This is a genomic window from Limosilactobacillus mucosae (assembly GCF_046939755.1).
GTDB classification, from domain to species: domain Bacteria; phylum Bacillota; class Bacilli; order Lactobacillales; family Lactobacillaceae; genus Limosilactobacillus; species Limosilactobacillus mucosae_A.
This window is the reverse complement of sequence record NZ_JBKZAY010000011.1, coordinates 1-57,671: the sequence shown is the minus strand read 5'-3', so window position 1 is coordinate 57,671 and position 57,671 is coordinate 1. Positions and strand designations below refer to the sequence as shown.

The 57,671-nt window shown below is 46.7% G+C and carries 49 protein-coding genes, 1 riboswitch and 1 other annotated feature (1 of these 51 running past the window's edge); of the genes, 7 read left to right on the top strand and 42 right to left on the bottom strand.

The window, feature by feature from the left end:
• From ACLUWI_RS05300 to ACLUWI_RS05275, 6 genes are all read right to left on the bottom strand, one after another.
• Nucleotides 1-539 carry the 5' portion of a CPBP family intramembrane glutamic endopeptidase gene (locus ACLUWI_RS05300; protein WP_412146465.1) on the bottom strand. 142 nt of this gene lie to the left of the window's left edge, so the window shows 539 of its 681 coding nt (coding positions 1-539); its start codon is at nt 537-539; its stop codon lies off the left edge, out of view.
• A gap of 23 nt (nt 540-562) precedes the next feature.
• Nucleotides 563-1,891: an accessory Sec system glycosylation chaperone GtfB gene (gene gtfB, locus ACLUWI_RS05295; RefSeq protein WP_412146464.1), complete on the bottom strand. Its 1,329-nt coding sequence runs from the start codon at nt 1,889-1,891 to the stop codon at nt 563-565.
• A complete protein-coding gene (gene gtfA, locus ACLUWI_RS05290; RefSeq protein WP_412146463.1) occupies nt 1,884-3,422 on the bottom strand; it encodes an accessory Sec system glycosyltransferase GtfA in 1,539 nt (512 codons plus the stop codon). The genes gtfB and gtfA overlap by 8 nt, the downstream gene beginning before the upstream one ends.
• Before the next feature lie 105 nt (nt 3,423-3,527).
• On the bottom strand, nt 3,528-4,448 hold the full coding sequence (rbsK, locus tag ACLUWI_RS05285; RefSeq protein WP_412146462.1) for a ribokinase: 921 nt from the start codon (nt 4,446-4,448) through the stop codon (nt 3,528-3,530).
• Nucleotides 4,449-4,566: 118 nt separating this feature from the next.
• Nucleotides 4,567-5,574 (bottom strand): ribose utilization transcriptional repressor RbsR, encoded by a 1,008-nt coding sequence (rbsR, locus tag ACLUWI_RS05280; RefSeq protein WP_412146461.1) that lies wholly within the window; start codon nt 5,572-5,574, stop codon nt 4,567-4,569.
• A gap of 103 nt (nt 5,575-5,677) precedes the next feature.
• Complete coding sequence (locus ACLUWI_RS05275; protein ID WP_412146460.1) at nt 5,678-6,286, bottom strand: hypothetical protein; 609 nt, start codon at nt 6,284-6,286, stop codon at nt 5,678-5,680.
• Between the two features lie 211 nt (nt 6,287-6,497).
• Between ACLUWI_RS05275 and ACLUWI_RS05270 the strand changes: the two genes are divergently transcribed.
• Nucleotides 6,498-7,130 (top strand): deoxynucleoside kinase, encoded by a 633-nt coding sequence (locus ACLUWI_RS05270; RefSeq protein ID WP_412146459.1) that lies wholly within the window; start codon nt 6,498-6,500, stop codon nt 7,128-7,130.
• Between the two features lie 95 nt (nt 7,131-7,225).
• Here ACLUWI_RS05270 and ACLUWI_RS05265 read toward each other — a convergent pair whose 3' ends face one another.
• The 4 genes from ACLUWI_RS05265 to pepV form a co-directional block, all read right to left on the bottom strand.
• Nucleotides 7,226-8,410, bottom strand: a complete 1,185-nt coding sequence (locus tag ACLUWI_RS05265; RefSeq protein ID WP_412146458.1) for a glycoside hydrolase family 73 protein — start codon at nt 8,408-8,410, stop codon at nt 7,226-7,228.
• A gap of 221 nt (nt 8,411-8,631) precedes the next feature.
• Complete coding sequence (locus tag ACLUWI_RS05260) at nt 8,632-10,017, bottom strand: L,D-transpeptidase family protein (protein ID WP_412146457.1); 1,386 nt, start codon at nt 10,015-10,017, stop codon at nt 8,632-8,634.
• A 569-nt stretch (nt 10,018-10,586) separates the two neighbouring features.
• Nucleotides 10,587-11,087, bottom strand: coding sequence for a universal stress protein (locus ACLUWI_RS05255; protein ID WP_412146456.1), 501 nt, complete (start codon nt 11,085-11,087; stop codon nt 10,587-10,589).
• A 100-nt stretch (nt 11,088-11,187) separates the two neighbouring features.
• On the bottom strand, nt 11,188-12,588 hold the full coding sequence (gene pepV / locus ACLUWI_RS05250) for a dipeptidase PepV (protein ID WP_412146455.1): 1,401 nt from the start codon (nt 12,586-12,588) through the stop codon (nt 11,188-11,190).
• 116 nt (nt 12,589-12,704) lie between these two features.
• Here pepV and ACLUWI_RS05245 point away from each other — a divergent pair, with 116 nt between their 5' ends.
• The gene (locus ACLUWI_RS05245; protein ID WP_412146454.1) at nt 12,705-13,571 is read left to right on the top strand and encodes an NAD(P)H-hydrate dehydratase; all 867 of its coding nucleotides are present in this window, start codon (nt 12,705-12,707) and stop codon (nt 13,569-13,571) included.
• A gap of 58 nt (nt 13,572-13,629) precedes the next feature.
• Here the strand turns inward: ACLUWI_RS05245 and ACLUWI_RS05240 are convergent, their stop codons facing one another.
• The 12 genes from ACLUWI_RS05240 to ACLUWI_RS05185 all read right to left on the bottom strand — a co-directional run bounded on the left by ACLUWI_RS05240 (nt 13,630) and on the right by ACLUWI_RS05185 (nt 25,959).
• Nucleotides 13,630-13,836 (bottom strand): hypothetical protein, encoded by a 207-nt coding sequence (locus ACLUWI_RS05240; protein ID WP_006500124.1) that lies wholly within the window; start codon nt 13,834-13,836, stop codon nt 13,630-13,632.
• Nucleotides 13,837-13,973: 137 nt separating this feature from the next.
• The gene (locus ACLUWI_RS05235) at nt 13,974-15,614 is read right to left on the bottom strand and encodes a polysaccharide biosynthesis C-terminal domain-containing protein (protein ID WP_412146453.1); all 1,641 of its coding nucleotides are present in this window, start codon (nt 15,612-15,614) and stop codon (nt 13,974-13,976) included.
• Between the two features lie 112 nt (nt 15,615-15,726).
• Nucleotides 15,727-16,872, bottom strand: a complete 1,146-nt coding sequence (locus ACLUWI_RS05230; protein WP_412146452.1) for a trans-sulfuration enzyme family protein — start codon at nt 16,870-16,872, stop codon at nt 15,727-15,729.
• 100 nt (nt 16,873-16,972) lie between these two features.
• Entirely contained in the window at nt 16,973-18,121 is a 1,149-nt protein-coding gene (locus tag ACLUWI_RS05225; protein ID WP_412146451.1) for a trans-sulfuration enzyme family protein, read from the bottom strand.
• A gap of 39 nt (nt 18,122-18,160) precedes the next feature.
• A complete protein-coding gene (locus ACLUWI_RS05220) occupies nt 18,161-18,325 on the bottom strand; it encodes a hypothetical protein (RefSeq protein ID WP_412146450.1) in 165 nt (54 codons plus the stop codon).
• A gap of 276 nt (nt 18,326-18,601) precedes the next feature.
• Complete coding sequence (locus ACLUWI_RS05215) at nt 18,602-19,459, bottom strand: transporter substrate-binding domain-containing protein (RefSeq protein ID WP_056968473.1); 858 nt, start codon at nt 19,457-19,459, stop codon at nt 18,602-18,604.
• Nucleotides 19,460-19,486: 27 nt separating this feature from the next.
• A complete protein-coding gene (locus ACLUWI_RS05210) occupies nt 19,487-20,227 on the bottom strand; it encodes an amino acid ABC transporter ATP-binding protein (RefSeq protein WP_412146449.1) in 741 nt (246 codons plus the stop codon).
• Between the two features lie 12 nt (nt 20,228-20,239).
• Nucleotides 20,240-20,920: an amino acid ABC transporter permease gene (locus tag ACLUWI_RS05205; protein WP_048345279.1), complete on the bottom strand. Its 681-nt coding sequence runs from the start codon at nt 20,918-20,920 to the stop codon at nt 20,240-20,242.
• Nucleotides 20,901-21,560: an amino acid ABC transporter permease gene (locus tag ACLUWI_RS05200; RefSeq protein WP_412146448.1), complete on the bottom strand. Its 660-nt coding sequence runs from the start codon at nt 21,558-21,560 to the stop codon at nt 20,901-20,903. The genes ACLUWI_RS05205 and ACLUWI_RS05200 overlap by 20 nt, the downstream gene beginning before the upstream one ends.
• A gap of 395 nt (nt 21,561-21,955) precedes the next feature.
• Entirely contained in the window at nt 21,956-22,219 is a 264-nt protein-coding gene (locus ACLUWI_RS05195; protein WP_347953639.1) for a type II toxin-antitoxin system HicB family antitoxin, read from the bottom strand.
• Between the two features lie 70 nt (nt 22,220-22,289).
• On the bottom strand, nt 22,290-24,707 hold the full coding sequence (gene leuS, locus ACLUWI_RS05190; protein ID WP_412146447.1) for a leucine--tRNA ligase: 2,418 nt from the start codon (nt 24,705-24,707) through the stop codon (nt 22,290-22,292).
• 68 nt (nt 24,708-24,775) lie between these two features.
• Nucleotides 24,776-24,989, bottom strand: a binding site (T-box leader).
• 55 nt (nt 24,990-25,044) lie between these two features.
• Nucleotides 25,045-25,959, bottom strand: a complete 915-nt coding sequence (locus tag ACLUWI_RS05185; RefSeq protein ID WP_412146446.1) for an ROK family protein — start codon at nt 25,957-25,959, stop codon at nt 25,045-25,047.
• 279 nt (nt 25,960-26,238) lie between these two features.
• On the opposite strand from ACLUWI_RS05185, the gene ACLUWI_RS05180 reads away from it, so the two are divergent.
• Complete coding sequence (locus ACLUWI_RS05180) at nt 26,239-27,264, top strand: FAD:protein FMN transferase (RefSeq protein ID WP_412146445.1); 1,026 nt, start codon at nt 26,239-26,241, stop codon at nt 27,262-27,264.
• A gap of 143 nt (nt 27,265-27,407) precedes the next feature.
• On the opposite strand, the gene metK is transcribed toward ACLUWI_RS05180, so the two are convergent.
• Nucleotides 27,408-28,595 carry a methionine adenosyltransferase gene (metK, locus tag ACLUWI_RS05175; protein WP_412146444.1) on the bottom strand — a complete coding sequence of 396 codons (1,188 nt, stop codon included), beginning with the start codon at nt 28,593-28,595 and terminating at the stop codon, nt 27,408-27,410.
• Nucleotides 28,593-28,698, bottom strand: a riboswitch (SMK box riboswitch). It overlaps the preceding gene by 3 nt.
• Nucleotides 28,699-28,797: 99 nt before the next feature.
• Here metK and ACLUWI_RS05170 point away from each other — a divergent pair.
• Both ACLUWI_RS05170 and ACLUWI_RS05165 read left to right on the top strand, forming a co-directional pair.
• Nucleotides 28,798-29,535: a hypothetical protein gene (locus tag ACLUWI_RS05170; protein ID WP_412146443.1), complete on the top strand. Its 738-nt coding sequence runs from the start codon at nt 28,798-28,800 to the stop codon at nt 29,533-29,535.
• 152 nt (nt 29,536-29,687) lie between these two features.
• On the top strand, nt 29,688-30,140 hold the full coding sequence (locus ACLUWI_RS05165) for a Fur family transcriptional regulator (RefSeq protein ID WP_412146442.1): 453 nt from the start codon (nt 29,688-29,690) through the stop codon (nt 30,138-30,140).
• A 198-nt stretch (nt 30,141-30,338) separates the two neighbouring features.
• On the opposite strand, the gene ACLUWI_RS05160 is transcribed toward ACLUWI_RS05165, so the two are convergent.
• Nucleotides 30,339-31,706, bottom strand: coding sequence for an amino acid permease (locus ACLUWI_RS05160; RefSeq protein ID WP_412146441.1), 1,368 nt, complete (start codon nt 31,704-31,706; stop codon nt 30,339-30,341).
• Nucleotides 31,707-31,829: 123 nt separating this feature from the next.
• On the opposite strand from ACLUWI_RS05160, the gene ACLUWI_RS05155 reads away from it, so the two are divergent.
• Nucleotides 31,830-32,366, top strand: a complete 537-nt coding sequence (locus tag ACLUWI_RS05155) for a VanZ family protein (protein ID WP_412146440.1) — start codon at nt 31,830-31,832, stop codon at nt 32,364-32,366.
• Between the two features lie 16 nt (nt 32,367-32,382).
• Complete coding sequence (locus ACLUWI_RS05150) at nt 32,383-32,550, top strand: hypothetical protein (RefSeq protein ID WP_006500145.1); 168 nt, start codon at nt 32,383-32,385, stop codon at nt 32,548-32,550.
• A 62-nt stretch (nt 32,551-32,612) separates the two neighbouring features.
• On the opposite strand, the gene ACLUWI_RS05145 is transcribed toward ACLUWI_RS05150, so the two are convergent.
• From ACLUWI_RS05145 to rfbB, 18 genes are all read right to left on the bottom strand, one after another.
• A complete protein-coding gene (locus ACLUWI_RS05145; RefSeq protein ID WP_412146439.1) occupies nt 32,613-33,956 on the bottom strand; it encodes a M20 family metallopeptidase in 1,344 nt (447 codons plus the stop codon).
• Between the two features lie 29 nt (nt 33,957-33,985).
• Nucleotides 33,986-35,464, bottom strand: coding sequence for a YfcC family protein (locus ACLUWI_RS05140; protein ID WP_412146471.1), 1,479 nt, complete (start codon nt 35,462-35,464; stop codon nt 33,986-33,988).
• A 200-nt stretch (nt 35,465-35,664) separates the two neighbouring features.
• Nucleotides 35,665-36,102: an Hsp20/alpha crystallin family protein gene (locus tag ACLUWI_RS05135; RefSeq protein ID WP_412146438.1), complete on the bottom strand. Its 438-nt coding sequence runs from the start codon at nt 36,100-36,102 to the stop codon at nt 35,665-35,667.
• A gap of 1,131 nt (nt 36,103-37,233) precedes the next feature.
• Nucleotides 37,234-38,394 carry an acetylornithine transaminase gene (locus ACLUWI_RS05130; protein ID WP_412146437.1) on the bottom strand — a complete coding sequence of 387 codons (1,161 nt, stop codon included), beginning with the start codon at nt 38,392-38,394 and terminating at the stop codon, nt 37,234-37,236.
• A 4-nt stretch (nt 38,395-38,398) separates the two neighbouring features.
• Nucleotides 38,399-39,136 carry an acetylglutamate kinase gene (gene argB, locus ACLUWI_RS05125; protein WP_412146436.1) on the bottom strand — a complete coding sequence of 246 codons (738 nt, stop codon included), beginning with the start codon at nt 39,134-39,136 and terminating at the stop codon, nt 38,399-38,401.
• Between the two features lie 9 nt (nt 39,137-39,145).
• Entirely contained in the window at nt 39,146-40,369 is a 1,224-nt protein-coding gene (gene argJ, locus ACLUWI_RS05120) for a bifunctional glutamate N-acetyltransferase/amino-acid acetyltransferase ArgJ (protein WP_412146470.1), read from the bottom strand.
• Nucleotides 40,370-40,390: 21 nt separating this feature from the next.
• Entirely contained in the window at nt 40,391-41,422 is a 1,032-nt protein-coding gene (gene argC / locus ACLUWI_RS05115; RefSeq protein ID WP_412146435.1) for an N-acetyl-gamma-glutamyl-phosphate reductase, read from the bottom strand.
• A gap of 402 nt (nt 41,423-41,824) precedes the next feature.
• Entirely contained in the window at nt 41,825-44,053 is a 2,229-nt protein-coding gene (locus ACLUWI_RS05110; protein ID WP_412146434.1) for a phospholipase D family protein, read from the bottom strand.
• A gap of 230 nt (nt 44,054-44,283) precedes the next feature.
• Nucleotides 44,284-44,916 (bottom strand): LysM peptidoglycan-binding domain-containing protein, encoded by a 633-nt coding sequence (locus ACLUWI_RS05105; RefSeq protein WP_412146433.1) that lies wholly within the window; start codon nt 44,914-44,916, stop codon nt 44,284-44,286.
• Nucleotides 44,917-45,602: 686 nt separating this feature from the next.
• A complete protein-coding gene (locus tag ACLUWI_RS05100) occupies nt 45,603-46,100 on the bottom strand; it encodes an acyl-CoA thioesterase (RefSeq protein WP_412146432.1) in 498 nt (165 codons plus the stop codon).
• 327 nt (nt 46,101-46,427) lie between these two features.
• On the bottom strand, nt 46,428-47,258 hold the full coding sequence (locus ACLUWI_RS05095) for a LysM peptidoglycan-binding domain-containing protein (protein ID WP_412146431.1): 831 nt from the start codon (nt 47,256-47,258) through the stop codon (nt 46,428-46,430).
• A 484-nt stretch (nt 47,259-47,742) separates the two neighbouring features.
• Nucleotides 47,743-49,176, bottom strand: a complete 1,434-nt coding sequence (gene sufB, locus ACLUWI_RS05090; protein WP_412146430.1) for a Fe-S cluster assembly protein SufB — start codon at nt 49,174-49,176, stop codon at nt 47,743-47,745.
• Nucleotides 49,169-50,362, bottom strand: coding sequence for a SufB/SufD family protein (locus ACLUWI_RS05085; protein ID WP_412146429.1), 1,194 nt, complete (start codon nt 50,360-50,362; stop codon nt 49,169-49,171). Before ACLUWI_RS05085 ends, sufB begins: the two co-directional genes overlap by 8 nt.
• The gene (gene sufC, locus ACLUWI_RS05080) at nt 50,359-51,129 is read right to left on the bottom strand and encodes a Fe-S cluster assembly ATPase SufC (RefSeq protein WP_272218787.1); all 771 of its coding nucleotides are present in this window, start codon (nt 51,127-51,129) and stop codon (nt 50,359-50,361) included. Before sufC ends, ACLUWI_RS05085 begins: the two co-directional genes overlap by 4 nt.
• Nucleotides 51,130-51,139: 10 nt before the next feature.
• Nucleotides 51,140-51,727, bottom strand: a complete 588-nt coding sequence (gene nrdG / locus ACLUWI_RS05075) for an anaerobic ribonucleoside-triphosphate reductase activating protein (protein WP_169462402.1) — start codon at nt 51,725-51,727, stop codon at nt 51,140-51,142.
• A gap of 153 nt (nt 51,728-51,880) precedes the next feature.
• The gene (nrdD, locus tag ACLUWI_RS05070; RefSeq protein ID WP_412146428.1) at nt 51,881-54,112 is read right to left on the bottom strand and encodes an anaerobic ribonucleoside-triphosphate reductase; all 2,232 of its coding nucleotides are present in this window, start codon (nt 54,110-54,112) and stop codon (nt 51,881-51,883) included.
• 536 nt (nt 54,113-54,648) lie between these two features.
• On the bottom strand, nt 54,649-55,737 hold the full coding sequence (locus ACLUWI_RS05065; RefSeq protein ID WP_412146427.1) for a P-loop NTPase fold protein: 1,089 nt from the start codon (nt 55,735-55,737) through the stop codon (nt 54,649-54,651).
• A 667-nt stretch (nt 55,738-56,404) separates the two neighbouring features.
• The gene (rfbB, locus tag ACLUWI_RS05060; protein WP_412146426.1) at nt 56,405-57,352 is read right to left on the bottom strand and encodes a dTDP-glucose 4,6-dehydratase; all 948 of its coding nucleotides are present in this window, start codon (nt 57,350-57,352) and stop codon (nt 56,405-56,407) included.
• Nucleotides 57,353-57,671 lie beyond the last annotated feature (319 nt).

Genomic DNA, 57,671 nt, shown 5'->3' with positions numbered 1-57,671 from the left:
ATAATATTGCTGCTGGCATGCACCAGCGTAAAAACCAGCCCCGACAGTAAAATCGGCAGCCAAAAATCACGCGTGTTAAAAAACAGATTCATAAACAGGCCACGAAAAATCAATTCTTCAGCAAATGGCGTCAAGCACACGGCTGAAAAACAGACCAAGACACCAACAATCGGACTGCCGCTCATTGTGTCAATGATGGCTTGATTATTGGCCGTCTGCACTTGATGATAAATCAGCCGATTCAAATTGCCCAAAACGATCTCGCCAGCTACAATTGCCAAATAGCCGCCTAAAATCGTTCTGCTATGGGCCAAAAAACTTTGTGAGCGGTGATTAAAATGATCATAGCGATGATACAGTCTTTGTCCCCAGACAATAATTATTCCGAAAAATCCTAGATACAAAATCACCCAAAGAACCGTCAGTCGTGGATGCTCGGTAATATTACGCGCTGCTTCTGGCGGCATCAAAATCAAAATGCAAAACGCCGAAAAAATCAGCAGAGCGCGGGGAAAGCTTGGTCGTCTGTCAGTCGGCATGCTGTCACTTCCTTATTGGTTTTTCAATCGTTGATCAGGGCCTCGATACCCGCTTGAAAGCGTGCGACCGGCTCATCACCGGCTTGCTGGCGCTGCGTGTCGATCAAGCGCTGCATTTCATCAGCCTGCGAGACTGCCTGGACGATCTTAATAGCCATTTTATCAAATTCAGCCGCGGCGTAGCGATTTTCATCAGCAATGAAGCGCGGCTCATGCATTGTCTCATTAAATCCCAGAATCAGCATGTTATTTTCAAACGCCGCCCGCACGGCATCCAAAATCTCATCACCTTGGTTGATATCCAGATAAACATCGCATTTTTTCATTAGATCTCGCGCCGTATCCATCTTGACGACCGGATACAGATAAACGTTTTCATATTTCTGCATTTCCATTAAACGATCAGACATCTCAGTTAGCGCCGCAACGTGAAAATCAAACTGCGGCAAAATCTTTACCAGGTTTTCCAACTGCATGATCTGGTCTGAATTGGTCAAGATCAGGATCGTAGGCCGCAGCGAGTTCCCCCGTGGATGCGGATAGACGATGCCTAAATAGTCGGTCGCAACATGTTTATTGTTTTTGAAAAACTTTTGACGACTCTGCCAGACGCGATAGTCCTGGACAATCACATGCCGTGTCCGAGTCTGATTTTGATAGATGTAGTCAAGATTGCCCGGTAGCTTATTTTGAACCGGTTCATGCCAAAACAGCGTATCATGACCTGATGCCGGCAATTTTAATGTCGTTAAAAAACTAGTGCTCAGCGTATTATAAAAAATTCGATCCAAATCCAAACCGCTCTTTTGCAGATAGTTACTGACAAAATCTGGCAGACTCTTGAAATGACGACATTCCTGGCGCGTATTCAAAAACAGGCTGCCGTTGTCTAGATGCCATTCGATCACCACACGGCCCTGCTCGTCAAAAAACTGCTTGAGCCAGGCTCGATTATCTGACCAGCTGGTTTTGGCAAACAAATGGCCAAAGCGATCATACTCATCGACCCACTGCAGCTGGCCCGCCTCATTTAGCCAGCGTACCTGCTTGACTTGCCGCGTATTGTCGTTTTTGGTAAAAACAACGTCCGCGCGCTTATGATTCAAATCATAAATCTGCGCGCCCCGGCTGCTGCCGATGATTCGCCAAAAACGCGGCACCGGAATCTGATCAAAATAGAGCGGCTGTCCTTCGTCTGAACGCGGACAATAGTACTGCAGCGGCGATTGAATGTCGTGCGGCAAAAAACCATCATCATGAATTACCACCGTGGGAAGCTTTAATTGCGCAATCAGCTGTGCCAGTCGAAAATCACGGGTCGCTTGATCCCACTTATCAAACAGATTAATCATCTTGCACCTCATTTACCAATGTTTGCCATTTTTGCGCGATCTTGTCATCCAAATATGGCTGCGCCAATTCATAGGACTTCTGACTAAACCCAGCCGCTCGCTGATCATCGCTGAACAACTTGACGATGGCTGCCGCGAGTGCTTTTACTTTGCGCTCTTCTGGCCATTCTGCTTGATATGGCAGCCGATAGCCGTTTTGATCCGGATCAATAAACGTTTGATTGCCATATGGAACGTCAAAGCCAATCATCGGCAGTCCCGACCCCACGGCTTCCATCAAGCTCAAACCAAAGCCTTCACTGGTTGAAGCTGCAATATAGCCAGCATAGTGCTGATAGATGGCAGTTAGATTCTGCTGTCCTTTTAAACTGATATAGTCTTGGGCCTGCAACTCATCAATCAAGCGCTGCAGTCTACTGTGCTGTGCACCCTGACCATAAATATCCAAAGAGACGTCTTGAATTGATTTTCTAGCTTGAACAACGGCTTTTACCAACCAGTCAACATGTTTTTCATTGGCCAGTCGCGAAGCCGTGATCAATGAATGGCGGCGCCGCTGCTCGTAAGGCATCTTCATCAGTTTCGTCAGGCTGCCCACCGGAATGGCGGCAATTTGTGGCGCTTGATGCTGATACTTTTTCATTTGAGCAGCCAGGACGCGTTTTTGTGCCAGCGTTGAGACGATAAAGCAGTCAGTCTGATCAGCATGCGTAAACTGGTACTCGTAATAGTTGTTCCATAAAATGTTCGTCTGATTGGTATAGTGCTCATCATAATGCTCGGCATGCACTACAACGCCAAGTCTTGCCGGCGAATGCATCTGATACCAAAGCTGACCGCTGACCAGTCCCCGCCCATCTTCACGATCCAAGATAACCAGGTCTTGATTCGTAAGCTTTAAACGACGAATCATTTCAGCATACAGCGCGGTTTTAGAATAAAAGATCTGGTCTTTCAGCTCAAAAATCTCGTTTGCGCCATTAACGTATTGATGATAGGCAATCGAGCCATCCTCATTATAAAAGTCACGGGCATAGACATGATTGCCAGCGCTGAGATATTCGGTTACGTATCTTATGTATGAATAAAATTCCCGTCGCACCATCTGGGATTCGACTACGTATTCGGCGTAGTCAATAGCCTGTGTCGTCAGATCATAAATGCGGACATTGATTTTTAGGTTTTCATCGGGCAGCCAATAGTGGACTACCTGCTTGCCATCCGCGAAATTCTGCACGGTAGCCTCAACATTGCGCTCCGCAAAATGCTGTGCTCGCTTAAACTCGCTTAGCGGATAGGTCGTCGGCGCAATTTTGATATCGGTAAAAAAGTTGTAGAGCCAGATTACGTCTTGATCGCGAAAACCCAGATTGCGCGTCAATTCAGCAATGTTATCAGCTAAAATCAAATCTGAAAAAATAAACTTTGCCGGAATCTGCATGCTAGAAAACACTTTGGATCGGTAGGCCTGCGCGTACTCAACCCCGCTGCTGGCCCAGCCAATTCCCAGATTTACATTATAGACCGTCATTTTTAAGCTCCTTTTTTCAAACGCTTAATTAAAAACGAGATCAAGTCATCAAAGACGTTGATCTCGCTTTTTATCATCGGTAACGCCAAACAGCCAGATTGTTAACTAGTTTTGACTGGCGGCTTTAATTTCAGCCAGCGTAGGAATCGATGGTAGAGCTCCCATCCGCTGAACCGTAATTGAGCTGGCCCGCTGAGCAAAGATCAATGCTTCTTTGATGTTGCTCATGTCAGGCTTTAATTGAGAGCTCAAGGCACCAATAAACGTATCGCCGGCTGCTGTTGTGTCAACCGCGTGTACCTTAAAGGCTGGCACAAAGTCATAGCCGTTTTGCGTACAGTAGAATGCACCCTTGCTGCCGACCGTAATAATCAGATTCTTGACACCCATTTGGGCAAAGTGACCAGCAGCTTCAAGCATTGAAGTCTCGTCAGCAATGATAACGTTGGTCAGCGTGGCACATTCGGTTTCGTTTGGAATAATCAGATCCGTAACCTTCAAGATTTCAGGGTCAATCTTGGCCGCTGGTGCCGGATTCAGAATTGTCTTAACGCCGTGCTGCTTAGCCAGCTTAAATGCTTCCAAAGTCGTTTCCTGCGGCGTTTCAAACTGCGCGATCACAAAATCGGCGTTTGCAATGGCAGCTTGAGCGTTATCGACATCGGCTGGGGAAACACACTGGTTCGCCCCGCCATAAACCAGAATACTGTTTTGACCGTTGTCATCGAGCAGAATCGTGGCCGAGCCAGTCCCAGCATTGTCATCCTTGGTAATGTAACGCGTGTCGATATGGTTTTCGCTTAATGAGTCAATCATAAACTGACCCGATTGATCATTACCGACCCGACCAACAAACTTAGTGTCAGCGCCGGCACGTGCCGCAGCAACTGCCTGGTTGGCCCCTTTACCACCAGCAGCACTGCTCTTGCTTTCAGATGACAGTGTTTCACCAGGCAATGGCATCCGCTTGATTCGCAGCGTCGTATCAACGTTCAGACTACCAACGACCGTAACTTTATTCGTCATTTCAAAGTCTCCTTTGCGTTTTAATACAATCAGCAGAATAGTAAATGCTTTTATGTGTTATTAAATCAGTATTTCTCAACTACACTATTTTAGCATATCAACTTATGCGCAAACAAGTCTATGCCTGCTTGGTGCTGTCTCTGACCACCAATTTAACGCCAAAGTAGGAAGTCTGAACGGCTGTCTCCGGGTTTTGAATTCGTTTAAACAGCATCTTGGTAGCCTGTTCGCCGATTTCACGGATGGGCTGTTGAATCGTCGTTAGTTTTGGCGTTACGTACTCAGCCAGATCAATATCGTCAAAACCTACCACAGAGATGTCGTTTGGAACACTGACGCCATTTTCAGCCAAGCCGCGGTAAAGCCCAATCGCCATTTCATCGTTGGCCGCGAAAACCGCCGTTGGATGCTGCGCTAACACGCCCTTAGTGCACGAATAGCCGCCATGCTTAGTCAACTCGCCATAAATCACGTCGGTCTGATCGTTAAAATCAACATGATGCTTACGCAGACCATCAATCAATCCCCGCAGCCGGTGGTTCAAGTTGTCAGTCATATTTTCCGGCATGATGCTGACCACATGCTGATGTCCCAAACCAGCCAGGTGTTCAGCCGCCAAGTACCCACCCTGATAGTCATCGATCAAAAGTCGGTCCCCGCCATTGGCCTCGTTTTGGTCGAACAACAGATACGGAATATCATTTGGCTTCAGCAGCTGTTCAATCGTATCGGTAGTAATTGAAGAACTGGCAATGATCAAGCCATCAACGGCCCGTTCAATCAAGCGGCCAAGATAGTAGCGCTCCAATTTTTCTTCATGATTGGCACTAAAAATCAACGGCATAAACTCGGCTTGACGAGCTGCTTCCTGCACGCCGCGAATAAACGTACTGAAAAAAGGATTGCCAATATTGGGTACCAAGACGCCAATCGTTTTAGATGAGCGCATGATCAGATTACGTGCGTTAAAGTCGGGAACGTAATTCATCTGATCGCGCAGTTCCAAAACTCGTTGCTGCGTAGTTTGGCTGAAACGCTGCCCCTTGCCGTTTAAAATCTGCGATACCGTTGTGACCGAAACCCCAGCAGCCTTTGCCAGATCGCGAATTGTTACTTTGTGTTTCATAATGTGTGCTTTCCTCTTGTTTCATTAGTAAACCTATTTACGAATCAGTTTACCACATATTTACCAGCTGACCTTTAAATAATTAAAATAAATCAATATTTTTTTAATTTTGGTGAAAAACGCCTGCCATAATAGCTTTGGTCTGCATGGCTTGAAAACCGCGCACCCGCAGGTAGTCGATCTGGGCCAGTAAAATATCATAGGTCCAAAGTGAAGAAAGGTCATGCTCGTTATAATAATGCAGCGTCAAGCCGATATGCGTCAGTTCATGCACCATTCCTTCAAAGTCATCGCGGCCCTTGTATTTTTGCGTGCCAATCACTACCGGCAGCTCATGGTCAATCGAATCTTTCAAAAGCGTATTAAGTAAATTGACATGACTAAAATCATGCGCGCGCAAAAAACGCTGCAGGCCAAAAACGTCAAAATAGCCATATTCTTGCGCTACCTTGCTTTTATAAGAACAGGTCGTTAAATAGTCGGTCTGGCTTCTAACGGCATGAATGCTTTTGATACGAATCAGCGTCAAGCCATTGATCTTGCAGTCCCAATCCAAAGTCATCAGCAAAACGAACAGCGGATCCATGGCAATCACGAACCCAACGTTAAAGGTATCATCATCAGCAAAGTTATAGACCTCGACTAAGGTTCCCTGCTGCTGGCTGATTGTCAATTGCTCGCGAATCTGCTGCTCATTCATGTGTTCAATCATTTTTTAACGTCCCTTCAAAAATTGTTATTTTTATTTTGCCTGTTTCCAATATAAACGGCAAATTTTTTTGATGCGCTCAATTGCCTAAATGATGCCTTGTTGGCCTTCCTTGACTGCCAGACGTCCACAAAATATGGACTTATTTTATGGGCAGACACTATATTTTGTAGTAAGATGGTCAAGTTGAATTTTTATGTAAAGAGGGGCCAACATGGTGATTATTACAGCAGGAATGATTGGAGTCGGCAAAACAACGCTTACGGCTAAGATTGCCGATCACCTACACACGAAAGCCTTTTTTGAACCGGTGGGCGAAAATCCGGTATTGCCGCTTTACTACAAGGATCCTAAACAGTATGGCTTCCTGTTGCAGATCTACTTTTTAAACAAGCGGTTTTCCATGATCAAACAGGCATTAAGCGATGACAACAACGTGCTGGATCGCTCAATCTATGAAGACGCGCTGTTTACCAAAGAAAACAACGCAGAAGGCAATATCTCTGATACGGAGCTGGACGTTTATCTAAAGCTGCTTGACAACATGATGAGTGATTTGAACAAGCTGCCTAAAAAAGCGCCTGATTTGATGGTCTATTCAGAAACTTCTTTTGAGACCATTCTCTACCGAATCAAAAAACGGGGTCGCGACTATGAACAGATCGACAACAACCCCGAGCTTAAAGACTACTATTACAAAATGTGGAACGCCTACCAAGACTGGTATCAAGAATACGATGCCAGTCCCAAGATGAAAATCGATCTGGATAAATACGACCTGGAAGATCCGCAAAATGTTGCCGCGGTTCTGGGAATGATTGATGAGCGGCTGGCCCAGATTCGCTAACTCAGCCTTGTTTAAATGCTGGCTGACCAGGCGCTATTGATCAGCCATTAGGATAGCAAAACCATCGTTTGAGTCAATTGACTAAGCGGTGGTTTTTATTTTAGATACATTCGCCGCAGCATCTCTAAAAAACCAACGCTGCCAATTCCACTGACAACCGGCAGCCACGTGTGCTGACGAACGGAGGGTTGCGACTGTTTTGTTCGCGCGGGTTTCGTTGATTCAACCAAGGCCGCCGTTTGATGCTGCTGATGACGATGATCCGTGCTTGGCCGACTAAAAGACGAACTGGCTGCTTGGTTGATTGGATGATCAAAACGCGTCAACTGATAGGCTTCAATTAATTGATTCAGCTTTTGATCATACTTAGGATCCGTAGCATAGCGGCCCTTTAAAAAACTGGTTGCCGATCGATAGTTGGCTGCATTGCTGCGATGAACCCCGGCATACATCGGCTGATCCAAAACGGCCGCATAATCGCTTAACGATGCTTTTTCATCAGTATAGCTTTTAAAGGTTCCCGCGACGATAGCTGGCTTGCCGCTGAGACATTCCTGTGTCATCATTGCAACGCCATGACCATGCCAGGTTCCTTTGATGCCGAATAGATTATGATGAACCCGGCTTAACTCGCTGGTTCCCCAATTGCTCTCCAGGACTGCCTGCGCGATCAGAACCGACGCATAAAGATCATGCTTTTGACCAACTTTTTGCGCGATTGGGCCCAGATGCGCGATAAACCGAGCTTGATCCCTGGTTGGACAAAGCGGCGCGTAATGCTGATTTGAGCTCGGCAGTTCGCTGGTCGTCTGATCAGATGGCAGGTGAGCATTGCCTTGATCGGATTCCTGTTCATTGCCTGCTGACTCATCGCCGTCAGTGCTATGGTCCGTGGCTGTCTGATCATTCAAAGCCGGTGTGATATTTTGCTGCGACTCCTGCATGCTCTTTAGCCATTCAGCATGTTCTAAAACCAGCTGCTGGCCATCTTTAAAGCCTTGACAATAAGCTGTTTTAACCGGTTCTTGATCCGGTACCAGCTGTGGCTTGTTTGCCATGGCATCCTGCAAGCCTTGCTGATAGGCAGTTTTACATTTTGCCAGCCAGTTGTTTTTAAAATCTTCCCCCATACCATCATCACTTGAAGAACCGATGGCAGTCGGCAGTTCTTTGCAATCACGCTCATTAGACGCATTGCCTGCTGCCAAAGCCGGTGTCATCAACTGCAAAACCATTGTCATCGTTATCAGACTCGTCAGCCAGATTCGTTTTTTGATCATATTGAAATCATCCTTTCTTTTGCTCTTGATATTCCATATGTCAAAAAATGCTGATCGGCACTAAAAAAGCCGGCCCCAATTTCTTGAGCCAGGCTGAAATTAATTAACAAGATAAAGCAACCGCGCTGTCTTAGACTTAGAAAAAGCCTGAAACAGCGCGGTTTTTAATTAAACTAACCCCTAATTGCTTGCCAGTTTAAACAGGCATAGCAGCATCAAATCTAATAAACAATTACCGGTTCATATTGACTCAATGAATCATATGCCGTTCCCGCGTCACTGGTATGCATATTGACACAGCCATTGGAACCGTTGTTCAGATAAGCCGTGCTTGACCAGTCCGTTCGCCAGCTGGCATCATGAAATCCACAGCCACTATCGGTAAACGGTGCCCAATAGCTGACTGGCGAAGCATAAGCTGAACCGTTGTCGCTGGTACCACGTAAAGTAGTGTTTCGCTGCTTGTACATAATATACCAGACTCCCTTAGGCGTATCATCGCCACTGCTATGTTTACCAGTAACCACGCTGGCATCAAAAACGCATTTGCCGTCCTTGTAAAACCAAACGTGCTGGTCGGAAATTGAGACTTCCGCGTAGGTATTACCAATACCATGGTTTGATGTCGTGCCATAACCAATGCCGCCAGTATTATAGCCAACTCCATAGACGTCGTTTTTGGCATTGACGCTGGTCTGATGGTTGATCAGGGCCTTGGTTAAAGTAGCCGCGGCTTTAGTCTCACTAAGCCGCCAGCCATATGAACCGCCCGTCGCTGTTTTGATCTGCTTGCCGCTGTGCGTGGTAAACGTAAAGCTCTTATCCAGAGTCGATTGATTCTTGTTCACCTTTTGAACCAGCTGGTGGAGAGCCTTGGTATCAAATTGGTATTGGTGATTCAGATACGTAGCTTCGGTAATAATATCATTGGTCGTTAAAGTGTAGGTCTTGTTTTCGACTTGATAAGTCAGCTTTTGATTAAGCAGTGCCCTTAATTTGACGGCTTCCTGCTTAACCGTTTTGCTGCTGGCTGCCAATGGATGTTGATATTGCTTATGCAGCACGATCTTAACGTTGGCTGCATTTTGATCAAAGTCTTTTAAAAGCGCTTCGGTATCATAACGATTGCCTTTTTGGGCCGGCTTGATCGTGACTTTGCCATTTGCCAAAACCGCTTTGGCATCAACCGGCGCCTTGCGACCAACATTTTCTTTTTCGATATTGGCCTTTAAAGCTGCCCGCATTGCTGCAATCCGTGTCTTATCGACATGACTTGGGACAACCTTGACATTCTTGGCCTTGCTGGAAGGAAAGAACGTGACTTGTTTTTTTAGGGCCGTTTGGAATTTGCTTAGATCACTCTTGGTAAATCCCGCGCTGCTGGATTGGCCTTGATAGATCACCTTGCCATCCAGCTTTACTTCGTTGGTCAGCCTGGTCTTGGCCACTTTGTCATAGGCCTGCTGCGCGGTTAAGCCCCCTACGGCCACGCCATTGATGGTTGTATTCTTATTAAAATGAGTTCTTTGATGCCAGGTCATCACGCCAATCACGATGACCAGCAGCGTTGCGATAATGCCCAAAGACATTTTCGTGCGCGAGTTCATATTTCTCAGCTCCCTTAACCTTAACCTTGTGCAACGCCAATTATATAACATTACCAAATTGAAAGATATTATAATTTCCGTCAGTGAATCGTTCATTGATAAACAGCGATAGCGGCTAAGGTCTAAAACATCTGGATACCATCAACCTGCATTTTGCAGTTGCCTAAATAGCGTTTTGACGCGATCGGATCAATTAGCCACGCCAGCATTCGCTATCCGGCCACTAAAGTTCATCTGACTATGGCCATTACGATGTTAGTCGAGCAGCTTTGTGAAAGAAATCAGTCTTTGCTTGACTGCGAAATTTATCTACTTTCCGCTGCTTTTTTGCCAAAAGTAGGTAATAGCTTTTTCCTCGCTGATATTATGCAAGATTTTTGGCATATAAGTACTGCTATTTCCAACACGACTGGCAACCGGTCAATTTGGGAAGCTTCATCAGCCGCAGTTATTGAGAAACTTGTCGCAGTCTAGGTCATTTCAGTTTTATTATGCAAATAAAAAAGACCTGGCAAATCAAATACCAGGTCCGAAACGTTTTGAAAAATCAGCTTTCAAATGGTCGGCCATTAGATTTCTGGATAGCTTTCCATTTTAACGTTGAGCTTCTTATTGTTTTCGTCGGTCTTAACAACCATGACGTCACAGTTGGCTTGACGAATTACATAAGCAGCCGTAGAACCAACGATCATCCGCCCAATCATGTTCAGACCCGTGGCCCCAACCAAAATCAGGTCAACGTTATGTTCTTTGGCATAGCCTTCCGTCAGTTCCAGCTTGGCGTTACCAATCTTGACATCAGTTACGACATCACTGACTCCAGCAGCTTCGGCCTTTTTCTTCATCTCGGCCAGTTCCTTAGTCATTTGATCCGTAGCTTTCTTGTAGATGTCACGATCAACGAATCCATAGCCAACCGTGCTTGAGTTTGGATAGCGTTCACCGTTGACGATGCTCAACAGATGCAGCTTGGCGTTATTGCGCTTAGCAATGTCGATAGCTTTTTGAACCGCCATCTTGGATTGTTCAGAGCCATCAACACCAACTAACAAGTTCTTGTATTCACTCATTATTGCCACCTCCATAAAACAACCTTATTAAGAAAATCTACATTGGTTTTCTTTAATATTATTTTACCACGAAAACGGTTTCTTGAACAATATGTTTTCCTTATTCAACTACTAAGTCGTGAATTGCCTGCATATAGATAGCCATCGACTTGATTAGATCTTCAACCGGCTGAAATTCATTTGGCTGATGCATCGTGTTCGGCGTATCCGGCATCAAAGCCCCAAACGCTACCCCACGACTCATTAAGCGGCCATAGGTTCCACCACCAACGACCTCGGCTTGGGCAGTCTGGTCGCCAGTCTGATCAATGTAGGCCTGCAAAAGCGTAGTCACGATCGGATCATCGGCATCAACATAATGGGGTACCTCGCCTTGATTACGACTGATGGCAAAATTATGATCTTGGGCAACCGGCTTGATGCGATTTAAGATTTCATCAGCGGTGATACCTTCTGGATAGCGGAAGTTCATATCAATGTGGCCGCCATCATGTTGATCAAACTTCAAGATACCAGCGTTCATCGTCATCTCGCCCATCTTATCGGTTGCAAATGCCGCATTAAAGCTGCTGACGCGTGTATCCAAATGCAGATAGCTGGCTACAAAATCGATAAAGTCGCCAGCCCGCCCCCGAATGTCAAACTGCTTTAAAAACGTTGCCAGATAGGTGCCGGCGTTGATGCCTTTTTCAGGTTCCATCCCATGGGCAGCCTTGCCAACCACGGTTAATTTAATTCCATCAGCATCGGTTTCAATGCTCCCGGTAATCGGATTTTCATCCAAAAAATCGGTAAATGCAGTCGCTACGGCTTCGTTATCCGCTGCTTCAATCGTGGCTTCGGCATCGCGTGGTACCATGTTAAAACGCAGGCCCGAGTCAAAATGCTTTAAGACTACTTCGCCTTCATTACCACCATCAATATCCAGCAACAATGATACCTGGCCTTTTTCACCATTGATCAATGGGAATTCGGCGTCCGGCGAGAAGCCATAGGTTGGGGCCGGTTCCACTTCAAAGTAGCGCTTCATCCCCGTCCAATCGTTTTCTTCATCGGTACCAACGATAAAGCGTACCTTCTGCTTAAAGACGGCACCATGATCCTTCAAGTACTTTAAAGCATAATAGGCAGCCATCCCAGGCCCTTTGTCATCGGAAACACCGCGGCCATACAGCTTGCCATCTTTGATCACTGGGTTAAACGGATCGGTCGCCCAGCCTTTTCCTGCCGGCATGACATCCAGGTGGGCCAGGATTGCCAAGGTCTCATCGCCTTCACCCCATTCAGCAAAACCGGCCACGTTATCGATGTTTTTAACGCGGAAACCATCCTGCTCAGCCATTTCCAAGAAAGCTTTCAATGCCTGGGCTGGAGCTGGGCCAAGCGGATATTCCGGCGTGGCTTCATCATCATTGCGCACGCTGGGAATCTTGATCAGCGTAGTCAAGTCGTTAAGATATTCTTCTTTTTGAGATTGTGCGGCTTTTAACCAATCAGTCATAAAAAAACCTCCAATGTTAGTCAAATTCCTAGATTTAATGATAACATTATTTGAGGTTGATTTACGGATCAATCGTCAGTGGATTTTATTGGATTAAACAAAGGAAGTTATCAAACATGCAAAACTTGGATGAGTCAATTCTGCAAAAAGTCATTAAAGCCCGCCCACAGGAAAGCTTTAAGGGAACTTTTGGCAAGGTCGTGCTGGTTGGCGGCAATGAAAACTTTGGCGGTGCCATCATCATGGCCGCGACGGCAGCAGTCTATGGCGGGACTGGTCTGGTTACAGCCGCTACCGATCCAGTCAACTCGGCAGCCCTGCATGCTCAGCTGCCAGAAGCAATGTTTGCCGATTTTAATGACGATCAGCTGGTTGGTGATCTGATCGTGGCGGCTGATACGGTGGTCGTTGGCCCTGGTCTCGGCGATAACGCGCAAAGCCTGCACATTCTTAAAAACGTTTTTGAATACGTGCACGATGGTCAGACACTGGTAATCGATGGCTCAGCAATCACCTTAATGGCTCGGGAAAACCTGAAACAGCCCGCCTGCCAGATTAGTGTCATCTACACACCGCATCAAATGGAATGGCAGCGGCTTTCTGGAATCAAGATTGCCGATCAGTCCGTTGAAAACAATCAAAAAGCCGTCCAAAAGCTGAATGCAACTGTTGTCTTGAAAAAGCACCATACTGAAATCTATCATGACGATCAAGTCTTTAAGCTGCCAATCGGTTCTGCCGCGCAGGCTGTCGGTGGCATGGGCGATACGCTGGCCGGAATGGTCGGCTCGTTTACGGCTGAATTCAAAGATGCCGGTTTGGATGCAGTATTGGCCGCTGTTTACGCGCACAGTGCTGTAGCTGACCAGATTGCGGAAAATCAATACATCGTTTTGCCGCACCAAATCAGTCATGCCTTGCCTGCCTTTATGAAAAAAGTTGCCGATCAAGATACTGAAACGCATATTGGATTTATGGACTAAACAATAAAATCCATGACGTCACAACCGGGCGTCATGGATTTTTTGATGGTTGACTTGCTTAAGCGGCAAATAAGTCATTGACCGCGATACTAATCTGCTTGGGCGTCAGATTATCCTGAACGATCTGACCCTTGGCGCGCAGTTCCAGCTTGGCGTCTTGCGGCTGTTCAGCCAGTTTGGTTAGATCGACTTCATGGTTGTCGGTGTCCGTAACGTCGAAATGAGACTTCTTCATCTGGTTAATCGTAGTTTCTTTGATTTCCATAATAAAATCAGCCTTCCTTTCTTGTTTACGACTACGTTTTAGCACGTCTTGGTCGACTTGTTAAATATTTTGACCTTTCTTGACCATCTTTTTGATAATAAAAAAGCCCGCCCCAAATCTGAGACGAGCAAATCATTTTAATTCATATGCAGCCGTTCCCGTAAAAGATCAGCCCGCGCGCCCAGCAAATGGTCAGCCAGTCGTGATTTCAGTGCCAGATAAGCATAAATGACACCACCAACGGCTACCCCGAGAATCAGCAGGAAAAAAGCGGCATAGCGGCCATGCGGATTAACCAGGTATCCCAAACCAAACATCACCAGTTTAGTAGCTACAAACATGACCAAAGAAAAGGCCAAAATCTGATTGGTTGGTTTAGCCATTTCTTCAAAGTGCAAGCCAAATTCCATATTAAACGAATGCAAAATCAAGTAGTTCATCACCACCATGGCCAGTGCCGTTGCCAACAGCGGTCCCATGCCCTTTAAAAGCCAGATGCATGGGAACTGCAAAATCAGCTTGATGATCATGCCGACTCCCAAAATCTTCATCATCTTGCGGTTTTCCGAAATTCCCTGCATCATCGCGGCTGCTACGCTGTAAAGCCCCATGGCAATCGAAGCAAACGCCGCAAATTCCAAAATTACGATTCCGGCTTGATTATAACGATAAAAAACCGTGTAGACTTGCGGTGCTACGGCAACCAGGCCAAGTGAAGCCGGTACCATGATAAAGTAGAACAGCTCCAGCGCGTTTTCAATCTGCGTGCGCATGCCTTCCTGATCATTTTTGGCGCGTGCATGAGCCAGCAGTGGAATCACCGTTGTTGCCATGGCGGTTGCTACCGCAATAATGATCATGTAAAGTTTATTGGCATTAAAGCTGAACATGGCATAGACCGTGTTCATTTGATAGTAGGTAAAGTGACCGACCAACGGCATCATCTTAAAGAAGGTATATTGATCAATCAGTTGGAAGATCGTAATCCCTGATTCAATCACGATAAACGGAATGGCCTGATAGACGATCTTGACAATCAGCTGCACCGTTGATATTTCCGGTGTCGCCGGACTGTTTTCCAGCATCTCCTCCATTGGCCGCCGATAATGAATCCGTGCCATGATCAGCACCGCGGCTGCTCCTAAAGCCCCAATAAAGGCAGCAAACGTTGACTGGGTAACCGCTAAGACCCAACTCCCTTTTTGGATCTTCATGACCAGATAGGTAGCGCCCAGCATGTAGATGATTCTTAAGAGCTGTTCGATCAACTGCGAGATGGCTGATGGCGCCATCCAGCTGTAACCTTGCAGATACCCCCGCGAGATACTGATGCTGGGAATCAAGAGCACGGCCCAGGCTAAAGAACGGATGACCGGAATCTCGTTGGGATCGCCGCCATCCAGCAGCGCCGCGCCAAACATCATGATCAAAGCGGCAATCACCCCGGTTGCCATTGAAACGTACATCCCCGTATGATACAGCTTTTTGCTGATGTTGGTCTGATTGATCCCGTTATAATGGGCAACCAGCTTCGACATTGCGGATGGGATCCCCGCCGTCGCGATTACCAAAAACAGGTTGTAGATGTTGTATCCCTTGGCATAAAGCGCGTTGGCCTGATCACTGTAGGCCCCCATCCAAGTTACCCAAGGGATGATATAAAGTGCACCCAGAACTCGCGACAATACACTCCCTGCCGTCATCCAGGCCGACCCACTGAGCATTTTTGCCTTGGCTGCAGCCTGCTTGCTCGGGGCCGTTTTTTGTTGTGCATCCATAATTTGCTGCTTTCCTACCTTTTTAATTGTTAAAATTTCAAAAAATAATCCTAACTATTCTAGCTTGAATTGGCAGTCAGCGCAAATCAATTAATAATTTGTTAAGAAAACCTTAACGGGTCGCTGCTAGCGCCTGTTTGATATCAGCAATCAGATCAGCCGCGTCTTCGAGACCTACCGACAGCCGCAAAAGCTTAGTCGTAATTCCTAAACGCTGCCGCTGTTCAACTGAAATGTCAGCATGCGTCTGGTAGTAAGGAATCGTAATCAGACTTTCAATTCCACCTAGGCTTTCAGCAAACGTAATTATCTTTACATGATCAAGCAAGCGCTCAACTTGGGCTTCTTCTTTTAAGTAAAAACTGATCATACCACCCTTGCCTGGATAAAGAACCTTTTCGACTTCTGGCGCTTGTTTAAGATACTCAACAATGGCCTGGGCATTTTTAGTATGCTGAGCCATGCGTACCTTTAGCGTCTTTAAACTTCTCAAAAGCAGCCATGAATCAAATGAATCCAAGGTATCGCCAGTCGTAATGTAATAGTCATAATATTCCTGAGCCAGCTGTTCATCTTTGACGACGACCGCCCCGCCCAGCAGATCATTATGACCAGACAGATACTTGGTTGCACTGTGAACAACCACGTCAGCTCCTTTTAATAATGGCCGTTGGTAGATTGGTGTGTAAAAGGTATTGTCAACGATCACTTTGATGCTTGAGTCGTATTCATGAACGGCTGCTGCCACTGCTTGAATGTCAAGTTCTTTCATAGTTGGATTAGAAGGCGTCTCCAGCCAGACGATTCGAGTCTTAGGCGTCAGCTTGGCAACCAGTTCAGCAATCGACCGGCCATTCCATTGATCAAACTCAACCCCGGCATGCCGCTTCAGATAATCAAAGTAGCGAAAATCGCCGCCATACAGATCATCTAGGGAAATCAAACGATCGCCAGTCTTTAAGATGCTTAATGCCAGCTGAATGGCCGCCATCCCCGAGCTGAGTGCAAAAGCTGCCGTCCCGCCCTCCAGCTTGGCTAGCGTTTTTTCAACGGCACGGCGATTGGGTGTTGACAGGCGCGAGTAGGTATAGTTTTTAGCCGCGTCAAAGTTGATGGCCTCTTTTAAGGTTGGGTGCCGATAGTTAGACGACAGATAAATCGGTAAAGCCACCGCGCCACGCTCGTCCTCATGATTACCGGCCTGGGCGGCAATGGTTGCTAGTGACAGTTCAGTTTCATTCTTTTGACATTCACACATAAAAATTCCCTCTTTCTGATATTTTGTGATCCATTTAGCTGGTGATCAGACAGTTCTGAGCCAGGCTTTGCTGCATGCCAGTTATTTTAAGACCTGTTGATCATTGAATTGCCTTGGCTAATGCTTGATCAAGATCCGCAATCAAGTCGCGTTGGTCCTCAATGCCAACCGCCAATCTGATCAGCCCTGGCGTAATGCCGGCTTTAAGCTGTTCAGCTGGCGAAAGCTCCGCGTGACTCATTTTGCTTGGCAGCTCCACCAAGCTTTCCACTGAACCCAGACTGACTGCCAATTGAAACAGCTGCAACGAATCAACAAACTTAACCGCATCCACGCTATCGGCCAGCTCGATCGAAAGCACGCCGCCTGCACCCTTGGCTTGGCTGCTCAGCGTTTCATAGCCTGGCTGGCCTGAAAGACCGGGATAATAGATTTTTTTGACGGCTGACAGTGGCTGTAGATGAGCAATAATCGCCTTGACGTTGGCCTGCTGCCGATCCATTCTGACGCTTAACGTCTGCAACCCGCGCCGCACCAGGTTGCTGTCTTCAGGTGAAAGCACGGCGCCTAATGCGTTTTGGATAAAGTAGAGTCGCTTGCCCAATTCTTCATCATTAGTGACCACTGCACCGGCACTGACATCGGAATGTCCAGCCAGATACTTAGTCGCGCTATGAATGACGATATCGGCGCCTAAAGTCAATGGCTGACAAAGATAGGGACTTAAAAAGGTATTATCAACAATCGTTAACAAGTGGTGTTTTTTAGCAACCTTAGCCACAGCAGCAATTGGTGTCACCTGTAGCAGCGGATTGGTAACCGGCTCAAAATAAACGGCTTTGGTATTGGGCTGGATCGCGCGTTCAATGGCAGCCGGATCTCTGGTGTCAACCGGTGTCGCGTTCAGTCCCCAGCGTTTAAAGAACTGATTGAGCAGCCGAAACGTGCCGCCATAGATCTGATCGCCAACAATGATATGATCGCCGGCTTTAAAAATCGCCAATGCCGTATGAATCGCCGCCATCCCAGAAGAAAGCGCAAATCCCCGCGTGCCATGTTCCAGAGCCGCTAATTGATCTTCTAGGTACTGGCGCGTTGGATTGCCCGAACGTCCGTAGTCATACTGTACCGGTGCCCCAATTTTAGGATAGCGGTAGGTCGTTGAAGTATAGATCGGTACGTTGACGGCTCCCGTCTGATTGTCATTTTGGGCTGGTCCGTGTACCAGTCTGGTATTAAATTCTGTCATGTTTTTCCCCTTTCTCAAGGCAATAAAAAAGCCCTGAACCTAATTGATAGATTCAGGACGACGCAGCTGATCCGACGTGGTACCACCCGATTTTACCGCTGGATTGCCCACAGCGGCCTCAACAACACCAATTGATGTCTGGGATGGTAACGGATCCTGCCGGGAATTCAGCCAATCTGACCAAACGCCTTGCTCCAAGCTCATCTTCAGCTGCTGGTTCGTGCTGCCCTTTCACTAACGGCAGTCGCTGAAACACTAATAAAGCAGCCTACTCTTCTCTTCAACGCTTTTGTAATTATTATTTAATGGATTTCTTAATTTTTACTCATTATAGTCACGTAGTTTTCTCATGTCAACTAAATTTTTTACTCTGTACTAAGAATTTAGTAAATCATTTTCATCCATCCATCAATTAAAAAACGCCGCGGCAATTAACCGACGACGTTTTTACAGTTCATATTTTAGAGCATTCATCAATGACTATTTTTGATTAGTCAAAATGATGTCGCTAGCCTTAACCTCGGAACCGAAGTAAGGCTTCAACTCTTGATTGTAGTCTTTTTCAAAGAAGTTTTCACCGTTAAGCTTGGTGATTTCCTTGTTGGTCCAGTTCAAAAGCGACTTGTTGCCTTTCTTAACGGCTGGGGCAATGTAAGAACTCTTACCCAACTGCTTGATGCCGACCGTGTACTTAGGATTGTTCTTGACCCAAGCGTACAGGTAGGAGTTATCGTCAGCCAATGCCTTGGCCCGACCGTTTTTAAGCGCGTTAAACTGCTGCGTCTTGGAGTCAAACTTCAAGAGGCTAGCGCCGGTCTGGTGTTGAGTAAAGTATTGTTCCGCCGTCGTTCCCTTGTTGACGATCAGCTTTTGACCCTTCAGTTGACTGACCTTAGTAATTGGATCGCTCTTTTTAGAAACGACCCCGACGGAAACTTTCATGTATGGCTTGGCAAAATCAACCGTCTGCTTACGTTCCGGCGTGACCGTAAAGTTGGCCAAAACCAGATCCGCCTTGTTGGAGTTCAGCGTGTCAACTCGGTTGTTGGCGTTAACCTGTACGAACTTGGCCTTGACGCCTAAGTCCTTGGCAATCCGCCGTGCCAGATACAGATCATATCCTACGCGCTTGCCATCCTTGTTGACCCAGCCATATGGCGGCAGGTCGCCAAAGACGGCAATCTTGATATAGCCACGCTTCTTGATTGCCGAAACCGAACTTTGATTATCAGCGGCATGGGCCGTCAAAGTACCTGCCAATGGTGCAAATGCCAACAGAAATGCTCCCAGGGCCAATACCAGCGTTTGAATCAGTTTTTTTAGACTCTGCTTTTTCATAATTAATTCCCCTTTTCTCAAAAACACTTAAAAATCCATACTCTCTAAGAACTTCTGTGCACGCTCGGTCTGCGGCTGCTTAAAGAACTGCTGACCCGGCGTATCCTCTAAAATATGACCATCTTCCAAAAACAGCACCCGATCGGCAATCTGAGCGGCAAAATTCATCTCATGAGTCACGATCAGCATTGTCATATCCTCTTCGTCACTCAGCTTTTTGATGATTTCCAAAACGCCTCTTACCATCTCAGGGTCCAATGAAGCCGTAACCTCATCAAACAGCATCAAATCCGGATGCATCGCCAGTGCTCTGACGATGGCAATCCGCTGTTTTTGCCCACCTGACAGCTGCCGCGGGTAAGACTGCGTATAATTGCTCAAGCCAACCATGGCCAGTAGTTTTTTGGCTTCAGCTTCTGCCTCCTTTTGTTCCCGGTGCTGAACCTTGGTTGGTGCCAGGACGATGTTTTCTAAAACCGTCATATTTGGAAACAGGTCATAGCTTTGAAAAACCATGCCGATCTTTTGCCGCAGCTCTTGCCAATGCTTTTCATCTGGAATCACGTTTTGGCCTTCAAAAGTGATCTGACCGCTTTGAAAGTCCTCTAAGCCGTTCAGCGTGCGAATCGTCGTACTCTTGCCCGATCCGGAAGGTCCCAGCAGTGCCAGCACTTCGCCTTTTTTGAGATCAAAGTTAATATCGAACAAGACTTGACGTTTACCGTAAAACTTGTTTAAATGTGCTACTTTTAAAATTTCTTCAGTCAAAAGACATCCCCCTTAATCTGCTTGCTTGGCATCCATCTTTTTAGCCCAGCGCGACAGTGGATAATCCACCAGGAAATAAAACACGAAAATCAAACCATAGACCCAAAAGACCCCTGTTCGATAAAGATGATTATTGGCCTCGATAATCTGCTGACCAATGTTGATGACATCCATCACGCTGATCATCATCAAAAGTGAGGTCGTTTTAATCACCCGCGTTGCCAGATTGATCGTTGCCGGCAGCTCCAGGCGAAATGCTTGGGGCAATAAAACGTAGTAAAACAGCTGGTGGCGGTTCAAGCCCAACGCCATACCCGATTCCCGCTGATGCTTAGGAACCGAGATCAAAGCTCCTCGAACGATATCGCTGAATTCCGCGGCTACCCATAAGGCAAAGGCAACAACGGCCATCAAAGATCCAGGGAGGTTGGCCACATGCATCATTCTTGGCAGGATGTAATAGGCCAAAAACAGCAGCACAACCGTGGGCACGATCCGGAAAAATTCTAGATAAAGCCGTAGAATCAAGCGCAGCAGCCGATTCTTAAACGTCCGCAAGATTCCCAGCAGCGCGCCCAACGCCAACCCAATCAGCAAAGATAATGCTGCGATCCAAACCGTGGTCCATAATCCGCCTAGCAGTCGGACAAAATTATGGCCTTCCAACAAAACATTAATTCCCGAATGTGCCATAGCGAACCCTCCTTTCCAGCCAGGTCAAAATCAAGGATAGTGGAATCAAGATAATTGCGTAGGCGATCACCAAAACGAAAAGATATTCGTTGGAACGGTAGTAAAGACCGATCAGATCCAGGGCCGTGTTCGTTAATTCTGGAATGGCAATCACCGAAAAAATCGAGGTTTCCTTAATTAAAAAAATCACGTTGGCAGCCAGGGCTGGGACCGAAAGTGCAAATCCCTGCGGAAAGACTACGTAACGGGCCAGCTGCCAGGTGCTCATCCCCAGCGCCTTGCCAGATTCAAGCTGCGTCTTGGCCACCCCGTTAAAGCCGCCGCTGAATCCTTCTGCCATGTAGGCGCCACCTAAAAAGATCAGACCAACGATTCCACAAGCAGCGGCGCTCATTTTCCAGCCAATCACTGGAAAGGCATAGTATAAAAAGAACAGCTGAATCAAAAGCGGCGTATTGCGGGCCAGCTCAACATAAGCACCCAGGATGCCTGCCAGATATGGTACCTTGAAATATCGCACCAGACTGACGATGATGCCCACAATCATCGCGCCTAGAATACCAATTAAAGACAGCCACAGCGTCAGCCGAAAGCCCTTGGCAAATTCAGGCAGGCTCTGCTGAATGATCGTCCAACTCAAACCTCTCACTCTCCTTTTAGACAAATAATTGCATAATGTCTAATCTAAAAATGCATAAAAAAAACCTGCTGCTCATTTATCCCCCTAATCAGCCTTCTCGATTCAAAAATAATTAAGAACTCAAAAAGGCCTCAGATCGAAAAATCGATTGAGGAATAAATTAACAACAGGCCATCATTGACGAAACGGCAGAAACTTCCAGTGATTTAAATTGATGCTTTAACATAGAAATTCCTCCTTTCGCAATGAAAATTAATAATTAAAAAACTCTTAAAAATTTAATGGCTTTATTATAACGATTAGGTTTTCAATTGTCAACGTCTTATTTATAGTAAGCAGTTTTACCTAATCATCGTGATGGTTTCAAAAGTCCATCCCAACAAGGATCAACGCGTTTAATATTTTTCCAGATCGACTTCGATCAGTCGCACTTCGCGATCCGGAAAAGCTGTTTTCAACTGATCGATTGGCGTTGCGGCTGGTGCTGGCTCAAAATGGCCCAGCTTGTCATTGATCACGATTGCCAGACCCAGCTTGGCATTTTCGATGGCCTCATCCATAGTCTGCCCCTGCGTGAACGCTTCGGGAACATCCGGGAAGTCAACTTGAATCTCTTTTTCAGTTGGCGTAAAGACCGCTCCATAGCTAACTAGTTCCATTGCTAATTCCTTTCGTAAAATCCAAAAAGGCCAGCCTCGACGCTGCCGAATGCTGACCTTTAAATTAAGACTATTTAACGACAATGTTGACAATGTGGTTTGGTACGACGATAACCTTCTTGATTTCCTTGCCATCCGTGAACTTTTGGACGTGTTCATTGGCTAATGCCTTTGCTTGAGCCGTTTCTTTGTCGGCATCCTTTGGCATTTCAATTCGGGCCCGCACTTTGCCGTTAACCTGCACGATCATTTCAACCGTTGATTCTTCCAAGGCTTCTGGATCGTAGGTTGGCCATGGCTGGTAGGCAATCGTATCGGAAACGTGGAATTGACTCCAAAGTTCTTCGGCAACGTGTGGAATTACTGGCGAGATCATCTTGATCAAGCCTTCCATGTACTCAACTGGCAGATCATCAACCTTATAGGCTTCGTTGACAAAGACCATCATCTGGGAAATAGCCGTGTTGAAGTGCATCCGTTCAAAGTCTTCCGTAACCTTCTTAACAGTTTGGTTGTAGATGCGCGTCAGCTTGCCATCATTGAAGTTTGAAACACGGTCACGCAGATGGTTGTTGTCGTCCATCATCAGGCGCCATACTCGGTTGATCCACTTGTAGGCACCGTGCAGCCCCTTAGTGTCCCAAGGTACGGATTCAGTCAGTGGACCCATGAACATTTCATAGAGCCGCAGCGTGTCGGCACCATATTGTTCAACGATGTCATCTGGATTAACGACATTGCCCTTGGACTTGGACATCTTTTCGTGGTTGGAGCCCAGAATCATCCCTTGGTTAACCAGCTTCATGAATGGTTCCGGCGTTGGTACGAAGCCCAGGTCATACAGTACCTTGTGCCAGAAGCGGGCGTACAGCAGGTGCAAAACGGCATGTTCAGCCCCCCCGACGTACAGATCAACTGGTGACCAGTAGTCCAGTGCTTCTTTAGAGGCAAATTCCTTTTCATTGTGCGGATCCGTGTAGCGCAGCCAGTACCAAGAAGAACCGGCCCATTGCGGCATCGTGTTGGTTTCCCGCAGTCCATGTCGGCCATTTTCGTCATAAACGTTGACCCAATCCGTAGCGTTGGCCAATGGGCTCTCGCCAGTACCAGATGGCTCAATGTTCTTCATGTCAGGCAGCTTCAAAGGCAGTTCGTCTTCTGGAACCAGCGAGGTTGTACCATCGTCCCAGTGAATAACCGGAATTGGTTCACCCCAGTAGCGCTGCCGTGAGAAGATCCAGTCGCGCAGCCGGTAGTTGACCTTCTTGTGGCCGGCGTCATGTTCTTCCAGCCAGTCGATCATGGCTTTTTTGGCCTCCTTGATCTTCATGCCGTTAACAAAACCGGAATTGATGTGTTCGCCATCGCCAGCATAGGCTGCTTCTGAGATGTCGGCATCCTTGATGATTGGCTTGATTGGCAGGTCAAACTTCTTGGCAAAATCCCAGTCACGCTGGTCACCAGCAGGCACGGCCATCACCGCACCGGTACCATATGAAGCCAGGACGTAATCCGAGATCCAGATTGGCAGCTTTTCACCATTGACCGGGTTAACTGCATAAGAACCAGTAAATACCCCAGTCTTGTCCTTGTTTAGGTCGGTCCGTTCCAGGTCAGAGCGGCGGGAAGTCGTTTCCTTGTAGGCTTCCACTTCGGCTTTGTGTTCAGGCGTAGTCAGTTCGTCAACCAGGTCCAGTTCTGGAGCCAAAACAACGTAAGAAGCCCCAAACAGCGTGTCGGGACGCGTGGTGAAGACTTCGATCTTGTCATCGTGATCAACAATGTCAAAGAAAACGGAAGCCCCTTCTGAACGACCAATCCAGTTGCGCTGCATTTCCTTAACGCTTTCTGGCCAGTCAACCAGATCCAGATCATCAATCAAGCGATCGGCATAGGCCGTAATTCTCAAGACCCATTGCTTCATCGGCTTGCGATAGACTGGGTAGCCGCCTCGCTCCGTCTTGCCGTCAACGACTTCTTCATTGGAGACAACCGTACCACCCATGAAGTCAGGAGCCCAGTTGACCATGATTTCATCTTCATAGGCCAGACCCTTCTTGTACAGCTGTTCAAAGATCCACTGCGTCCACTTGTAGTAGCCAGGGTCGGTAGTATTGACTTCACGATCCCAGTCATAAGAAAAACCAAGTGATTGAATCTGATCTCTGAAGTGGTTGATATTTTGGTTGGTGAAGCCCTTTGGATTGTGGCCCGTCTTTAAAGCGTACTGTTCTGCCGGCAGACCAAATGCATCCCAGCCCATTGGATGTAGCACGTTGTAGCCTTGCATCCGCTTCATCCGCGAAACCACATCCGTTGCCGTGTAGCCTTCGGGGTGACCAACGTGCAGGCCTTGTCCAGATGGGTATGGGAACATATCCAAAGCATAGTACTTCTTTTGGTCCTTGTTGATTTCTGCCTTAAAAGTCTTGTTCTTCTTCCAATAGCGTTGCCATTTCTTTTCAATCGTTTTGTGATCGTAAGCCATTAGCCCTGCTCCTTTTAAAATTCTGATTGTCAGTAAGTTGATCGTATAAAAAAACGCCCTGCAACTAAATGCAGGACGAATCAAAATCCGCGGTACCACCTGAATTCCATGCTTTATGCATGGCCCTTGAGATTCTTAACGCGAATTTCACGTTGCCGCCTACTGTTGGTTCAGCAGCAATTTTTTGAGGCCAGTTCACCAATGGCTGCTCCAGGCTTGCACCACCGCCTAGTCTCTGTAAACAGCTGAGTTGGCTACTAACTCCTCTACGATCAAAGATTACAAACTATTCTAGCAAGGACCGTCGCTAAGTGCAAGTCTCTTTTCTAATATATTTTTAATTTTGCTCATCGAGTTTTAGCAGCAAAGCATCTAAAGCCCCATACAGGTTGGCGTCGTTTTTGAATTTAGCCGGTTCGATCTTTGGCTTAACTATTTCTTTTTTCACGATCGGCATTGAATCTACCAGCTGGTCATATTGATCATTAATCGTCTTGATCAGAATCGGCTGCGCGGAGATCCCACCACCGATAACGACCTTGTTTAAATCGACAATCGCCTGCATGCTCAAGATCAGACAGGCAATCTGATAGCAGTATTCATTAAAGACCTTGGCAGCGTCTGGATTGCCAGCTTCAATCATCCGAAAGGCCGCTAAGCCATCCGCACCTTCTGGCAGACCAGATGCCTCAATTACGTCCTGAATCATTTTGACTGAAGAACCATTAAAGCCTGCTAAGCGATCCGTGCCTTTCGCCTTAAAGTTGGTTGGCACAAAATTCAGCATTCCGGCACCGGCATGCGCGCCATGGTTCAATTTGCCATTGGTGATGATGCCCGAGCTGATGTCAGTTCCCAGTAAAACAGCTGCCGCATCCGTTTCACCATGCAGATTGCCTAGCCAGGATTCCGCCAGAGCTGCCGCACGTCCTTCATTTTCAACGGCAATTGGTAGAATCTTACGGTAGTGTTCTTTAAACAATTTTGGCAGATCCCAGTTCTTCAAAAACGGCAGCGTATCGCTAAAAACGACCACCTGCTTTTGCGGATCAACCTTGCCGGGAACGCAGACCGCCAATCCGCTGATCTGAGCTTGGTACTGATCAATAATGGCATATAGCGACTTCATAAATTCAGTCAGGCTGCTGGTAGGCGTCGGCACCTTGTCTTTTTTGGTAATCTGACCGGCGTTGTTTAGTAAGGCATACTTAATCGCTGTCCCACCAACATCGATACTTAAGAATGAATGCATGACTTTAGACCCCTTCCTTGATTTAACCTTTACGGGTCCATCTTACTCGTTTTAAACGATTTTTACTAGGGATATTGTGAATATTTTCTCAACCATTCCATAAAAACATTGCAACCGAATTCATCGTTATTTAATCAACCAATTCAAAAAATTAAACTTTAAATCATTATCCGATTATAAGATGTGATTGTTCGATAATTAACTTAATTTCATCCGTTTCAAAAAGCCACTCAAGGTTATAATGACAATAAACCGCAAGTATAGAAAGGACGACCCCCGATGGAAAACAAAACTCCTCTTTGGTCAAACGATCATCCCCAAATCATCAGCAATCTGGCCCAGCACGCCATCTCTAAAAACTATTATGGTCTGGGCACCAATATCGTTTTAACGGCGTTTGGCAGTGCCGAGCAGCGCGATTTGGACGATGCCTATGCACTGATTGCCCGCTACGAAGACATTCTGACCGTCAATCGCGATCATTCAGAGTTGATGGCCGTTAACCAGGCAGCCGGCCAGCATCCCGTACAGGTTTCTCACGCCAGCTATCATCTTGCCAAAAAAGCCATTGCCATCAGCTTGGAAGACAATGGCTTTGATGCCTTGATCGGTCCGTTGGTAAAACTGTGGCACATTGGCTTTGACGATGCTCATGTGCCAAGCGAGGTGGAAATTCAAGAACGCCTTAAACTGATCGATCCACATGACGTTGAGCTAAACGACCGCGACATGACGATCTTTTTAAAAAAGCCTGGGATGGAGATCGACCTGGGCGCCATTGCTAAAGGATATATTGCCGATCGCATTCGTGACTTATGGCGCTCGCGTGATATTCGCGCCGGCATCATCGACCTGGGCGGCAATATTTTGATGCACGGCACGGCACCCAAACACCAGGACGGCTTATGGCGAATCGGCGTTCAGGATCCTAGTGCCAAACGTGGTCAATCGATTCTGGTAGCCACTCTGCCGGAATGTTCAGCCGTTACCAGCGGAATCTATGAACGGCATCTGGAAGAAAATGGTCAAGACTACCACCACATCATTGATCCGGCCACTGGTCATCCCAGAAAAACCAAGTTGGCCGGCGTCACCGTTTTTTCTGGTCAATCGATTACTGGCGAGATTGAGACCGGTCGCCTTTTCTTTGCTGGCCAGCCAATTCCAAACTGGACCCATGATCATCCCGATGTCATGGGGGCCGTTTTTGTCGATCAGACACATCACGTTCAAATTGTCGGCCTCAAGCCAGATCAAGTCCGCATTCTTGACCAAAGCTATGACGTTCAGTTTATCAACGACTGATTCTGACCAGCATCGCCAGCTGGCATTAATGGGCCGGCTTGATAAGCTTCGATGAATTATGAATCCAAACGCAAGCCGCCAGCTAAATAATCAACAAAGAAAGCCAAGTGCCCGAATGCGGCAGCTTGGCTTTCTTTTGTCTTTTATCCTAAAATGGCTTTTAATTCGTCAACCTTGTCTAAGTGTTCCCAAGGCAGGTCGATATCAGTTCGGCCAAAGTGACCGTAAGCAGCCGTCTTTTTGTAGATCGGCCGCTTCAAGTCAAGCATCTTAATGATTCCGGCCGGCCGCAGATCAAAGGTCTTGCGTACGGCCGCGATCAGTTCAGCTTCAGAACGGGTTCCCGTCCCAAACGTATTGATTGAGATTGAGACTGGCTGAGCCACCCCGATTGCGTAGGCAACCTGAATTTCCAGGCGCTTGGCATAACCAGCTGCCACCAGGTTCTTGGCGATGTAGCGGGCTGCATAGCTGGCAGAACGGTCAACTTTTGTCGCGTCCTTGCCGGAAAAGGCGCCCCCACCATGGTGAGCTGCCCCGCCATAAGTATCTACAATGATCTTGCGGCCCGTTAAACCAGCATCGCCTTGTGGTCCACCAATGACGAAGCGGCCGGTTGGATTGATAAAGTATTTGGTATCATCGTCCAACAGTTCAGCTGGAATCACGGCTTTGATAACTTGTTCAATAACATCGTGACGAATCTGATCCAAGGAAATCTCTGGGTCATGCTGCGTACTCAAAACAACCGTATCGACACGCAATGGCTTATCATTTTCATCGTATTCGACCGTTACTTCAGCTTTGGCGTCAGGGCGCAGATATGAAATCGTCCCATCCTTGCGCAGCTTGGCAATTTTTTGCATCAGCTTGTGACTGAGCATCAGTGTCAGCGGCATGTATTCCGGCGTTTCATCCGTAGCATAGCCAAACATCAGCCCTTGGTCGCCGGCACCAATCTTATCTAATGGATCAACATTGCCGCCCCGCGTTTCCAACGAGTCGTCAACCCCTTGCGCGATGTCTGGCGACTGTTCGTCAATCGCTGTAATCACCGCACAGTTGTCGGCATCAAAACCATATTGGCCATCCGTGTAGCCAATTTGGCGAATCGTATCGCGAACGATCTGCTGAATGTTAACGTAGGCCGTAGTCGAGACTTCGCCAAACACCAGTACCAGGCCAGTCGTTACCGAGGTTTCAACCGCTACCCGAGCGTCTGGGTCTTGTTCCAGCATGGCATCTAAAATCGCATCGCTGATCTGATCAGCAATCTTGTCAGGATGTCCTTCTGAAACCGATTCGGATGTAAATAAGTGTCGTTCAGTCATTTTGTTAATTCCCCCATTTTCTAAACTAAAAAGTTCGGTTATTGCGGTTACAAGGCATCTTCACAATCTGTGAATCCTATCGGGAATTTGCTTTATAACGTTCACCATCCTAACATATTCCAATGATAATAAGCAATTTTTTATAATGGAATTTGATACAATAAGGAAAACTTAATTTTCGACCGCTCAGGAGGAATTTTTTTTGCAAAATCTGTTATCGCATTTTAAGCTGCAAATCCAAGATATCGATTGGCGCAATCTGCTGCCCAATGCCTTTTTAATGATGTGCTGCTGGTCTTACGTGCCCTTTGCCTACGCCATCCAGATCAAAACCACCGTCTTTTCTCATGATCTGTACAGTCTGTTTGCCTATCAGATCTGCATTGCCATGGCCGCGACCATTATTTTTGATCAGCAGAGCGGCTCGCTGACTTCGATCATACCGCTGCTGATCAGCTTTTTATTTACTATCGGCGGATTTTTGCATGGCAACGTTTTTCTGTTTGTTCTGCTTTTGCTGCCGCCTTGCTACCTGCTGATTTGCGAGCTTTATCTGCACGAATTTCAAAATCCAGTTGGCCTGCTGGTTTTCAGTCTTTTAATGACCCTCAGTATTCCAGTGGCGTTTACCTTCATCTCGGTTAGGTTCTTGTCGTGGAGCTACCTGCTCAAGCTGATTCCGCTATTGATGATCTACTGCTTTTACTACGCCCCGCTTTTTTTGGTTGATGACCCACGTTTTCCAATGATCGAGGGCGGTCTTGGCGTGATCCTGATTTTAACGATGCTGACGCGACCGATTAAAATTACGCTTCTGTTGGCTATTGCGTTGGTCGTCTTAAGTTGGTGGCTTTGGCAGCGCCTGGTTATAAATCGTCATAACCAAATTTTTTACACGCTTTTACAGTTGTTGGCAACGATTCTAACTTTTTGGGTTTGATTATCACAAGGCAAATTGCTTTTATTTTTGCTAACTTAGAATTATTATTATCTAAAAGAAACATTTTATTTCCTAATGCATTATTCACCTTGGCAATGCTATAATATTGACTTGTCTAGTCTATCGCTCGCGAAAGGAGGAGGATCGTTGCAATGGCCAATTCAGAATATGAACACGCACTGCAGCACTTGCGCGAAAAACACGTTCGGCTGACCCCACAGCGCAAACTGATCCTGCGCTATTTAATCAGTCACCACACGCACCCCAGTGTTGAGATGATCTACGCTGATTTAAAACAAGAAGCCGACAACATCAGCATGGCAACGATCTATAATACCATCAATCTCTTGGTTGAAGATCAGCTGGTCATTGAACTTAAAAATGGTGATGGCAGCTCCCATTACGATTATTTTGGGCATCCCCATTATCATGTCGTCTGTGACAACTGCGGCTCAATTCAAGACGTTTTTGATGATCATTTCGCATCGCTGACCAAAGATCTGCAGCAGATCACCCGCGAAAAGACCAATTTCATAGTGAAACAAAGCGATATTGAAGTTCATGGCATCTGCCCTAACTGCCAAAAAAAGCTGGGCCTCGCATAGCAAAATAAATGAATCCTCGTCTCAAGTAATCGGGACGGGGATTTTATCTTGCACTTCACCTCAACTGGTTATTTTTCACAAATCTGACCAGCAGCTCCTCATAAAGATCACTTCCAAACGTTCCTGCTTACCAAAATAATCAAATCAGTCATTGCATCAAAAAAACTTCTCGATGACTAAACACCGAGAAGTTTATTTTTAGTTATATCGATATTGTTTGAAAGTTAATGAAAGAATCGTCATAAATGCCAGCCAGACTAACGCGATGATCAAGGCAATTCTCGTGTCATAACTGAACATCAAGATCACGCCCACGGCAAACAGGAAAATCAGAACCATCCAATCAGTAACCGGTGTTCCCGGCATCTTAAAGCCACTGCCTTCCGGATGCAGCTTACGGTAGCGCAGGTGAGCCGTTACGATCGTTCCCCAGATGAACAGGAAGCTGGTCGTGGCGACACTTGAAACCAAGGTAAAGACCTCTGATGGAATCAAGTAGTTCAGCAACGATGACATCCCCATCAAAAGGGCTGAGATGATAATCGCCGTAGCGGGAACCGAATTCTTGGAAATGCGACTGATCTTGCGAATTGAAGGCCGTCGTGATGTTGACGTCAATTCGGCCAACATGCGCCCAGTCGTATACAAAGCACTGTTGCAAGATGAAGCGGCCGCCGTTAACACTACAAAATTGATGATTGAGGCTGCTGAAGAAATGCCAATATCCTTAAAGACCATAACAAACGGACTTGCATTGGGGTTCAGGCGATTCCATGGGTAGATGCTCATGATCACAAACAAAGCGCCAATGTAGAATAATAGAATCCGAACCGGAATGTCGTTAATGGCCTTAGGAATGACCTTGCGGGGATTAGCCGTTTCGGCAGCCGTCATCCCAACCATTTCAATCCCGGCAAACGAGAAGATGACCATTTGAAAAGACTTCAAAAAGCCGTCCAGACCAGTCGCGAAAAATCCGCCATGCGATACCAGGTTGCTTGGCGAGGTAACAATGCCGTTGGGGCTTTTGAAGCGCACCAGCATCATCCCGACCCCGATTACGATCAGCAGCAGGATCGCGAAAATCTTAATCAGTGCAAACCAAGATTCAACCTCACCAAACGCACCAACCGTAATCAAGTTGACACACAAGAGTACGGCCAGCGTAATCAGACCGGGCACCCATTGTGGACAATTTGGCAGCCATAATTGAACGTACATGCCAATCGCGGTAACTTCCGCCATTGCGATTGCGACCCAACACAGCCAGTACGTCCAGCCAGTGATAAACGCGGCTCGCGAACCTAAGTAGTCACGAATCGCATCCACAAACGAATTATAATGCAGGTCAGCCAGCAAGAGCTCGCCCAACGCCCGCATCAACAAAAAGCACATGATCCCCGTAATCAGATATGCCAGCAGAATGGAAGGACCAGCAGCGTGAATGGATTTCCCGGAACCCAAGAACAGTCCCGTACCGATCGCACCACCAAGAGCAATCAGCTGTACGTGACGATCCTTTAAGCCCCGTGACAGCGTTTGCTGATCCGGTTGCTTTTCCGCCATATTTAATTTCCTCCTTCTCTTAACCTGCCCAGCATTTTTTGCTAGACTGGAGGGTAAAACCTAGAATCTTTATTGTACCACGTTTTTAAATTTTCGTTAGAGTTATTGGGGAGTTTTTTAATTTTGCGTTCTTGGATTCCATTTATAATACTATTAATCATCTGGGGCACCATGCTTAATCAGGCCCTGCGTCTACCGCTCCATGGCTGGCAATGGTTTACGATGCTGAGTGCCTTGATCTATGCTTTGGCAATCGCCTATCTCTGCTTTACGCCAACCCAGTATAACTGGGGCGGTCCGCATAAGATTTTTTATCACGTCTTAGGTGTTCCCTGCAACATCATTCCGTTTCAAGCCTTGTCGCCTGATTTTTTCTTAAATATCGTCATGACAGTTCCAGCGGGCATCTATTGGTATCTGCTGAGTGATCGGCATGATTGCAAGTTTGTACTGCTGTTTGGCATCCTGCTGGGAATCTCAATCGAAACCACGCAATTTTTATGCGATCTTCTTTTTCATGTCGAACGTTTTGTCGATATTGATGATGTCATCACGAATGCAGCTGGCGTTTTAACTGGTTTTTATGTCATGGCGTTTTTAAAAACGACCGCTTTGGCTGGCTGGATCGCGCAACTATCGATAAAATCTGTTAAACTTTAGAAATGAGGTGAATAATATGATCAGCAATGAACAACGCGCGCATGATATTGCCATCGCGCTGCTTCAGGCAAACGGCAAAGATCGTAAGCCAATTGAAGCCTATCATGAATACATCAACACCCTGCTGCCAATCTTAAAGGAAATCGATAAAGACTTCCCTAATGGCATCAAGGAACACATCTAAAGTGGTTTATAACCATAAAAAGCAGCCGCGAATTTTCGCAGCTGCTTTTCTTTATTCAGTCATTAATCCACGCATAATCGCTTGACGGCTTCAGCAAAGATGTTCATGGCCTTAAACATGTCTTGAAGCGGCCATTGTTCATTAGCCTGGTGCATAAAGTCAGGCGTCGTCGGCAGCATCGCCCCAAAGGCCACGCAGTTATGCATCGTCCGCGCAAAGGTTGCCCCGCCGCTGACCTGTGGCTGAGAATCAACGTCACCGGTTTGATCTTGATAGACTGCCATCAAGGTCTTAACCAATTCAGTGTCTTTAGGAACGTATAATGGTGCTACATAGTCAAAATGCTTGTATTGCAGATCATATTTGGCTACGTTTTGGCTCAGTTTTTCAAGCAGCGCATCACGATCAACGGTAACCGGAATCCGCAGATCAATCTGCAGCCGCGTTTCCTCTGGCGTGATCTTCAGACTCGAGATGTTAAACGTCAAGTGGCCGGATGCCTCATCCTTGACGTCGCCCAGCAAATTGGTTCCCGTCGCATCCTCTTTAAAGCATTGACCGATAAAGTCCAGCGGCCCAAAGCCTTTAAAGACGTCATCCAAAGCGATTGCCAGCCTTAAGACCGCGTTGACGCCTTGGGGAGCCAGCATGGCATGAATTGCCTTGCCTTCTACGACCAGCTTGCCAGTTTCTTCATGATACTTGAAGCCACGCTTTGCAAGCGCGGCCTTGACCTCAGCCTGCTTAGGACCAGCATATTCTGCCCGATCCGGGACCGCGTTGAATGCTCCACCAGTCTCAACATACAGCAATTCGGTTCCCGGTCCAACCAGATATGACTGCTGCAGCCCTTTTTCAGCATAAGTAACCGGAAATTCAGCGTCTGGCGAAAATCCCAAATCGATTGGCGTTTCTTTTTGGTTGTACTTGGCAATCCCGCGCCACAGCGTTTCTTCGTCGGTACCGAAGATAAAGCGGATCTTTTTATTAAAATGATAGCCGCGATTCTCCAATGCCTTGACCGCGAACAGAGCCGCGATCACGGGGCCTTTGTCGTCTTGTACGCCGCGCCCATAGACCACATCGCCAAAGACCTCGCCAGAAAACGGATCATGTTCCCAAGTGCTTAAATCGCCAGCCGGTACCGTGTCAACATGACCAATGATGCCAAACGTCTCGCTGCCAGTACCAGTTTCGGCATAGCCATAGTAGCCATCTGGATCCTCATAGGTTTGATAGCCCAGCTCGTCACAGATCCGCATCAGCTCATCTAAGGCTTGACGAATCTTGGGTCCAAACGGCGCGCCTGGCGCTGGAGCTTCGTTATACGATGGTTTGGCAACCAAACGCTTTAAAGCCGCCAATGCTGCTTGCCGCTCATTTTCTTGAACCAATTCTGCTGCCATATTAATTCCCCCTGATATGATCAAAAAATCTAAAGTACCGCGGCAACGCCTAAGAAGACGCAGGTAACCAGGAACAGGATCACCATGAACTTGGCCATCCACTTCCACCAGACGCTGATGTTGACGTGCGCGATTGCCAATGCCCCCATCACGATGCCGGAAGTTGGCGTAATCAGGTTAATCCAGCCAGAAGCTGCTTGGTAAGCCGTAATAACCAGACTGCCGGAAACATGACAGAAGTGTCCCAGTGGCCCCATAATGCCCATCGTAGCGGCAGCCAAACCGGAAGTTGATGGAATTAGGAATGACATTGGAATGTAGAAAATGTAGGTCAAAATGATGAAGGCACTGCGCGACAGGCCGCCCAGTCCAACTTCGCCCCAGTGCAAAACAGTCGCCGTGATCATACCATTGTTCATGATAACCTGAATCCCACGCGCAACGGCCACGATAATCGCAACGCTGAGCAGGTCGCCCATTCCCTTTAAGAAGGCGTCGATAAATTCACTTTCCTTCATATGCGCGACAAACATGATTACCACTGACATGAAGATAAACAGCAGCGTAATTTCGTTAAAGTACCAAGTCCCTAAGGCTGGGATGTCTTTACCGATCAAAACGCCCAGGAACGGAATGCCATGCAGCCAGTTGGTAAACGTATCAAAGGCCGTCCAATGCTTGTTCAAATCAGTCCATGGCACCAGCCCCATGATCATAATTACAAACGTGATCCCAAACAGCCACAGCACGCGTTTTTGCACCTTGGTTAATGGCTGCGTGTCCTGTGTCTTTTCGGAAATGTCAAACCGTTTTTCATCTTCAGCCCGTTGCGCGTAGACTAATGATTTGGTTGGATCTTTTTTGACCTGGTCAGCATAGTGCATCGTGTACCAGATACCAAGTGCCGTCACGATTACCAGCAGGATCAGCCGTGGAATCAAACCTTCACCTGGCGAGATCTTTAATGTAGCAGAGGCAACCCCAGTGGCAAATGGGTTGACCGTTGATGCTAGACAGCCCAGCTGCGTGCCGACCAAAGCCACGGCCACCGCGACGATCGAGTCAAAGCCGCAACCGATCATCACTGGAATCAGCAAGGGGTAAAAGGCCAGCGTCTCTTCACCCATTCCATAGGTTGTACCCCCCAGAGCAAACAGGATCATCAAAATTGGAATCAATGTCCGTTCGCGGCCCTCATAACGATGAACGACAGCCGAAATCCCATTGTTTAAAGCTCCAGTTTTGTTAACAACGCCTAAGAACCCACCGATTACCAAGATGAACAGCGCGATCTGAATCGCCCCTTCCGTCTTGCTGTCACCAATCATCCCGATGACCATTGCCATGAAGACATCCCAGATGCCTTGCGGGTGTGGCGAAACGGTATGGTAGGTATGAGCAATAATGTTGCCAGCTGAATCGGTAGCGTACTTACCGGCTGGAATAAACCAGGTTAAGACTGCCAAGACAACGATAATGAAAAATAAAATCGTAAACGCGGATGGCATCTTAAACCGGTGCTTTTTGGTTGGCTTTGCGTTTTCCAAAACGTTCCCTCCTTTAGCTATAAAGACAATAAAGTGATTATAGAATTGTTAAATTGCACAAATTAATTATATCAAACTCGTGAAAGCATTTACATAGACAAAATAAAAAATGAGTAGCAATTTAAAATTGCTACTCATTTAAAAGGTATTTGTCAATTAAATTATTCGATTTCAATGTGCGTGCCAGTACCGGCTTCTGGTGCCAGCTTAGGCAGCGTCAGAACCAGAACCCCATCGCTATAGTGAGCAGATGCCTTCTTCAGGTCAACTTCCGGCAGACGGAATGAACGGCTCATTTGACCATAGTTGCGTTCGCTATGCAAAATGTTGCCTTCCTTATCAGAAAGGTCGTCAAACGTGTCACGGCGGCCCGTGATCGTCAGGATGTTGTTCTCATAATTGATGTGGATGTCCTTCTTGTCAAAGCCGGGCATGTCGACTTTAACGACGTAGTTCTTCTCGGTTTCCGCAATGTCAGTCTTCATGTGATCTGCCTTAGCATTAAAGCCAGAGAAGAAATTGTCGTTCAGCAGGTTGCGCATGCCAGCGCTCATTACGTCGTCAAACATGTTGTTATGACGTTGAATTTCATTAGCCATATCCAAAACTTCCTTTCCTATAATAACTCATATCATTTGTACACTTTCATCTTAGTTTGTATATTAAAAAATACAACCCCTCCCCTGACGAAATTAGTCATTTCTGGTTCAATTATCTTGACCTTTATTGACCAAAACGTGTTAATCTCTACTCTCGTAAGGGCTTTCATCGTTGGGACAATTGGTTTTAAACGTCCCATTCAATAAAATATTTTTGTATCATATGACTTTTCTTTCATTCGATAAGTCAGTATCATTCAAAAAAGATGTCGTTATTTGTTATCTGACCAGGCCGACAGATTGAGCTAGCCGCGACACCACAATAACTTAGCTATGGTGACGGATTTGCCGCTTTGAATCAGCCGCGCTACAATGACTGTTCTGAATCATCTCACTGAGATTTTTCTTATATTTGACTGGCTTGACTATGTTTGCCAAGCCGAACTGATCGAATCGCAATGATCGGTTTACTGACTTGAGCCGACCGCGCAATTTGCATCAGTAAGGCAGAACTGGTCTGTCATCTGACGCGTCCAGCTTCGTCTTGCATGTCGCTATCTGCATTCACGATTGAACGGCTGTCAAAACGCGTGAAAGCCACCTCGATTGCCAACATTGCCAGCCGATTTTGTGAAGAAATCCCAGCGTTGACCAAGCGCCCTTCTGAATTTACCTACTTTGCGCCGATTCTTAGCCAGAAGTAGGTAACTGCATACACGGCCGCCTTAACTTTACCTACTTTCGGTAACTTTTTCCGAAATAGTAGGTAAAGATGCATATTTTAGAGCTGATTGGGTTAGACCGACTTTGTGAACTACCTACTATTGGGGGATTTTCGACCAATAGTAGGTAATGTTAGGGATTCCTAACTCAATATACATTAATTTTTACCTACTATGCATCGATTTTTTAAAAAAGTAGGTAATACGATTTCGCTGGCTGGTATTATGCAGAACTTTTTGCATAATATAGCCCAATCGAATTAATCAATGCTCAACAACGCTTTTTCGACAATCATCCCGCCAAATTCTCCTGGAAAATCAATTTTCAGCAAGCCAATTTGCTAAGTAGCACGCCATCATCCTCAACGACAAAAATCCGTCAAACCATTTTTGGCTTGGCGGATTTTATTTATGCGGTAGCGGTCGCCGATTCAACTGTGTTTAACGCCTTTTTAATCTCATCGACACCTGCCAGCAGCTCGGCTTGGCTGGCAACCAATGGCGGCAAGAGACGCAAGGTATTGTCACGAGCTGAAAGCGCCAGAACATGCTGGGAATGCAGCTGATCCAAGACCTGACCGACAGATACGGCTTGATTAAGATGGATGCCGATCATCAAGCCTAGACCGCTGATTGAATCAACCATGTCCAGCGGCAGCAGCTCTTTTTCCATCGCTTGGTGCATGGCTACAGCTTTTTGCTGCACCGTCTTCAAGAACTCTTCGTCCAACGTCTTTAATACCTGCTGAGCGGCCGCCATTGCCAATGGATTACCGGCAAACGTCGAACCGTGGCTGCCGGGACCAAAATATTGTCCAAGTTCTTTTTTGCCAACCATGGCCCCAACCGGAATCCCATTAGCCAGTCCTTTGGCAACCGTGTAAATATCTGGATGCAGGCCAAACTGCTCAAAGGCAAACAGTGAACCGGTACGTCCCATCCCAGTCTGCACCTCATCGATCAAAAGCAGCGCGCCAACCTCGTGACACTTTTCTTGAACAGCCTTTAGCCACTTAGCATCCCCAGCAATTACGCCGCCTTCGCCCTGAACAACTTCTAAGATCACCCCAGCCAGATCCGGTTTGATCTCATCTAAAGCCGCGTAGTCGTTATATTTGGCAAAGCGTGCACCCGGCACCAGTGGCAAAAAGCCCTCCTTAATGCCTTGATTGCCCGTAACCGTTAATGATCCCGCGGAACGGCCGTGAAATGAGTGGTCAAACGCCAGAAAATCCAGTCGTCCCGTTGCCTTGCGCGCCAGCTTCAAAGCCGCCTCGTTAGCCTCAGTACCGGAATTGGCAAAGCTGACCAGCATGTCGGGTTCAACGCCTAATTTGGCCGCGACGCTTTCTTGCAGCGAGCTTTCATACAGATTGGACGTATGCCAAACCTGATGTAATTGCTGTTCGACGGCATCGTTGAGTTCCTTGACGTTGTAGCCCAGCCCGCAGACACCAATGCCACTGGTTAAGTCAAGATATTCATTGCCCTTTTCGTCAAATAAATGCGTTCCCTGTCCTTTAACGATTTCAAATGGGAACCGGGTATAAGTTGGAAATAGATGATTCATATCGTTACTCCTTGGTAATAATCGTGCCGGGATTTTTTAGACAATTGGTGATAGCAACCTGCTCAACACCCGCGGCACAGGCAGCAAAGGCGGCTTTGATTTTTGGCTGCATCCCGCTTTTGATGATTTTTTCAGCAATTAATTTTTGTGAGATCGGCTTAGTAAGATGCGTAATCAGTTGATGATGATTCAAAACGCCAGCCACGTCAGTCATCAAATAAAGTTTTTTGGCGCCCAATAAACTGGCGGTATCGGCCGCCGCTTGATCAGCATTCACATTGAGCCAGTTGCCGTTTTTAGTAACGGCCAATGGTGCCAAAACGCCGATGTAACTATCCAAAAGTTTCAATAAAGCGGACTGATTGACACTAACAACACTTCCCACTTCGCCATAAACGTTTTGGTTCAGATACTTGCCCACCAGCATCTGATTGTCCGCAGCGTTTACACCAACGACTGGCAAATGGTGCTCACTGAGCTTTTGTAAAAGCAATGGCTGAGCCTGTCCAAGCAAAACCAGCTTGGTCAGTGCCAAGGTCTGGGCATCGGTTACCCGGACGCCATCTTTTTTAACGACTGGGACCTGTAGCTGCTGGCAAAGCTTAGTGATCAATGGCCCACCACCATGCAGCAGCAGAATCTTTTTCCCTTGGGCATGCCAGATGGCCAGCTGTTCGAAAAAATCCTCAGTCAACTCACTGATGGCCTGGCCGCCGATCTTAATAATGATCAGATCTTTCATTTAAACCTCCTAGCTCCGGTACGAGGCATTGATCTGCACATATTTATAGGTCAGATCGCATCCCCAGGCCTGTCCCTTGCCAAAGCCATGGTGTAGATCAACGTCGATTTTGATCTGATCCTCAGCCAGTTTCTGCCGCAGCAGCCATTCGTCAAATGCCACGCCATGGCTGCTCAAAACGATGTTGATACCATTGATCTTGATGTCAACTCGATTGACGTCCAGATCAGCATCCGTTGCGCCAATTGCACCCATAATCCGGCCCCAGTTGGCATCTTGACCAAACAGAGCTGCCTTGACCAGGTTGGAACCCACGATTGCCTTGGCGACGTGCTGAGCATCCAGATCATTGGCCGCGCCCTTGACGTTGGCTTCGACCAGCTTGGTTGCCCCTTCGCCATCCCGGGCGATTTCTTTGGCCAGCGCGCTCAGCACTTGATGATAGGCCTGGGCAAAGACTGGGTAGTCAGGGTGATCTGGTGTTAAAGCATCTTCATCTTTCATTGCCAGCCCATTAGCCATCGTAACGACCATATCATTGGTGGAGTTGTCACCATCAACCGTAATTTGATTAAAAGTCGTGTCGACTTCTTCGCTAAGCAGATCTTGCAGGCAGGCCCCGCTGATCTTGGCGTCCGTCGTTACAAAGCCCAGCATGGTGGCCATTTTAGGGTGAATCATTCCCGAGCCCTTGCAAAAGCCGGCCATCGTGCATTGATGACCCGCGATTTCGAATTTGACGGCAATCGTCTTGGTATGCGTATCCGTAGTCAAAACGGCTTCGGTGACTTTAGCTGATTTGGTTTGCTTCAGCTTGGCAATCCCTGCTTTGATCTTATCCATTGGCAGCATTTCGCCAATCACCCCAGTCGAGGCCACGCCAATCATATTTTGACTGACGCCCAGTTTTTTAGCCATCAGCGCCTGTTCCTTCAAAGCATCCAGCTTACCTTGGGGCCCCGTACAGGAATTGGCAATTGCACTGTTGACGATGATTCCCTGCAGCTGATGATCATGGTTGATCGTTTCTTTCGTCAAGGCAGTTGGGGCCGCGCAGAATTGGTTGGTCGTATAAACCCCCGCGGCACTGGCTGGCACTTTAGAAAACAGCCAGCCCAGATCCGGTTTTTCGGCTTTAAGACCGGCATGCAGGCCGTCACTGTAAAATCCCTTCGGCCAGGTAAAGGCGGTTTCGGTAATTGAGGCAATATTAGGCGTAGTTTGTGGTTCCATCATATTAAAGACATCCTTTCATTATGGCCAGCTGGGAACCATTGGCAACCCCAGCGTTTCATCCAGTTCAAACATATGGTTCAGGTTTTGGACTGCTTGACCGGCAGCCCCTTTCATCAGGTTATCAATTACGGAAACGACCAGGATCGTGTGACTGTTGGGATCCAGTGCCCAACCCAGGTCGCAGAAATTCGAATGACTGACTTCTTTAATGCTTGGCCAGCCATTTTCAATCAAGCGGACAAATCGTCGCTTGCCGTAGCATTCTTCAAAGGCCGCGGTTATCGCTTGCTCATCAACGCCCGGCAACGGCTTGGCATAAATAGAAGCCATGATGCCGCGCGTCACTGGAATCAGCGTTGTCGTAAACTGCAAGGCCTTGACGTTTGCATCCCATTGCTGCAGCTGCTGCAAAATTTCTGGAATGTGTTGGTGCTGATTGACTTTGTAAGGCTGCGAGTTTTCGTTGATCCAGGCAAAATGCGAGCTGACCGTCAGTTTCTTACCCGCGCCAGAAAGTCCGGATTTGGCATCAACGATAATCGAGTCTGGATCGATCAAATGCTGCTTGATCAGCGGCGCCAATCCTAACAGCGTAGCCGTCGCATAGCAACCGGGATTGGCAACGTAGCCTTTTTGAACGGCATTAAAATCAGCCAGTCCATATTGTGCTTGAGCCAGCTCAGCAGCCGGTGCCGGATCTTTGTGATACCACTTGGCATAAGTCTCGGGATCCTTCAAGCGCATGTCGCCAGAAAGATCAATTACAGGAAAATGAGCATCCAGATAAGGCTTTGCCAATTTAGAAGTTACTCCGGCCGGCGTGGCAAAAAATACAACGTCATTTTCAGCCATGATTTTTCGGACATCATAAGGCTCAATCAAGATTCGTCGGTCACAGAAGGCCTCTACTTCGTCATTCAAAAAGCGTGGCTTGGCAACATCTTTTTGATGACCGTACAAGTGAATGTTTTCAACAACTGGGTGCTGGCTGAGCAGTTGGTACAAAACCGTGCCGCTATAGCCAGTCACTCCGATGACGGCTGCGTTCATAATCTGTGACCTCCTTGTTCATGATTGCATAAAAAATTAATAAAATCATTGGTGATAATATAACTCATGAATTAAAATTCGACAAGTTCTTATTGGCGATTACCTCATATTCATTGAATAATTATTATTAAATGGCTATTTAAGCGTTTTAAAAAGGAATATTATTTTAATAAATAAACAAGATTAACCACTCGACCACAAATCTTTTTCTTTGGATGATTGTATAATATTCTAAAAATATACCGTTACATGCAAAATAAAAATGGATTCGATCCAACTAGATCAAACCCATTTTCAGATTATTTCATCTTAATTTTCATTGATTTACCAGAGCGCGATTTCCGCTGACCCGCTGATTACGATTTCTCGCTAGCCAGTCAATCAGCCATCAGTCCCTATTCATCAATTGCCTTTAAACCAGCGTGACCAAATGCCACGGCGCTTAGGCTGCTGTTCTTTTTGAGCCAGCTGCTCCATAGCTTTGAGCATCATCTCATCGTGTTTTTCTTGACGCGCAGCTTGTTCAGCAGACTGTTGCGCTTGATTTTTAAGCAGCTGAGTAAGCTGATCTTGCTGATTTTCTTTTTGATGCAGCTGCTCATAGTATCGTCTGATCAGTGGCTCGCCAACAAACTGATCAAAGCGGTCGATGTCTAAAACCATGCCGTTGTCGTATTGATCAAGCGCTACACCTAATTCGCGTGGAAACATATTATAATAGTTGTCCAGCGTTTGGTTGATGTTTTCATAGGTGCTGCCCTTGAGATTGTTGAAAATCGCCTTGGAAACGCTGAATCGCTGGTCATCCCCTTCAGTAAACGCGACATGCTCAAAGTTGTCATCCTTGATCAGCATTTTCCAGGTTAGACGATTGCGGTCAACCTTGTAGTCGTAGTTTTGCCAGATAAGGTCGGCCAATTCATCAGCCAGTCCAAACCGAGTCAGCAGCTCGTTTAACAGTTTTTTGGTTAGATACAGATAGTCCTGCACCAGGTGCTCTTCTTCTTGACCTGTCAGATCGTTTAGTCGTTCGTTCAAATGCCAGGTCATCCAGCGATAGATATGATCATTGACGCTGTTGACCAAGATATTATAGTCGTAGCGCTGCTGTTTGGGATCCTTCCAACCCGCCTCAAATGAAAGATAATAAACCCGCTTGGTAATTTCTTCTAAGTTGTTGATGGTACGATCACCGGCATTGTGATTCATCGCAAACACGTTGACGTTGTGAATATCGGTCAGCGTATTGGACCATTGCTTGATGGCATTGGTAGCAACCTTGGAATGCAGGAAATTTTCGTTTAACTCATCAATAATCATTGGCGAAACGAAGCGCTTTGACTGCAGGTAGCTGCCCAAAAACTCAACAGCACGGTTGGTATGCGCGCCATTGCCTTGATTGATCTGGACATACTGAACGCTTGGCGAATCATCTCCAATAAACGGCTTGAAATAGTCGCGCACCAGCAGTGTCTTCCCCGTTGTCCCGCGACCAATCAAAACCATCGAGACCGGCACCTGATCCGGACTCTTGGAGAAATTGGAATCCCGGTAGAGCGCGCGAATCTTCCAAATCAAAGGTGCCGTCATCAAATAGACAAACGCCGAGAGCGCCTGCTGACTTTCATCCTTGATTTTGTTATAGCGAAAACTCTTGATGATTTTGACAAAGTTCTCTACGTCAGCGCGCTCAACCAGATCGTCAGCAACTGCCAGTGGATGATATAAATTATCTGATGGATCCTGTACGATCAATTGGTCGCTTTGATACGACCACATCGGCTGTGGGTAAAGCTCACTGGCATCAGCTTCTTCAGAATGGGCCTTTTTAAACGTCCGGTAGACCAGTTGCTTGACGGTACTTTTGGCCTGTTCCTTGTTGCGACGACGATTGCCCTTGACGGTATAGATCGTCGACACCGTTTGAGCCACTTCCGGCTTGATGGCATAACTGATCTGCTCGCGCTTATTTTCGTCAACTACTTGTTCAATATCTTTGGTATGCACTTGAATCGTCTTGCCGTCCAACCGATCAAACGTATCGTCAGTCAAAACGGCCGCAATCTCATTGGCGGACTTTTCATGCAGCTGACTGATCAGCTTACGACTTAAGTATTCGGTACTGTCTTGCGTGAAATTTTGTTCAAACAGCTCTTGATGGGCCTGGTAGATGGCTTGATCGGTGGGATCATTTTTATCACCGACATACAGCCACATCATCTCATGATTGTCGTGCAACGCCTTGTTGGTCAAATTCATTGAGCCATTGAAAATTGCAAATTGAGCCGCATTTTCTAAGATAAAGTACTTGCTATGAAACAAATGATCCTTGGTGAAATGCAGCTGCAGACTCTCATCTTCAATTCGCTTTAAGAAATTTTCGCTAGCGTTTTCAATTTCCTTGGTGCGTCGTGAAATATCAAAAAACTGATTCAGATTCTGGCCGGTCTTTTGATCCTCCATCCCTAAAATCAATTTAATCTGCTTAAAACGCGGTAACAGCTCTTGTTCAATAATTTTAAACGAACCCACAAACGATACGCCGCTTAAAGTGTCATAACCCATCGTCAACTCAAAGAATTCAGGAGCCTTGAGCATGGTTTGTTTTTTTAAGTCATAAATAGTTAGCATTTTTTCCTCTTTACAGATTGTTTTCTTTGATTGTATCAGATCAGCACTTTGGATTGGCGGTTTTCCACATTTTATCATGGCTGAACCATCTTTTACCCGATCCAACGTACGAAAAAAAGCGACGCGCAAAACGCGGCCGCTTCTTTCGGTAAGGAAATATGTTTATTGATTGAGATCGTTTTTTGGGAAATCAAATGATCAGGGATGATTTGGCATTGCCAGACTGATTTTTAGTACCAGCCGTGACTTTGCCAGAATTGTTGAGCCGCCGTCCAAGAACCGTAACGACTGGCAACGTAATTGTCAGCCACGCGTTCCTGGTTGGCAGCTGAGTAATCGCCATTCAGGTAAGAAGAACTCAGTTGGTACTTACCGTAGTACTGACCGTTTTGCGCGGTGTAGCTGCCACCAGATTCACGAGCAGCGATCCAGGCCTTGGCAGCGGCATCGCTACCAGCAACAGCAGAAGAGTACATTGATTGCGTACTTGCTGGTGCCTGGCTGGCAGCTGATTGCGTTGCAGATTGCGCAACAGTCGTTTGAGCAGCTGGCTGAGTTTGAACTTGGGCGACCGCAGTCTGTTGACCATTTTGATCATTAACTACGACTTCGCCATCGTCCTTGATCGTCAGCTGTTGACCAACGAAGATCAGGTTCTTGTCGGCGATATTGTTGTTTTGGGCAAGTTGGTCAACAAAGTCCAGGTTGCGACCCAACTTGTATGAAATGCTGGAAAGCGTGTCGCCGGCTTGTACCGTGTAGGTCGTGTCGGCGTTGGCCGTAGTTGCTGCTCCCACCGTGCCCAATGCAACGGCACCAGCAACGGCTGCGGTAATCTTCATAGCTTTCTTGTTAAAATTCATATTTGTTAAATCCATCCTTTTCCGTTTGTTTTAATCTTGCTTGTTTATCAACGGTGACTACTATACAGGTTCAACGTTACACGCGGGTTAATCGCAAATATCAAATTCCGCCATTTTCGTAATGTTTCGTAATGTAAGCCGGTTTCATCAATTCTAAACAATATGTGTCGAAAACGTTATCGTCAGCGTCTGGCTTTGTTTTCATTAATGTTTCACAAAAAAGTTAGGGATACCATAATCTGTAATAAAAAAACCGTAAATTTGAAGATTTCAGCCCGCAAATTACGATTTTTTCTTGAATTTTTGCTTGATCGACATCTTTGAACAACAGGATGTCTATTTTTCATTCAACAAGATTTTAATTATTTCTAGCTGGAAATTCCATGACTTTAATCGATGGTGGTTGACGAATCAGCAGATCAGAACGAACATCCCCCACTGCCAGTTGCTGTGAATTCAGTCGGCGACCATCTTTTCACTGCTAAGCAGCTGGTTTTGTGAAAAAATCGGGCTTGCTCTAGGTGCGGGTTCTAAGACTACCTACTGTTCGTTTTGCGCGAGATATCAATAAACCTCGCCAGCGTCTCAATAGTTCACGGCTGCCAATAAATCTGCCTGCGTCCCAATGATTCTCAAACCGCTAGTAAATCCATCGGCAGCTCAAGACCGCTAGTAAACGTGCTCGCCTAGTCGCCACTCAAATGAGCCAACAAATCGCGCTCCTGTTGACGAACCGCGGCCCGCTGCGCACGCCGATCCTGATAGCCTGCCAACAGATATTTGGTCTCATCATTATCAGCAATCAATTCATCGTAGGCCAACCCCGACTCTGCTCCTGGCACTACATAGGTCAAAAAGCAGGTAAAGCCGACGAAACGCTCGCCAGTCATTAAGTGCTCGCCCAAAACTTTTACGAATACCTCAATTGACCGATGCCCCAGTCCAGTAACCACTGCCCTGACAATCATGGCATCCTGCAAGTGAAACGGCTTGACAAACTGAACATGATCCATGGCTGCCGTGACTAAAGTGGCTCTGGCAACCCGCATTGCCGCGACTGAAGCCTCCGCATCCACTGCTTCCAACAGGCGACCGCCAAACAGAGTCCCATGCTCATTCAAGTCGCCATTCAAAATCCGGTGCGTTGTTTCAATTCGTGTTTGTTGACAGTTGATTGCAGTCATCACAAATCCCTCTTCTCAATTATTATCTGCGTTTTATTCTAGCACTACTAGAAATCGCCCGCACATCTGCTTTAGCTTTCTTATAACATGACGAACCATTCACGCGTTTCTTCCATCTAACTAACGCTGGCCTGTCTAAACTAAACTGCCGATTTAAAGCAGCACCTGCTCCGCCTCAATTTGATTTCGCATCTTTTGGCATTCCAGACTAGCCGATTACCGCCAGTTGCGCCAATTTATCAAACCGTCCCAGCTTACGCACTGATTCAAAAAAAGCAATGGCCAAAAATTGCCATTGCTTTTCATTTTATTTAATTAAGCTGACTTTTAGTACCAGCCATGAGTCTGCCAGAACTGCTGTGCGTTTGTCCAAGAACCGTAACGATTCTTAACGTAATTATCAGCAACCTGTTCTTGGTTGGCGGCTGAGTAGTCACCATTCAAGTAAGAAGAACTCAATTGGTACTTACCATAGTATTGACCGTTTTGAGCCGTGTAGCTGCCGCCAGATTCCTTGTTGGCAATCCAAGCCTTAGCACTCGCTTCATCGCCACTGACCGTTGAAGTGTAGGTCGTGGTAGTCGTGTTAGTGCTGTAGTTGTTATTGTTGTAGTTGTTATAAGTAGTTGCTTGAACTTGAGCACTTTGCTGTTGAGCGGCTTGGGCCTGGGCAGCAGCTTGTGCTTGAGAAGCAGCGGCTTGGGATGCAGCCGCCTGAGAAGCAGCAGCGGCACTAGCAGCCTGAGCAGCAGCAGCATCACTGGCAGCTTGGTCAGCACTGGAGTCAACTGCCGTAGAGTCAGCAGCACTTGCAGATTGAGCAGTCGTGTCTTCTGCCGTGGCCGTGTTTTCAGCCGTAGCACTTGGCAACGTAGCAGCCTGTTCAGAAGTTGCTGAAGATACCTCACCATTGTCAGAGATAACCAGTTTTTGACCAACATAGATCAAGTTCTTGTTAGCGATGTTGTTCTTGGATGCCAATTGATCTACAAAGTCCAGGTTATGACCCAACTTAGCGGAAATTCCAGACAGCGTGTCGCCGGACTGAACCGTGTAAACCGTGTCGGCATTGGCAGTGATTGCCGTGCCTACCGTGCCCAAAGCTACGGCACCAGCAACGGCAGCAGAGATTTTAACAGCTTTCTTAGAAATTTTCATAAAATAGATTCATCCTTTTTATCTGTAGTTCGTTAGGTTTCTTGCTCTTTATCTTTATCAACGTTGAATACTATAACCCCTCAGCTTTACCGTGCAATTACCGGAATATCTCAAAAATCGCGAATTCTGTAAAAGCGTGTAATGTAATCCGCTTTCATTTCGAAAATTAGGTCAGCCTAAACTCGTTATAAATCGCATTATTATGGTCTTATTTGACTCTGTTTTCATCACAGCCAAAAATTGCCGATTTTGTAACATTTTAGAGTAAAAAATTTTTTATTTTTCATAAAAACAAGGTCATAAATCCTAAAATTTAGGAATTTATGACCTTGTTTGTGACAATTTTGTAATCTTTTATCAGTATTTTCGGTGCCAATTCACCGTAATTTTTCCATCAAACAGCTTATAATTCCAAACTGCCTTACGAGCTGCACGTTTTGTTACCACCGACACATCTTTTTAGCTTTTCATTTATATGCGCAGCCTAACCGACCGAGCCTTCCATTTGAAAGTCAATCAAACGATTCAACTCTACCGCGTATTCCATCGGCAGCTGCTTGGTGAACGGTTCAATAAAGCCCATGACGATCATTTTAGTTGCTTCTTCTTCGCTCAGTCCACGCGACATTAAATAGTAGAGTTCTTCTTCAGAAACTTTGGATACCTTGGCCTCATGCTCCATCGTCACGTCGCCGATTGCCACCTTATTATATGGAATCGTATCCGAACTCGAATCGTCATCCATGATAATCGTGTCACATTCAACATGCGAGCTTGAGCCATGCGCGTTTTCATCCATCTTGACCTCACCGCGATAGTCACAGATCCCGCCGGCCCGACATAGTGATTTGGAAATGATCGTGGAGTGCGTGTGGGGAGCTTGATGAATCATCCGCGCGCCAGTATCCTGATCAATCGGACCATTGGCAAACGCGATCGACAGCATGGTTCCCTTAGCTTCACGTCCCCGCAGATAGATGCTGGGATATTTCATCGTGACCTTGGAACCCAGATTACCGTCAACCCATTCCATCGTGGCCCCCGCTTCAGCTTCAGCACGCTTGGTCTCCAGACTGTAGACGTTGCTGGACCAGTTTTGGATCGTTGTATAGCGGCAAAATGCATCGGGATGGACAAATACCTCCACAACAGCCGCGTGCAGACTGTCTTCTGAATAGACTGGTGCCGTGCAGCCTTCAACATAATTAACGCTCGCGCCATCCTCAACTACAATCAGCGTCCGCTCAAACTGGCCCGTGTTTTCGGCATTGATCCGAAAGAAGCTCTGCAATGGCGCGTCGGCATGCACGCCTTTTGGTACATAGATAAACGTACCGCCCGACCAGACCGCCGTGTTTAAAGCCGCGAAAATATTGTCAGCGGGATGGACGAGCGTTGCGAAATACTTTTTGACAATCTCAGGATGCTTTTGAACGGCCGTATCCGTATCCATAAAAATGATTCCTTGGCGTGAAAGATCCCGCTTTAGATTGGCATAAACGACTTCTGATTCATACTGTGCCGTGGCCCCCGCCAGATATTTACGCTCAGCTTCGGGAACGCCCATTTTTTCAAAAGTCGTTTTCATTGCCTGCGGTACGTCATCCCAGCTGCGGGCCACGTGATCGGTCGGCCGCTGGAAATAGCGCAATTGATCCAGATCCAGCTGACTCAGATCAGGACCAAAAGTCGGCAGCTTCATTTGCCGATATTGATGATAGGCATCCAGGCGTATCTTAAGCATCCAGTCTGGTTCGTGCTTGCGCCGCGAGATTTCCCGAACCGTTTCTTCCGTCAGCCCGATCCCCGTTGAAAAGATCGGCTTGATATCATCGTGAAAACCAAATTGATAGTGCTGACTGGCGAACTCTTGAATTGCCGCCTTGTCTGCTGCCTGTTGACCTGCTTGATCACTCATGCTTTTCCTCCAATCTATGCGCCAGTTCAGTAGTCAGATTTTTCCGCAGCTTTTGATCGGGGAACTGATTTAAAACCGGCAGTAAAAAGCCCCGCGTCAACAATACCTGCGCGTCATGCTCACTGAGGCCGCGTGATTCCAAGTAATAGAGATCATCCGCGTCAACCTTGCCGATACTGGCAGCGTGCCCAGCATTAACGTCATTTTCTTCAATCAGCAGCACGGGATCCGCCTCGCCCTTGCATTCATCAGACAACGTCAGGATGCGGCTCTGCTGCTGCGAGTTGGCGCCATATGCTCCACGCTCGGTTTTGCCAACCGCGTGAAAGTTCAAAACAGCTTTGTCCTTGGCCACACCGTTTTGGACGATATTGCCGATCGTATGCGGACCATGATTAAGAATCTGCGTCTGGACGTCTTGGATCTGCTGACCACTGGCGATCGTGACCATTTTGATCTCAGCTTCGCCACCTTGACCATCCAGATTGGCATAAAAATCGGTCGTCAAATCATGCTCGTCAAATAAGGCCAGGTACATATTCAAAACTGAGTGCTGTGCTTGATATGCCCTGACCGCCTGGTGATTGCGCACGGCCGAAAAACGATTGGACTGATAGTAGTCGACCCGCGCGCCATCGCCTAAAAGCAGTTCCGTGCCAAAATAGGCCGGCTGCCTGCCCGTGGCGATTTGGTGCTCGACAATGGTTGCCTGCGCGCCAGCACCGACGATCACCAGATTATGATAGTTCGGCAATGGACAGTCAACGGTCAGTTCAATTGGTTCTTTGACGATCGTGCCATCCGGAATATAGATAAAGCGCCCGCCATTCAATAAGGCCAGATGCATGGCATTGAGCTGACTGTCCTGCCAGGAGATCGCCTTTTCCATCAGATTTTCCTGCAGCAGCTCTGGATACTCGTTGGCAGCCTTAAACAACGGCAGATTAACGCAACCAGCCGTATTCTGGGTAACGGTTTGGGCTTGATCGGCATTTACCTGCCCACCGGTTGCTTGGTCGAGTTGGGCAAGTCTGGGATTTTCCCGCCAGACGGTCATGATCTTCTCCGCGGCTGGCGTACTTTTGAACCGCTCCTGAAGCAAAACCGCCAATTGTCGTTTTTTCATCAGCCAGTCTGGTGCATTCACGCAACTGGCCATCACTTGACTTAAAAGTTGTTGATTCATTTGCTCACGCCATTTCTTCTTATTTGCTCATACTTAGCATAGCCGTCTGCTTCCAGCTCGTCAGCCAATTCTGGTCCCGCCGTCTTGACGATCTGCCCATCCACCATGACGTGAATCTTGTCTGGCGTAACGTATTCCAGCAGCCGCTCATAGTGAGTAATCAGTAGGGCACTGAATTCCGGACCACGCAGATGATTGATCCCCTTGGCCACGATTCGCAGCGCGTCAATATCCAGCCCAGAGTCGATCTCATCTAAAATAGCCAGTTTAGGCTGCAGCATCAGCATCTGGAGCACTTCATTACGTTTTTTCTCCCCACCGGAAAAGCCCACGTTTAAATAACGGTCGGTGATATCATCAGGCATTTCCAGCAAGGCCATGTTTTCCTGGAGACGTTGAATAAACTGCATCACCGGCAGCGGATCGTTTTCGGGACGCTGAGCATTGATTGCCGTGCGGATAAAGTCGGCATTGTTGACCCCTTGAATCTCAGCCGGATACTGCATCCCTAAAAACATTCCCAATCTGGCACGTTCGTTGACTGGTCTGCTCAAGACGTCTTGACCATCAAATTCCACCGTGCCTTGCGTGACCTCATAGGCCGGATAGCCCATGATCGTTTCCGACAGCGTTGATTTGCCCGTGCCATTAGGACCCATAATGGCATGAATCTCGCCGGTTGGCACCGTTAGATCAACGCCTTTTAAGATTTCTTCGCCGGTTTCTTTGATAATGGCATGCAGATTGTTAATTTTTAGTGTCATGATAGCCTCTTTTCTAGTGAACCAGCTTGTCCCAAATAATAACCTGATTGGCTTTCAATGATTTTTGCACGTCAATGATACGCTGGTTGGCACTGCCACGAAACTGCAGCGTCAGATCTTTTTGTCCTTCCAAAAAACGCCCATCAACTAAAATATCGATCAGGCTCAGCATTTCCAGCTTGTCATAGGATTCCTGCTGCAGTTCTTCCCAAGTGTAGCCTGACCATGACCAGATGTCTTTGGTGTGGCCAAACTCCTTACGCACGCGCTTGATGATCTTTAAACAAACCTGAGTATTTAAAAACGGTTCCCCGCCCAGCAGCGTCAGACCTTGAACATAGTCATGATCCAGGTCTTCAATAATCTGATCTTCCAACTCCTGGGAATATGGCTGACCATAGTGGAAGTTTTGCGCGGCTTTGTTGTAACAGCCGGGACAGTTGAACAGACAGCCGCTGACGTAAAGACTGCAGCGGACTCCTTCACCATCGACAAAGTTAAACGGTTTGTAGTCAGCAATATATTGCAGCGAGTGATCTGCGGCCAGCCATTCTTTAGGTTTGGGATTCTTAGGGAGTCTGATTGGACGTTCTTTGGGCATAATTTTCTTCCTTTCTAAAACAATAAGGGCCCAACGTTCGGTCTAGCCGAATGCGGACCCTTAGCGGTATTCACAAGTTGTTTAATTTTGATTGAAGCACCGATCTTAATATGGTGCCATTTTAAGTCGGCAATATTTTGCAGGCGTGGTCACTTAGATCTGATCGCCGGTGATGTTGGCATGCGCCTTGTCATCCAGCTGCCGGCTCCGTTGGAATTCAGCGGCCGTCTTGATCATGCCGGGATCCATGTGCTTAGCCCGGTGAATGATTTCTTCGTGCCGCCCGTGAACCATTGGCCGCGCTTGAGGATTGCCAAGATAGCCGCAAGTCCGCTTAACCACGTCACAGGTCGCGGGGTCAGTGTTGCCGCATTGTGGACACTTAAAACCGCGCGCCGTGGCCTTGAACTCGCCTTTAAAGCCGCACTTGAAGCATTGATCGATCGAAGTGTTGGTGCCCAGGTAGCCCACATGATCGTATGCCCAGTCCCAAACAGCTTCCAGCGCTTTAGGATTCTGACGCAGGTTGGGATATTCGCAGTAGTGAATGAAGCCGCCCGCCGCGTACTGAGGGAAGTCCTCTTCAAATGTGAGCTTTTCAAATGGCGTGGGGTGCTTGCGAACGTCATAGTGGAAACTGTTGGTATAGTATTCCTTATCAGTAACGTCTTCAACCAGGCCAAACTTTTTTTCGTCATCCCGGCAGAACGTGTCCGTCAACGATTCGGCTGGCGTGGAGTAGACGCTGAAGTGGTAGCCTTCCTCTTTTTCCCATTGCGCGCAAAGGTCATGCATCTGCTTGACGATTGAAACCGCAAAGTCATGCGCTTCTTTGTTGTGTTCCCACTTTGGACCGTAGAACGTTGAGCAGACCTCATACAGGCCGATGTAGCCCAACGATACAGTTGCCCGGCTGTTCTTGAAGACTTCATCAACGCTGTCGTCTTTCTTTAGCCGCTTGCCAAACGCGCCATACATGTAAAGCAGGGGCGCGTTTTCCGGCTTGGCTTCCTTGGTCCGCTTGATTCGATAGTCCAGCGCGATTTTAGCAATATTCATCTTTTCATCAAAAATCTGCCAGAACAGGTGCTTGTCGCCATGAGCTTCCAAGGCAATCCGTGGCAGGTTGACCGTAACCACGCCCAGATTCATCCGACCAGAGTTGACCTCTTTGCCGTTTTCATCTTTCCAGCCTTGCAAAAACGACCGGCAACCCATTGGCGTCTTGAATGAACCCGTAATCTCCTTAATCTTGTCGTACATCAAAAGGTCAGGATACATCCGCTTAGTGGAGCATTCCAACGCCAACTGCTTGATATCATAGTTAGGGTCACCTGGCTTGAGGTTCAGACCGCGCTTGAGAGTAAAGATCAGCTTCGGAAAGATCGCTGTCCGGTGTTCCTTACCCAGACCCTTGATGCGAATCTGCAAGATGGCCTTTTGAATCTCACGGCAGATCCATGACGTTCCCAGACCAAAGTTAATCGTAGTAAATGGCGTTTGCCCTTGACTGGAATAAAGCGTGTTGATTTCGTATTCTAGTGCCTGCATCGCGTCATAGATGTCTTTTTTGGTCTTGGCCTTGGCGTAGGCTTCGCGCTTGTCTGGCGCCACCCATTCTTCGGCATCCTTCATGTGCTTTGCGTAGTTGAGCTTGGCATATGGCTCCAACAGCTGGTCAATGCGGTTGGCCGAGCAGCCACCATATTGCAGTGAAGCTACGTTGGCAATAATCTGCGACATCTGAGCCGTCGCCGTTTGAATGGATCGTGGCGATGAAACCCAGGCATTGCCGATCTTAAAACCATTTTTGAACATTTCGTCAAAATCGATCAGACAGCAGTTGGTTTCTGGCATTACCGGCGAGTAGTCAAGGTCATGCCAGTGGATGTCGCCGCGCAGATGAGCCTTGGCAACGACTTCCGGCAGCATCTTTAATCCCAATGCCCGACTGACCACACCGGCTTCCAGGTCCCGCTGCGTGTTAAAGACGCGTGAATCCTTGTTGGCATTTTCGTGCACGATATGGGAATCACGACCAAACAGCTGATGGAGCTTGTTCATCGGATTAGTGGCCTCGGCAAAGGCTTCTTCATCCTGCTTGCGGTATTCAATGTAGCGCGTGGCCAGATCGTCATGACCCGCTTGGCGCAGTCCATCAACAAAAGTCTCGGCAATCTCAACCGTCGTGGCGCTTGCCTGATCCTTAAAGGCCTGTGACAAAGCTTGGCAGACGGATTGTTGCGTTGCCCAATCCGCGTCAAGTGACTTAAAGATCAAGTTCAGCTTATAGGCATAAAAGGGCGTTTTTGTCCCATCCCGTTTGACAACTTTCAAATCAGCCAGACTATTTAGCCCGGTGTTTTTTTCCGTCTGCAGCTTCATTGTGATCCTCTCCTTTTTTGAACACCATCTATATTAGCGCATAATACTATATCTAGTTAAGCCTTGACTTTTCGAATACTATATGTTGTAGTTGTCGGTTTTTCTTTGCAACTCGGGGTTATAAAATAAATTTCATAATCGGACGTTAAGGCAATCAAAAGCATGCTAAAACTCAATTCTTGATTTGGCGTGAATCGCATATCGAACTGAATTCAATGTATAATCCAAAGCTAATTTATCGTTTGATATGCTCATAAAATCGTCCCAAATTTTTCTGGATATATGATAAAAACACCATCACTTCCAAAAACAGCCAAAGACTATCTTAGTTGCTAAAGACTGACATATCAAGGCTTGACAAGAATTTAGCGCTGAGTAAAACGTGACAGTTCTGATTGGATCAGGCTTTAAAAAAATTTTTTGCGAGCTAGCTGCCGCCACGATTTTTAAATTTTTTCTACTATATATAAATAACAGCCCGACCATTACGATCGAGCTGTTTTAATTTTTCAATATCGGCAAACGAAACCAATCCTCTAAAACTCAAGATAGTCATAGTAAACGGAATTTGGATCTTGGACCGCTTTTAGATATTCTGCGAAATATGGCAGCGTGTAGTTGACCTGTCCATATGATGCCGGAACCACCAGATGACGCTCAATGGCACGACGGCGATATTGCGATACATAGGAAGCATTCTGATGCATCATTGAAACGACATCCTTAAACTGACGATGATCAGCTACAGCAATTAAATACTTCTTATCTTGTGGTGAAAGATCAACGAAAATTTTTTGATAGGCATTATCAAACAACTGAACAACATACTGCTGCTCAATCGATTTTAAATCTGCCTGCTGAATCGGACGCGCCAACTTTTCTTGATACTCAAAGGCCAAATAACCAAGCAACTGAAAGGCATATGAGTAGCCACGCACCATGTTAGCCATTTGTTGGGCAGTCACCCAGTCGCATCCAAGCACTCTGGAATAGCCAAGCGCGGTATTGCCGCTTCCTAGAGGCTCCATGGTTATCTTTTCAGAGCGCAATAGGAAAGTCATTTTATTTTCCGTCTGAATATTTAAAATCAAATCTGGTAACCCAGTCATTAGTGTAAAAATTGGCATCTGATGACGTTTCAAGTCGTTAAACACCTGCGCAAAACTGCGAATTGCCTTGCTATTATCAACCTCATCAATCGTAACCAAAACATATTGATGCTTCTTCTTTACGATCTGCATCAATTCAACGACCCGCGTGATTACATCGCTGCCAGCTTCCTCACTGCTAAAGGACAATGAAATCGGTCCAGCAGTAAACCCTGATAGTTTTTTGGCCAGGGCAGCGGTCTTACTTTCGACGGCCCGTTCTAGTTGATGGACAAAACTCGATAAAAGATGCTCATCATTAATCAAGCTGATTGGCAGGCATTGCAAATCTTGACTAAGCAATGTTTCTACCTGTGTCATAAAAGTCGTTTTACCTGATCCACGCACACCAGTTATAAAGAACGAACGAGCAAATTCACTGTTTTTAATCAACGCAGCCAACGATTCCGCCTGATTACCAGTATCAAGATAGATCTTAGGCACATCACCAAAAGTTGGATTGAACGGATTCTGCATTATATCACCTCGCTTCTAACTTGCTGTCTTTATTTTAGATCTTTTTAGAAGTTTTTAGAAGTTGCTTTTTCTTTTAGAAGTTTTTAGATTCTTTTAGAACTTTATCATAAGAAGATTGTAACCCAGCAGCAACATCATAATAATCGAAAAACCGTCCAGCATAAAAGCCAGACGGTCATCTAATTCTCTAAAATACACTGCAATAAATCCCGATGAGAAATCATTACATTAAAAAACGTCGAACGATTGTAAAGGTAGTCCGACGCTTTAGTACTTAAATTATTGTCTTGGAGCAATCGTATTTTTAGCAATAGCCTGAGTTTATTTGCAACAGCCAGATCCCCGAACCGCCAACAGTCTTAATGACCAACTATTAACTTATCGAAGGTGGGAAATCATCAGTCAGTAATGCTAACGACCAGCTCATCAAAATCGTCATTTTGCAAAAAATCCTGTATAAATCATATAACGAAAACATCATTAAGTAGGTAATTTCAAAGAGCGCCGCCCAGATGTAGCTGATTTTTTCACAAACTCAGTCAGCAATTATCATAATAACGACCGCAAAACAGATTCAAAGCTGCCATCAGTCAATTAACACGGGAATTTCTACGCTGAAACTAGACAGCGCTTTGGCCAATTAACACGAGGATTTTCGCGCTGGTGCTTAACGCTGATGTTTACGATACCAGGCAATCGTCTCCTGCAAGCCGGTTGCAAAATCAGTCTGGCTCTTCCAGTGCAGCTGAGTTTCGATTCGGCTGGTATCAAGCGAATAGCGCAGATCATGACCAGGCCGTTCAGCAACGTGACGAATCAACTGATCGGAAAAGCCTAATTCCGCCTGCACCATTTTTGTAACCTCATTGTTGCTCTTTTCTTGATGCGCGCCGATATTAAAGATCTGGCCCAACTGACCATGACGTAAAACCAAATCAATGGCCGCGCAGTTGTCTTTCACATACAGCCAGTCACGCCGGTCGGTCCCTTGACCATAAATGGTAAGCGGTCGATTGCGCAGCGCGTTTTGAATCAGCATGGGCAATAGTTTTTCATGATGCTGACGAGGGCCAAAGTTGTTCGTGCTGCGCGTAATGCAGATTGGCATGCCAAACGTGTGCACCATCGCCATGGCCAGCATGTCTGCCCCGGCTTTGCTGGCAGCGTATGGCGAGCTGGGCCGCAGCGGATTGTTTTCCCTGGCTGCTTGCCTTGGCGCCATCGTACCATAGACCTCATCAGTTGAAATCTGAACGAATTTTTGAATGTTGGCCTGATAGGCAGCATCTAATAAAACCTGCGTGCCTAAGACGTTGGTTTTGGTAAAGAGCTCCGGATTTTTCAATGAATTGTCAACATGCGACTCAGCCGCGAAGTTAACGATATGATCAATCGCAAATTCCTGCAGCAGCCAGTCAACCAGCTCCCGATTGTTGATGCTGCCATGAACGAAATGATAGCGAGCATCGCCAGCTGCCTGCGCATTGTTGGCAGTATTGCCGGCATAGGTCAAAGCATCCAGATTAACGACCTCAACGCTTTGATCGTGCGCTAGTTCGTAATCAATAAAGTGACTGCCAATAAAGCCGGCCCCACCAGTTACCAATAGCCGCAAAACCATCATCCCCAAATAATTTTCTCTACAATTAATATAATACTTTATTTCAAATAGAAAAAGCTCTCATCATTTGCGGCTATAATCCCCTTAAGGGTGACACTTGAAATAATAAAAGTGTTATTTCCTTAAGGGGGTTTTTGTATTTCAAGTTATTCGACAATGAATAGATTAGAGTTGCTTTATGGCTATCAAAAGGCAGAATCCGGCCTCAAAGTATATGCCGATATGCATCATGTCAATCAGAATACGATGACAAGATGGATTCGACAGTTTCTCTTGCATGGTTTGGCGGGAGTTCGCCATCGTTCCTTCAATC

Excerpts from the sequence above, each read along its gene's own strand:
- gtfB (WP_412146464.1), bottom strand. The coding sequence starts at position 1,891 with ATGATTAATCTGTTTGATAAGTGGGATCAAGCGACCCGTGATTTTCGA.
- gtfA (WP_412146463.1), bottom strand. The coding sequence starts at position 3,422 with ATGACGGTCTATAATGTAAATCTGGGAATTGGCTGGGCCAGCAGCGGG.
- rbsK (WP_412146462.1), bottom strand. The coding sequence starts at position 4,448 with ATGACGAATAAAGTTACGGTCGTTGGTAGTCTGAACGTTGATACGACG.
- rbsR (WP_412146461.1), bottom strand. The coding sequence starts at position 5,574 with ATGAAACACAAAGTAACAATTCGCGATCTGGCAAAGGCTGCTGGGGTT.
- ACLUWI_RS05275 (WP_412146460.1), bottom strand. The coding sequence starts at position 6,286 with ATGATTGAACACATGAATGAGCAGCAGATTCGCGAGCAATTGACAATC.
- ACLUWI_RS05270 (WP_412146459.1), top strand. The coding sequence starts at position 6,498 with ATGGTGATTATTACAGCAGGAATGATTGGAGTCGGCAAAACAACGCTT.
- ACLUWI_RS05265 (WP_412146458.1), bottom strand. The coding sequence starts at position 8,410 with ATGATCAAAAAACGAATCTGGCTGACGAGTCTGATAACGATGACAATG.
- ACLUWI_RS05260 (WP_412146457.1), bottom strand. The coding sequence starts at position 10,017 with ATGAACTCGCGCACGAAAATGTCTTTGGGCATTATCGCAACGCTGCTG.
- ACLUWI_RS05255 (WP_412146456.1), bottom strand. The coding sequence starts at position 11,087 with ATGAGTGAATACAAGAACTTGTTAGTTGGTGTTGATGGCTCTGAACAA.
- pepV (WP_412146455.1), bottom strand. The coding sequence starts at position 12,588 with ATGACTGATTGGTTAAAAGCCGCACAATCTCAAAAAGAAGAATATCTT.
- ACLUWI_RS05245 (WP_412146454.1), top strand. The coding sequence starts at position 12,705 with ATGCAAAACTTGGATGAGTCAATTCTGCAAAAAGTCATTAAAGCCCGC.
- ACLUWI_RS05240 (WP_006500124.1), bottom strand. The coding sequence starts at position 13,836 with ATGGAAATCAAAGAAACTACGATTAACCAGATGAAGAAGTCTCATTTC.
- ACLUWI_RS05235 (WP_412146453.1), bottom strand. The coding sequence starts at position 15,614 with ATGGATGCACAACAAAAAACGGCCCCGAGCAAGCAGGCTGCAGCCAAG.
- ACLUWI_RS05230 (WP_412146452.1), bottom strand. The coding sequence starts at position 16,872 with ATGTGTGAATGTCAAAAGAATGAAACTGAACTGTCACTAGCAACCATT.
- ACLUWI_RS05225 (WP_412146451.1), bottom strand. The coding sequence starts at position 18,121 with ATGACAGAATTTAATACCAGACTGGTACACGGACCAGCCCAAAATGAC.
- ACLUWI_RS05220 (WP_412146450.1), bottom strand. The coding sequence starts at position 18,325 with ATGAGCTTGGAGCAAGGCGTTTGGTCAGATTGGCTGAATTCCCGGCAG.
- ACLUWI_RS05215 (WP_056968473.1), bottom strand. The coding sequence starts at position 19,459 with ATGAAAAAGCAGAGTCTAAAAAAACTGATTCAAACGCTGGTATTGGCC.
- ACLUWI_RS05205 (WP_048345279.1), bottom strand. The coding sequence starts at position 20,920 with ATGGCACATTCGGGAATTAATGTTTTGTTGGAAGGCCATAATTTTGTC.
- ACLUWI_RS05195 (WP_347953639.1), bottom strand. The coding sequence starts at position 22,219 with ATGGAACTAGTTAGCTATGGAGCGGTCTTTACGCCAACTGAAAAAGAG.
- leuS (WP_412146447.1), bottom strand. The coding sequence starts at position 24,707 with ATGGCTTACGATCACAAAACGATTGAAAAGAAATGGCAACGCTATTGG.
- ACLUWI_RS05185 (WP_412146446.1), bottom strand. The coding sequence starts at position 25,959 with ATGCATTCATTCTTAAGTATCGATGTTGGTGGGACAGCGATTAAGTAT.
- ACLUWI_RS05180 (WP_412146445.1), top strand. The coding sequence starts at position 26,239 with ATGGAAAACAAAACTCCTCTTTGGTCAAACGATCATCCCCAAATCATC.
- metK (WP_412146444.1), bottom strand. The coding sequence starts at position 28,595 with ATGACTGAACGACACTTATTTACATCCGAATCGGTTTCAGAAGGACAT.
- ACLUWI_RS05165 (WP_412146442.1), top strand. The coding sequence starts at position 29,688 with ATGGCCAATTCAGAATATGAACACGCACTGCAGCACTTGCGCGAAAAA.
- ACLUWI_RS05160 (WP_412146441.1), bottom strand. The coding sequence starts at position 31,706 with ATGGCGGAAAAGCAACCGGATCAGCAAACGCTGTCACGGGGCTTAAAG.
- ACLUWI_RS05150 (WP_006500145.1), top strand. The coding sequence starts at position 32,383 with ATGATCAGCAATGAACAACGCGCGCATGATATTGCCATCGCGCTGCTT.
- ACLUWI_RS05145 (WP_412146439.1), bottom strand. The coding sequence starts at position 33,956 with ATGGCAGCAGAATTGGTTCAAGAAAATGAGCGGCAAGCAGCATTGGCG.
- ACLUWI_RS05140 (WP_412146471.1), bottom strand. The coding sequence starts at position 35,464 with ATGCCATCCGCGTTTACGATTTTATTTTTCATTATCGTTGTCTTGGCA.
- ACLUWI_RS05135 (WP_412146438.1), bottom strand. The coding sequence starts at position 36,102 with ATGGCTAATGAAATTCAACGTCATAACAACATGTTTGACGACGTAATG.
- ACLUWI_RS05130 (WP_412146437.1), bottom strand. The coding sequence starts at position 38,394 with ATGAATCATCTATTTCCAACTTATACCCGGTTCCCATTTGAAATCGTT.
- argB (WP_412146436.1), bottom strand. The coding sequence starts at position 39,136 with ATGAAAGATCTGATCATTATTAAGATCGGCGGCCAGGCCATCAGTGAG.
- argJ (WP_412146470.1), bottom strand. The coding sequence starts at position 40,369 with ATGGAACCACAAACTACGCCTAATATTGCCTCAATTACCGAAACCGCC.
- argC (WP_412146435.1), bottom strand. The coding sequence starts at position 41,422 with ATGAACGCAGCCGTCATCGGAGTGACTGGCTATAGCGGCACGGTTTTG.
- ACLUWI_RS05110 (WP_412146434.1), bottom strand. The coding sequence starts at position 44,053 with ATGCTAACTATTTATGACTTAAAAAAACAAACCATGCTCAAGGCTCCT.
- ACLUWI_RS05105 (WP_412146433.1), bottom strand. The coding sequence starts at position 44,916 with ATGAATTTTAACAAGAAAGCTATGAAGATTACCGCAGCCGTTGCTGGT.
- ACLUWI_RS05100 (WP_412146432.1), bottom strand. The coding sequence starts at position 46,100 with ATGACTGCAATCAACTGTCAACAAACACGAATTGAAACAACGCACCGG.
- ACLUWI_RS05095 (WP_412146431.1), bottom strand. The coding sequence starts at position 47,258 with ATGAAAATTTCTAAGAAAGCTGTTAAAATCTCTGCTGCCGTTGCTGGT.
- sufB (WP_412146430.1), bottom strand. The coding sequence starts at position 49,176 with ATGAGTGATCAAGCAGGTCAACAGGCAGCAGACAAGGCGGCAATTCAA.
- ACLUWI_RS05085 (WP_412146429.1), bottom strand. The coding sequence starts at position 50,362 with ATGAATCAACAACTTTTAAGTCAAGTGATGGCCAGTTGCGTGAATGCA.
- nrdG (WP_169462402.1), bottom strand. The coding sequence starts at position 51,727 with ATGCCCAAAGAACGTCCAATCAGACTCCCTAAGAATCCCAAACCTAAA.
- nrdD (WP_412146428.1), bottom strand. The coding sequence starts at position 54,112 with ATGAAGCTGCAGACGGAAAAAAACACCGGGCTAAATAGTCTGGCTGAT.
- ACLUWI_RS05065 (WP_412146427.1), bottom strand. The coding sequence starts at position 55,737 with ATGCAGAATCCGTTCAATCCAACTTTTGGTGATGTGCCTAAGATCTAT.